Source organism: Candidatus Pacearchaeota archaeon (assembly GCA_035404185.1).
Classification (GTDB): Bacteria; Patescibacteriota; Minisyncoccia; order Minisyncoccales; family Minisyncoccaceae; genus UBA2211.
Genome location: DAONGN010000001.1, coordinates 173,015 through 228,876, shown reverse-complemented (window position 1 = coordinate 228,876; position 55,862 = coordinate 173,015). Strand labels below are relative to the sequence as shown.

Sequence of the window (55,862 nt, the reverse complement as noted above, 5' to 3'; positions counted from 1 at the left end):
GAAGAAATAGAATATTTGCTTCAAAAATCAACAGAAAAGGGCTTGACTTTAGTGCCTATTTCGGTTTATACTAAGAAACACAAAATAAAACTTGAATTTGGCTTAGCCAAAGGCAAAAAGAAGTTTGACAAAAGAGAATCTATCAAGAAAAGAGAAATTGATAGAAAGATAAGAAATGAGTTAAATGTAAGGGGGTGAATTCGCTTCGACAAGTGTTTGAAAATAATATGCAAGCCGAGTATTCTCAAATCTCGTAAAACTTAGAGAACTCAAATCAAGTGCCAACTTATTTGAACAACCCGCATTAGCATACGCTTAGTGCGTGTCCTCCTGCCGATTCTCGCTGGGCAGTAAAGGGCATTAAAATCGCGAGGCCGGTAGTACATTCCTAATCCAAGATGTATTACTTAAAAAACAAGGATTCGAGTCTAAAGCATTCTTTCCAGTCTTAAGCTTTATTCTTGTAAAATAGATTGGAATACGCTTGTAGAGTTATTATCGGATAATATTTGGACGCGAGCTCATTACTCGCCACCTCCACAATAATGAACAAACCATTATACAACAATCAAATAAAAGTTAATGAAGTGAGGCTAGTCGCAGAAGACGGCCAACAATTGGGCGTTTTTACTTTGCCTCAGGCATTGGAAATCGCTCGAGAAAAAGGCATTGATCTCATTATGGTTACTGATAAGGTTAGCCCCCCTATCTGTAAGCTAGGAGATTACGGCAAATATCTCTATTCACTCCAGAAAAAAGAGAGAAAAAATCTTGCCGGCAGCAAACAATCAGAAACAAAGAATATCAGACTGACTTTCAATATTTCTGATAATGATATCCTAACCAGAGTTAACGCTGCTGAAAAATTCTTAAACAAAGGAGATAAAATAAACATCGAATTACGTTTAAGAGGAAGAGAAAAATCATTAGCCGACTTCGGAATTCAAAGGGTGAATAAATTTATAGAAATATTAAAAACTAAATTAGAAATAAAGATTGATAGAGAGTTAAAAAAAGAACCGAAAGGATTATCAATGATTATTTCAAAAAAATAACATGAAAGCAAAAACAAGAAAATCTTTAGTCAAAAGATTTAAAATAACAAAATCAGGAAAGGTCATGAGGAGAGCAGTCGGACAAGACCACCTTTTATCAAAGAAGTCTTCTCAAAAGAAAAGATCTTTGAAGAAAATGGTAGAAATGTCTCCGTCAGAAGCTAAGATTATTAGAAAAATATTAGGAAAATAAACATATGGTAAGAGTAAAGAGGGGTGTTGCCGCCCACAAAAGAAGAAAGAAAGTTATTAAAGCGGCTAAAGGTTACAAATGGAGCAGAAAATCTAAATTCATCGCTGCTAAGCAGGCCTTAATGAAAGCATGGTCATATGCTTACAGAGACAGAAAGGTAAAAAAGAGAGACAAAAGATCATTATGGATCGTTAAAATGAATGCTGCATTAAGAGAAAACGGAATGACTTACAGTAAATTCATTCCCGCTTTAAAGAAATGCAACATTGAATTAGATAGAAAGATATTGTCTCAATTAGCCGAAGAAAATCCAGAAATCTTTATAAAGGTTTTGGAGAAGGTAAAAGTTTCAAAATAAAATCATCGGGAATATTCTTAGAATATTGATAAACATAATCAATCCCACAATCAATCATCTCTTCTTGAGGTGATTTTTTGTATTTACGAACTAATACAGTTGGACCAGAAAAATTGTGAGGTTCTAATACTACATCCCCTCTTTTTCTTATATTGGTTAATTTAATACACTCTTTAGCGTCTCGAGCAACAACCACTAATAAATCTTTATTCCAAAAAACTCGACCAAATTTAATTACTTCTGCATCATTCCCAGTAAATTTAGGAACTCTTTTAAATAATTCGAATAGCTTTTTAGAATAGTTAGGATCAGTTAGGATACAACCTCCTGCTGGACTAGGATATTCTTTAATTTTAAACTTTTTCGCTAATTCAATCTGTCTCCCTCTTCCCCTTCCCGAAATATCATAGAAATGGTCTCTTTTAATTATTCCTAATTTTTCCGGAATTGTAGGAGGTAGAACTTTAACTGATAAAGGACGAACAATTAATCCTTTTAATCCTGATTCTTTTTCAATTAAATTAAGAGAATTAATATTCTGAGACATTGGCCTTTGTCCTAAAACTTCGCCTGTGACTATAAAATCATAGCCTTCTTTTTTCATAATCTTTCCAGCAGTTTTAATCATTAATAAATGACAATCGATACAAGGATTAATTCCCGAACCTCTTCCGTGTTTAGGAGATTTAATTACTTTCAAATGTTCACGACTAAAATCTTCAACTCTTAATTTTAATCCAATCTGTTTAGCTGCTTTTTTAGCTGCAACACAAGAAAAAAAGAAGCTCTCAAAACAGAGAGGCGTAACTTCTAATCCTTCTTCTTTTAATATTTTAGCCGAGAGCATTGAATCAAGTCCTCCCGACATTAAAACCAAACATTTATATTTTTTCATATTTTTTAAACTTTTCTATCAGCTCAACATCTTTTAAGTCCTTATCTCTTCCAAAAAAGTTTTTCCACTTAATTAAATATTCTAACTTTACAAAAGACAACCCATCAATAACTTCAGCTTCTTTAATTAATTTGTTAACATCCCAATCAGTATACCAGTCCTTCCACATTTCTATTTCAAGAACATCATTATTCAGCCCTTTAAAACAACCATTGTTTTCATAGATATTCTTTATCTTCCATCCTGACTTGCCTACATATTCATTATATACTCTTTCTGAAACAATAATATCTACATCGTGCATTTCCCTTATATTCCTAATCCCCATAGGGCCACTACCAAAAATAGCGTATTCACCATCAGGCAATCCTAAATCTTTAACTCTTTGAAATAATTCTTGATTTTTATTCATTTTTTAAGGCTTAATTTATCCAATGTTAAAGCATTAAGAACATCTCCCTTTTCTAGCCATCCTCTTCTGGCCTGATAAACTCCAAATTGCATATCAACTAATTCTTTCTTATTGTGAGCATCGCTACCAATTGTTAATTTAATTCCCATCTCTTTTGCTAATCTTGCTGTTTGATATCCTATATCTGAACGATATGAATTCATCTCTAATGCAACATTATTTTTTTGAGCTGCTTTTAATACTTCATCGATATCTACTTCATACTCTCCTCTCCTTCCTAAAATCATTCCCGTTGGATGATTTAATATTTTAACTAGTGGATGCTCAATCGCTTTAATTATTCTTTTCGTCATCTCTCTTTTTCCCATTTTAAAATTAGAATGAATACTAACAGAAACATAGTCTAATATTTGTAATGTTTTATCATTAATATCTAAGCTGCCGTCTTTTAAAATATCTACTTCTGAGCCTTGTAGTATTTTAAAATCAATTCCTTTTTCAATAAAAGACTTATTCAATAAATCGATTTCTTTTCTTTGCTCAAGAAGTCTTTTTTCATTAAGACCATTTTCAATCTTTAATGATTGAGTATGATCAGCAATTCCTATATACTCATAACCCAAACTAATTGCTTTCTCTGCCATTTCTTTAATTGAATGTTCTCCTCCATCCCAAGAAGTATGGCAATGAAAATCACCCTTAATATCTTTTAATTCAATTAACTTGGGTAATTTCTTTTCAGTAGCCAACTCTATTTCTCCTTGATTCTCTCTCATTTCGGGAGGGATCCAATCCATCCCTAGTTTTTCATATATCTCCTCTTCTATTTCTCCTTTTATCTTTCTTTCGTTTCTAAATAATCCATACTCATTTAGCTTATATCCTTGCTTTATAGCAATGCGACGCAAAGCAATATTATGATCTTTTGAACCAGTAAAATATTGCATTGCCGCTCCAAAAGAACCTTCACTTACCAATCTTAAATCCATACTTAATCCATTTTTGGTTCTAATAGAAGATTTAGTTTCTCCTTTGCCTACAACTTTAATAACTTCATCCATCGAAACAAAAGTATTCATTATCTTCTCCACTAAATATTTATCAGTTGTATCTTTAATAGCTACTAAAAAATCTACATCACCAATCGTCTCTTTTCTCCTTCGTGTTGAACCAGCAACTGATAAATTAACAACACCATTAATTTTCTTAAACTTTTCCAAAATACGTTCCACTTCAGGGATAATTTCTCGTAAAAGAAATCTGCCTCTTCCCTGTTTTAAGAATTGAATTGATTCTAGAATATTTTGTTCCATCTTCTCTCCAAAACCAAATAAAGGAGCAATCTTGTGATCGTCTAGTGCTTTTTCTAAATCTTTTAGATTTCTAACTCCCAACTCTTTCCAAAGCTTTTTTATTCTTTTCACCCCCAATCCCTCAACTTTAGTTAATTCCTCTAAGTCAATCGGAGATGCTTTCTTTATTTCCTTAAGATATTTAACCTTACCTGTCTTCAAAAATTCTTCAATCTTTTCAGCAATACTTTTTCCTACCCCTGGAATCTTTTCTAACCCTTTAATCCCCTCTTTCTTATACAAATCCAAAATATCCTCTTCCATATTATCAATCGCAATTGCTGCTTGTTGATAGGCTTGAGGCTTAAAGGGAATTTCTTGCAATTCAAGGAATTCTCCTATTTCAAATAAAATTTGAGCCACCTCTTGATTTTTCATTGTTTATCTCTAAAAATATCTTTCAAGTTAGAGTGAAATCTTCTATTAAAAACTCCCTCAATTTCTTTTCTTAGACAAAGAAGCAATAATACACTTAAAATTCCTAAAAATCCAGCGATACCAAAAGTGATAGTATATCCCATCTTTGTAACCAATACCCCAGTGATAATTCCAGCTGCTGCTGTTCCAAGACTTAACGATGTATCGTCTAATGCCCACTCGCTAGCTTCTTTGCCTTTATCAATATTTCTTGTAAATATTGCTCGCCAACCAGACAAACCCATTGCTATTCCAATACCATAAAAAGCTTGGAGAACATATATGTGCCAAGGATAAATAGCAAAAATGTATCCAAATAAAACGAGAGTGGAGATAAAATTTCCAGCAACAAGAAAAAGATAATCATCTTTTTCTCCCGCATACTTATCTAATAATCTTCCTGAAGGAAGAACCAGTAAAGATCTAAAAAACCAATAAACAGCAGTAGCTGTACCAACAACCAAAGCTGTCCCTCCTTGAATTTTTTCGACAATGAAAATAGCAAAAACCGGACTCACTAATCCCCACCCTGTCCAAAAAGCTATATCTGCTAATATTAGATACTTAACTATTTTATTTACTTTTGTCATAATTAAAAATCTTACTCTCTGCTAATTTAAATCCAGTCCTCAAAAGGAACATCATTCCGATACTAGAAACAATTACTTCAGCTGCTCTTATAATCAATGTAAAAACCGTTGCCGTTGAAGCTAATAACCCTAAAGATGTAAAAGCATAATATTGAATTGCTTCGTGCGAACCAAGTGAGGTTGGAATTGGAATCATTGATGATAAATATGAAAATCCTAAAATTGATAAAGATGGAAAGAATCCTATCGTATGACCCAAGAATATTATTAATATCCAAACTCTTAATTGCATTACAAGAGCTCTTAATATTGAAAGTGCTACTCCTTTATTAAAACTTTTTCCCCATTGAAAATATTTAAAAACATCGTTTTCAACAGAGATAAAACCATTATCATCACTTACCTCTTTCTTCCAGAATCTCTTCACAATATCACGAATAATACTTTTCTTTCCTAATGCTTTGATATAAAAATAAGAAATACAGAAAACAAAGAAAGTAAGAGACGCTCCAAATATTATTACTAATTTTTGAGGAGGAAGATAAACATTATACAAAAAGAAGGCTAACCCCAAAAAGATAATCAGAATATTAGCTGTCCATTCAAGTATTCTTTCAATAATTACAGAAGCAAATGTTTTTTTCCAAGAAATATCTTTTTCTTTAGTTAATCCATAAACTCTAAAAGCCTCTCCGCCCCAGATCAAGATTGGCATAAGATACATCATAGAATATCCTCCAAGATAGATTTTAAAAAGAGTAAAAAATGAAACCTTGGTTCCTGAATCTTTTAATATCTCCTGCCATCTCCAATTGCCAATAGCCGCAATCAAAAAAGAAAGGAATATAATTACCAAACCCTGCCAACCAGTAAAAACAGAAAAAGCCTCTCCTATCTCTTCCCAGCCAATAACTTTTCCCAGCTGAATAAAAATAATCAATCCTAAAATCAAGGAAAATCCAAACAACACTTTTTGTTTAATTGAAAAACTCATACCCTTATTCTAATATAAAAAAACCGGCCTTACAAGCCGATTTTAGAACTCTTTATTAACAAAAGATGTGATATCATCTTTAACCTCTTGCCAATAATAATCATGCCCTCTAACATGCATTGCCTGAGTTAATGAAATATGATTACCTGAAATATTATTATATATCCAGATAAAAGGTGTTTTGATTAAAGAAATAATAATTTGGCCTAACTTTCCATTGGCTAAAATATCAGCTTGATTATTAAGAGAAATTATGTTCTCGCTTTTGGTATTTTTTTTCCAAAAAGGAGCACCCAATTCAATAGCCCAGACATTATCTTTTTTATCTTTCAAATCTTCCATAGCTGAATCAATAAAAGATGCTCCATTAGATAATCCTGCGATAATTACTTTATCATTAGGATTCTTTTCTAAAAATTCGTCTATTCTATCAGAAAAAACTCTAGAACTATCTGGAAAATTAAACAATGTTTCTTTTAATGAAGCAACTTTAGCAAAAAAGTTTTGTTGAGTTCTGTAATATTGGACAATAGAAACTTTATAATTTTTACTTTCAATAAGTTCCTTTGTTTCATTAATTATGGGATTAAAATCGAAAGCTTGATCAAAAGGAACTGTTCCCCACCCCCCAGAATTAAAAACAATAACCACATCGCTGGTTTCTCCCGCCTTCATTAATTCTTTTTCAAAAGTATCTCCATTGTGTTTCAAGAAAACCAAATCAAACCACAAAACAGATACTAGACTAAGTATCACAAAAACACCTATTAATATTTTTGTTCTATTTTTCATATTAAGATTCCTCGTATTGTATCTTTAATATTTTGTAGTTATTATTACCATTAAAAGAAATAGACTCACCAACTCTTTTTCCAATAAAAGACATGCCCAATGGTGATTCATCACTTATTAACCCTTTAAAAGGATCTGCTTCAAGGGTTCCAACAATCTTATATTCTTCGTGATTAGATGAATCATTTTTTAAAACAACTTTAGCTCCTAAAGAAACCCTATCTTGCTCTGATTTTCCTGGTTTTCTAATAATCTTATAATTCTTTAAAATATTATCTAATTCTTCAATTCTTTTTTCGAGCTCTTCTAAATTTTCCTTAAAAAATGAATAATCAGGATTTAAAGCATCACCCTCAAGCATTGAAGGAGCCGACTCTAAAATCTCGTTCCGTTGAAGCGATTTTAAGTCTTCATATTCTTTCTTTATTTTCTCTAGACCTTCTCTTGTTAAGTAAAATGTTTTTATCATATTTTTGTTTTATAAGCAGAAATCCTCTCCATTTTTGGGGAGAGGATTTTGTCTTATAATCTTATTAATTATGTTTAATTTCCCCTCCCTTTATTTTTATTTGAAATCATAGCCAAAAACCATACCCCATTTTTGGTGCAGACATTTACAATCGTATATAACTGTTTTGTAGTATTTCTTTCCATATTTACGATTAAATTATACTCTCTGCTCTGCACTTGTCAAGACTGCAATTGTAAAATATGATATATCTATGCAAATAAATAAACTTATCATTTACCTTTTTTCTATCTTTTGCTTATTTTTAGTTATTTTTTTGATTAATTCCTTTTTTTCTGCTTCTAATGAAGGAGTCGAAGCCAAACTATTTACTATTGAAAAAGGCCAGACAGTCAAAAAAATAGCTCTAAACTTAAAAGAAGAAAAAATAATCAAAGATCAATATACTTTTATTATTTATGCAGCCATTTCTGGTAAATATACTAAAATACAAGCTGGTGAGTATCTTCTTTCTTCACAGATGAGCATATCGAAGATAATAAATATTTTTACCAACGGAGAAATAAATAAAGAAAAAATAACTATTATCGAGGGTTGGGATTTAAGAGATATTGCTAAATATCTTGAAGAAAAAGGAGTAACTACAGAAAAAGAATTTTACACTATCACAGGAAAACCAACTGGAGAAAATGAATCTGTTAACATAGATAGTTTTAGCTTCCTTTCTGATAAACCAAAAAATTTAAGTCTTGAAGGATACCTTTTTCCTGACACTTACTATATTGATAAAACAGATAATATAAATAGCATTGTTAATAAAATGCTAAAGAATTTTGATGAAAAAATAACCCCAGACTTAAAGAATGAAATCAAAAGACAGAATAAAACATTATTTGGAATAATTACCATGGCTTCAATAATAGAAAAAGAAGTTAAAACCACGGAAGATAAAAAAGTTGTCTCGGGAATTCTTTGGAAAAGAATAGATAAAGGAATGAGATTACAAGTTGATGCTACGGTTCTTTACGCTCAGGGGAATGAAAATTCAAAGGTATATACCAAAGATACTCAAATTAATTCTCCATATAATACATATAGAAACGATGGACTTCCTTTGGGTCCAATTAGTAATCCAGGCATAGATAGTATTATTGCTGCTGTTTATCCAACTAAAACAGATTATTACTATTATCTCTCTGCTCCAGACGGAACAACGATTTGGGCCAAAACACTAGAAGAGCACAATAGAAATAAGATAAAATACTTAAAATAAAAAACCGGGGCAATCCCGGTCTTTAATTATTCTTTTTTGCCAAACCTTTCAAATGCCCTTAAAACTTCCAATGGTATCGCAAAAATAATTGTATTAGATTGATCCGAACTAACATCATTAATTGATTGTAATGTTCTTAAATGTAGGGCTCCATCAGATTGAGCAAGAATATTAGCGGCCTTGGACATATTGTCAGCAGCAACTACCTCACCTTCTGCTTTAATAATTACAGCTCTTTTTTCTCTTTCTGCTTCAGCTTGTTTTCCGATAACTCTTTTCATTTCTTCAGGCAAAGTAATATCTTTCAACTCAACATTTTCAACTTTAACTCCCCAATTATTAGCTGATTCTCCAATGATTTCCTTGATATTGTCAGAAACCGTAGCTCTTTGAGATAAAAGCTCATCCAATTCAACCTGACCAACTGCATTACGCATTGTTGTTTGGGCTAATTGAGAAACAGCATAATAAAAATCTTCGACTTCCAATATTGCTTTTTCGGCTGAATTTATTTTATAATAAATAACAGCGTTGACTTTAACTGAAATATTGTCTTTAGTTATGGCTTCTTGATCGGGAACATTTACCGCCTTAACTCTCATGTCTACTTTTTTGTAAAATTGAATAACAGGAAGAACAATATTCCAACCCGGTTTCATGATTCTAGTAAACTTTCCCAAGGTAAATAAAATCCCATTCTCATATTGATTAATTTGCCTAATTGAAATCAAAATAATCGCTATGATTATGACTATTATTATAAAAAAGTCCATATATTTGTTTAATTATTATTATAATAAAAGATTATCACCTATTAACTTCTAAAACAAGGTCTTCTGCCTTATTGCTTCTCTTTTCTCCACTTCAGAAAATATTTTAACTTTTCCATATTCTCCATCAAATCCAGGAGATATGTTCACCTTACCCTCTCTTACCCTCTTTATCCCCTCAACAATATCACTAAAAACAACTTCTTTAAGTTCCTCAAAAGGAATTTCTAACAAAATATTAAATTCTGATTTAAACGCCTTAATTAATTTTTGATATTCAGCATCAACTCCTTTAGTTCCCGAACCAAGACCTAAGGCTTCTCCGATTATTTCTTTCAAAGGAACAATGCTTCTAAAAGGAATTGCATTATCTGGAATAAATCCTTCTGGCTTGTCGGCCAACTTTTCAATCCTGTTTATCACTCCAACAGTCAAAGGCTTTCCACAAATAGGACAAATCTCATTATATCTTAATGAATCTTTGGAATCCATATAAATATTACAAGCTCGATGTCCGTCTCCATAATACTTCCCTTCTTGAGGATAAAATTCTATCGTTTCTAAAAAACCTTTCTTGGTTTTAATCGCATTAATAATTGAATAATAATCTAGGTTGGTATCAAAAACATTAGCTTCTCGACCAATCTTTTCTGGACTATGAGCATCACTATTAGAAATAAGGGCCATATTCCTTAAATCAGGTATTCTCCAAAGCATTGAAGGATCAGCTGATAACCCAGTTTCAACCGCATAGATTGAAGATGATAATTCCTCAAAGCACTCTTCCATTGAATCAAATCCTGATTTAGAACCAAATAATCCAAACCAAGGAGTCATGCAATGAGCTGGAATAACCATACAATCAGAAGAAATATTTAAAACAATTTTAACTAGTTCTTTAGCATCAAGACCTAATATTGGTCTACCATCAGATTTTAAATTACCTATTTTAGATAATTCTTCATTTATCTTTTCTGAAATCTCTATTGAGGGAGATAAAACGATAAGATGAATTTTTCTCGTCTTTTCCTTTTTAGAATAAATACAACTAATTTCTGTGGTTAATAAAAATCTAGTATTAGAATTTTTGTATTGAAATAAGCCAGGTTCAGCCGGCTTTAATTCTTCTTTAATACTTTTAATCCATTGCGGATGAGTAAAATCCCCTGTGGCAATAACCTTAACTCCTTTAATTTCCGCCCACTTAGAAATGTTTTCCAAGTCTGTTTGTCCGCTTGTTGCTCTAGAGTATTTTGAATGAATATGGAAATCAGCTATGAATTTCATATTTTAAAAACTTTGTATCCCTCTCTAGCCCTATCTTTTACTTTTATTCCTATCTCTTTTCCTTTTTTAGCTTTTTTTAATTTTTCGCCCATAAACTCCATTGAAACAATTTTTTGTTTAAAATCAGTATTCTCTCCCCCGACGATTCTAATCGTGTCTCCAATAGATAAATTATCGCTTAATTTAATTGCCACTACTTTAATTTTATCAAAATAATGAGTAATCTTTCCAATCTTTTTTTCTTTTCTAATAACCTTTTTAACAATCTTCTTTGTTGGTTTTTTAACAACTTTCTTTTTTATTGCCATATTATTTATCAAGTATTTTTGAATTATCACCTTTTTGATGCTCTATTTCTTTAATTACTTTTTTAATCAAAGATTTAGGATCCCTATCATAGATAATTTGCTTTGATACCTTACAATAACTTTCAGCAAGACCTCTAATCTTATCCGCCATTCCCCCGGTTCCTTCGAGGATACCAATAATCTTCTTGGTTTCAACTGCAGTTGTAAACTCATGCAAAGTTCCTATTCTTCCACAAACAATGATTACGGCATCGGCTGATTTAGTCATAATAATATCACGTCCAGCATAATCGGCTCCAGTATAGATCATAATATTAAAGGGCTCTAATGGAAGTTTATATGCTTTTAAATGTTCTTTTTCAGAAGCAGCTGGAGAAAAACCAATATTAAACCCTCCCTCTTCATTACAACCAACAGCTGAAAAGTATGGAACACCAGTTGTTGCCCCACTAACTAAAGTGTGCTGTTGTCTAGCAATTTCTCTTCCAATTTCTTTTGATATCTCTTCTATTTTTTCACAACAGTGCCCAACCTCAGCAGCACCAGAGACAACTATATTATATTTAACCTCGATATCTTGTTTTCTTTTTGCCATATATTATTATTTAATTTTTCTTCCGACAATATAGAAATTAGAATAAGGTTTTTCTCCAACTAATATTTCTCCCTTATCAATTATATCAAATCCAACTTCTGAAGCTAATTGTATCAATTCTTCTAAATTAAAACAATGGAAATATGTGTCATGACTTCCATACCATGGAAGAAAAACATCGCCCTTGTCTAATCTAAACCAATCAAGAAAATTTCTTTTTTTTATTTTATTTTTTAAATTCCAAACTGTTAAAACTAAATATCCATCGTCTTTTAAAACTCTTCTCATTTCCTTTAGAAAATTCGAACGTAATTCACGAGAAGGAATATGATGAAGAACAGCAATACTATAGACCTTATCAAAAGAATTGCTTAGAATAGAATTAATAGAAGAAACTTCAAATCTTCCCTCTGGATGATTATTTTTAGCAATTTCGATTAACTTAGAAGAAACGTCTATTCCTAGATAATCAACATTCTTATTTTTAAAAGCTTGATAGAAACGAGCATTACCACATCCTAAGTCTAAAACCTTATCATTTTGTAAAAGATATTTATCAAAAAGAAAATTAAACTCTTTCCAGTCCTTTTCTCTCACTCTTGAATATTTATCAGCAATACTGTTATAATCCAAAACAGTCTTATCTAATATTTTTTTAGCATATTTACTATTCATGAAAACAAACGAATTAATAATTAAAGAATTACTTAAATTAGGGACTAAAACCCAGAAAGATTTATCGTCGGCAAAAAGGAAAATATCTAAGGAATACAAGGTTTCCTGCCCTTCCAATATCTCTTTATTACAATCTTACCACAATCTAATTTTTAAAAAAAGAATTAAAAAGAGTGAAAAAATAGAAAAATTACTAAAAACTAGACCAGTTAGATCATTATCGGGAATAGTCAATGTTTCGGTTTTAACTAAGCCATATGAATGTCCAGGAAAATGCCTTTATTGTCCTTCTGAAACTGACATCCCTAAAAGCTATCTTTCTGGCGAACCAGCCGTTGAAAGAGCTAAAAAATTAAACTTTGACCCATATTTACAAACTCAAAAAAGAATAGAAGTTTTAGATATGTCTGGGCACACAACTGATAAGATTGAATTAAGAATGATTGGAGGAACTTGGTCCTTCTATGATTTGAAATATAAAATATGGTTTGTGAAAAAGTGCTTTGAAGCAGCTAATAATCAGAAAAATAAAAAAGAAAACTTTAGAACAAAAAAGATTGATGAACTATGGAAAGAACTAGAATTAGCTCAAAAGAAAAATGAAAAAGCTAAATGTAGAATTATCGGAATGTCTTTTGAAACTAGACCTGACTATATTAATTCAAAAGAAATAATTGAAATGAGAAGATTGGGATCAACTAAAATTGAATTAGGAGTTCAATCAATCTATGATGATATTTTGAAATTCAATAAAAGGGGCCATGGAATCAAAGAAACAATAAAAGCAACGGAACTATTAAAAAATGCTGGGTTTAAAGTGGCGTATCAAATGATGCTTAATTTGCCCAAATCAAATCCTCAAAAAGATATTAAAATGTTTAAAGAATTGTTTAACAATCAAAACTTTAAACCAGATTCCCTTAAAATATATCCCTGCGCTCTAGTTAAAGAGGCTCCACTATATAATCTGTATCTTAAAAAACAATACAAACCATATAAAGAAAGAGAATTAATTGAAACGATAAAATCAATTAAAAAACTAATTCCTAGATATGTAAGAATAGAAAGAATTGTCAGAGATATCCCCTCACCCTTAATCGTTGAAGGAGGAGCAAAAATATCAAACTTAAGACAAATAATTGATATTGAGGCAGAAAAAGAAAACTGGCACTGCCAGTGTATTAGATGTAGAGAAATAAAAGATTCAAAAAGCAACGATAAAATATGTTTAATGAGAGAAGACTACGATGCTTCTAATGGAAAGGAAATATTCTTGAGCTTTGAAGACAAAGAAAGAAAAAACATTTACTCTCTTTTAAGATTAAGAATAAATTCAAATAATGAAAATGTTATTCCTGTTTTAAAAGATTCAGCGATTACCAGAGAAGTCCATGTTTACGGTCAAGCTGCTTCAATATCAAAACAAAATTCTCTAGTTCAACATAAAGGACTAGGACAACAAATGATAAAAGAAGCTGAAAGGATAGCTAAAGAAGAATTTAGAATAAATAAAATAGCCATCATCTCTGGAATAGGAGCAAGGAATTACTACAAAGAAAAATTAGGATACAAACTCAAAGATGGATACATGATTAAGTCGCTTATAGATTAATTTGCTCGGGAAATGGAACAAACTTGGAACCTTTTTAATAATCATTGTTTAAATTTATCCCAAAATACAACTTCGCCAAAAAGCGCTATACTGTCGTATCTCTATTTTGATATATCTCCAAAATATCAGAATAATTACCCTCTTCTATGTCCAAGTTCAACTTATTTATGGTTTGCTCTCCATAAGGCACAGAGGCATACTTACTCTTTGCAAATTCGTAAGCTTTTTTAAATTCTTCTGTTTTTTCAAACTTTGGATTTCTTTTAGAGTTTTTATTGTGCTCTGTGATAAATTTGGGATTATTCTCCATAAGCTGGCCTAGCGTTTCAGAAATACTTATCGCTTCTTCCTGAAGCTCCTTTAAAGCTTCCTCCTTTATGTTGGTATCTTTAAAATTTTCTAATAAATGAAGTATGTCATTATCAATAGTTTCACTAATAGAAGAAGATTCTTGTATTACTTCCTCCCCATCATATTCACCTGAAATATCAGAATGCCCTAGATAATTTTCTTGTTTTGCCTGATTAAGCAAAGCTTCTCTATTTATTAATATCATTTCTCTGTCTCCACTATTAGGGATGACTTTATCTTCAGGAGAAAGAAATCGTTCACGCTTTTTTAAAAAATCAATAACCCTCTCCTTAAAAGCGGCTTCTTTTTCTTTTTGTTCAACTTCATTTTCTAGGTTTTCTTCTTTTTCAAAATTAGGCTGTTCAAAACTCATATATTTATGAAATTAATATTAATTATTCGAACATTTTTAATCTTTTGATGCTTTTTCATGTTGGTTCAAATGATAAGATTCAAATCTTAATTAAAATCTTTTAAATCTTGTTAAACCACTAGAACAAACAATTTCAATTCCTTTTTTCTCTAATTCATCTAAGAACAAATTCATACCTAAAGAATCAGAAGAAATGTGTCCAGCGATAACAACATTAATGCAAGCATTTTCTGCTTCTTTTCTGTGTTCTTCTGAAGCATGCATTGCTAAGGTAGTTCCTATTCCTGCTTGAGACATTTTCTCAAATAATTTAGGAGAACCTTCTGTTCCTCCAGTAATTTCTGTCACTGCAATCTTTCCACATCTACTATCAGGTTTTCCAGTTATAGCCTTAGGCCCAACACCAATCTTAATTGCTTCTTTGTATTCAGGAACTTCTTTTAATAAATCTATTAAGTCCTCTACTCTTTCTGGTTTTTCTTTTTCAACTAAATTATTTAAAAATCTAGCAACTAAATTATCAGCCGGAGTATGAACATTCATAAAATTAATTCCTAGAATGCGAGCGGCATCAACTGATTTCTGATGATTAGAACCACTAACTCCCCTTGCTACCTCACTTATCCTTGGAGAATTAAGACCCTCAGCAACATTAATTGGTACACCATAATGATTGTATACATCAGCCTGCATTTCCATAATATCAGCTAAGTTAGCTAGTCCTCTTCCTATTGGATGATGGCCCATAACCAAATCGATATCTCCTAATTGTTTAGCTAATAATAATTCAGAAGTATCAATATCAATTCCTACTAAAATCTTTTTAATTTCTTTATCTTCAGCAATATTATAAATCCTGGTATCTAAATAAGGATTAGTTAAAGCCTCCTGATCAAATTCTTCTTTAGCTTCGGGAGACAAAGCTTCATATTTTTTCTTTTTTCTATTTAAAACCTTAACAACTCCTTCTTTGCCTCTAAAGTCAGAATCAATCCCCATCTGTATCGCTAAATCAAATATTTCCTGTATTTTCATAGTATTTTTATTCAATCTTATTATGCATTCAATATACTTCAAATTCAATAAAATTACAAAAACGGGGCCTAGCCCCGTTCTCTATTTCTCTCTACACTTCCTCAGAAGCAAACTGGTTCGATTATCTCTAGTTTTTAAAACTCCTCTCTCATTTTCAAAAACTTTCTTACCTTCTTTCGTCTTTAAAATAATATTTCCAGTATCAACAGCGGCAACCAAAGGAGCATGATTTGATAAAACTGAAATTTGACCCGAGCGAGCATTCACGGTCAACATCTCTGCCTCTCCTTCAAATATTTTCTTTTCCGGTGTTAATATTACTACTTTCATGCAATAACTTGATTAATATTTCCTTTCATAAAGAAAGCTTCTTCTGACTTGTGATCCAATTCTCCAGAAACAATCTTTTCAAATCCTTCAATTGTTTCTTCAATTTTAACATATGTTCCAGGAATACCTGAGAAAACTTCAGCAACTGAGAATGGCTGAGATAAATATTTCTGAATCTTTCTGGCTCTGCTAACCACAATCTTGTCTTCATCAGCTAACTCTTCAATTCCTAAAATAGCAATAATATCTTGCAACTCTTTGTATCTTTGAAGAATTTTTCTAACTTCAGTTGCAACCTTGTAGTGTCTCTCTCCGACAACTCTTGGATTCAATAATGATGAGGTTGATTCCAATGGATCTACGGCTGGGAAAATACCAAGCGAAGCAATAGCACGAGACAATACAAGTGATGAATCAAGATGAGAGAAGGTGGCAACGATAGCTGGATCAGTCAAATCATCAGCTGGAACATATATAGCTTGGACTGAAGTAATTGAACCGTCTTCAGTTGAAGTAATTCTTTCTTGTAACGATCCGACCTCGGAAGATAGGGTTGGTTGATATCCAGTTTGAGAAGGAATTCTTCCTAATAAAGCTGACACCTCTGAACCAGCTAAAACGAAACGAAAAATGTTATCCATAAATAATAGAACATCTTTCTTTTCTACGTCTCTAAAGTGTTCAGCAATAGTTAAGGCGGTAAAAGGAACTCTCAATCTGACTCCAGGAGTTTCGTTCATTTGTCCAAAAACCAAACAAGTATTTTTAAGAGTACCTGCATCTTTCATTTCTCCAAAAATATCATTACCCTCTCTAGATCTTTCTCCGATACCAGCAAAAATTGAATATCCATTATGGAATTTAGCAATGTTAGTGATAAGCTCTTGAATCAAAACTGTTTTACCTACTCCAGCACCACCAAACAATCCTACCTTCCCTCCTTTAGGTAGTGGACATAATAAATCAATTGCTTTAATTCCAGTTTCCAAAATTTCAATCTCTGATTTTTGATCCTTTAATTCTGGTCCTTTTTTGTGGATAGGCTCTCTTTTGCCAGCCTTGATTTCTCCAGCATTATCAATTGGTTCTCCTAAAACATTCAATAATCTTCCCAAAGCTTCTTTGCCAACTGGAACCTCAATTGGTTTACCAGTATCCTCGACTAATTGTCCCCTTTTTAAGCCCTCTGTTGGGCCCATAGCGAGACATCTTACCTTGCCCTCGCCCAACTCTTGCTCTACTTCTAGAACAAGGTTTTTTTCTTTGATTGTAAGCGCGGTGTATAAGGCGGGAACATGCCCTTCTTCGAATTCGACGTCTATCACCGGCCCAATAACTTGTATTATTTTTGCCATATATTTTTTATTTTTTATTCCATTGCCTCTTTGGTCGATGATATTTCACAAACCTCAGAAGTTATTTGTTGTTGCCTTGCCTTATTATATGCTAACCTCAATCCTTCTAATAAATCTCTTGCATTATCTGATGCATTACGCATTGCCATCATTCTAGCTGAATGTTCAGAAGTGTTAGCTGAAAGAATAAACTGATAGATTAAATATTCAACAAAAACAGGTATAACTTCATCTAAAATTACTGCCGGAGATGGCTCCAATAAATAATTAGCACTATGACCTCCGCTCATTTCCTCTTCTTTCTTTAAGAAATTCTCAACTGTTTTGTCTTCCATGGGAAATAATTGTGCCAATGAAGGCTTCTGAATAAAAGAAGATTGAAAATGGGTATAGAAAATATATACTTTTTGATATTTATTTTCCAAAAATGACTTAATTAAAAAGTCTGATATTTCTTTGGTCTGCTTAAACTCCCAATAATCACCGACACCAGAAAAACTATACCTAATTCTTTCTTTTTTTAAATAATGCTTAACTGCTTTTTTACCAATAGGCATAATTTCTACTTCTCCCTCCTCTCTTATCTTTGCAATTTCTTTATCGGCAAACTTTAAAATACCAGCATTAAAAGATCCACAAAAACCGCGATCAGAAGCAACGACACAAACAAGAATATTTTTCACTGGTCTTTCTTCAAAAAAGACAGACTTGTGCTCTTTTAAATCCTTTCTCATATTCTTTAATACTCTAGCCATTTCTTCAGCAAAGGACTTTGATTCAGAAAACCTCTTTTGAGTTTTCTTCATTTTCAAAGCCGAGAAAGTCTCCATAGCACTAGTTATCTCGGAAATATTCTTGACTGAACCTATTTTAGCTTTTACTTCTTTAAGCTCCATAGTTCTTTTTAACTTTCTTTATTAAATCTAAGAGGCTTTCTTTGTTTTTATCGCTCATCTCTCCTGTTTCCTTAATCTCTTTTAATATTTGAGGAGCTTCTAATTGAACAATTTTCAAAACTTCTTCTTCAAATTCACTGATTTTGTCCATCGGAACTTCCTCAATATCGCTATTAACTCCGGTGAAAATAACGATAACTTCTTTTTCAATCGGAAGAGGCTTCAAATCAAATTGCCTTAAAAGAATTCTCATTCTTTTACCTTTTTCAATTGTCTTTTTAGTTTGAGGATCCAATTCTTCAGTAAATTCTGAAAATCTTTCTAGTTCTTGGAATTGAGCCAAATCAAGCTTCAATCTTCCAGCAACTTTTTTAGTTGCCTTCATTTGAGCAGTTGAACCTACTCTTGAAACAGATGTTCCAATATTAATAGCTGGCTTTTGTTCTTTTCTAAACAAAGTTGAATCCAAGAATATTTGACCATCAGTAATAGAAATTACGTTAGTTGGAATATATCCAGAGATATCTCCTGCTTGAGTTTCAATAATTGGCAAAGCAGTTAGAGAACCACCTCCCTTTTCATTACTCATCATAGCTGCTCTTTCAAGAAGTCTTGAGTGAAGATAGAAGACATCGCCGGGATAAGCTTCTCTACCTGGTGGACGCCTTAAAATTAAAGAAATTTCTCTCCATGCCCAAGCTTGTCTAGTTAAATCATCATAAACAACTAAAGCATCTTGTTTGTTGTCTCTGAAATATTCTCCAATTGTTGCTCCGGCAAAAGGAGCTAAATAAATAAAACTAGCTGGATCATCAGGAAAAGCACAAACAACTGTTGTGTATTCCATTGCTCCTTCTTTTTCTAAAGTAGCAATCAATCTTCTAACCTTTGCTTTCTTTTGTCCGCAAGCAACGTAAATACAGAATGGCCTATTCTTTTCATATTTCTGATTAATGATTGCATCCAATGCAATTGCAGTCTTTCCTAGTCCTCTATCTCCGATAATCAATTCTCTTTGTCCTCTACCAATCGGAATCAAAGCATCAACCATTTTAATTCCAGTGTGCAAAGGTTTTGTTACCGGCTGCCTTTCAATAACTGAAGGTCCTTTTCTTTCCAAAGGTAAAAAATCTTTAGCTTTGATTTCACCCTTACCATCTAATGGCCTTCCTAAAGGATCAACTACACGACCCAAAAGTCCCTCTCCCACCGGCACGGAGAAAACCTTTTTAGTCCTTTTTACTGTTGTTCCTTCTTTGATATTTTTGTCACTTCCTAAAATTACAGCACCGACTTCGTACTCTTCCAAGTTCAAAACCAATCCCATAACATTAGCTCCATCAAATTCAATCATCTCAAAATTCTCGACTCCCTTAAGTCCAGAAATCTTAACAACTCCGTCCTTAATCTCGATAACTTCACCCACCTCTTCCATCTCTGGAGAAACATCCAATCCTTCTAATTGTTTTTTAAATTGTTCAATTATATCCATATATTTTGTTTTTTAACTTCAACAAAACATCTTTCATTGAAGCCTTAACTAACACGTCTTTTGTTTTTAAACGAAAACCAGCTAAAAGGCTTTCATCTAAAACATCGTCGACTTTTTCAATTCCCTTAACGATATCTTTTATTTTTTCCTTAATTTCATCTTTTTCTTTTTCACTGAATTCTTGAGCTAAAAACAATTCTGCCCTTTTTTCTTTCAAATACATTCTTTTAAGCTTTTTAATTATTGCGGGAATAAAAACAGATTTTTTATCTAATGATTTTTTAAGATTAGCAAAAAGCTTCTTGGCATCTTCTGGGTGCTCCTCAAGCGAGAGATATAGGGCGCGAGCCCAAGATGAAATTTCTTTTTCTATCTTCATATCTTAAGTTTGCTTAAAAAATCTTCAGCAATTTGTTTTCCTTTCTTCTCGTCAATATTTTCTTTTAAAAGCTTTTCTGCTAAAGAAAAAGCATTTTCAATTGTCTTTTTCTTAGTTACTTCTTTTTCAGATTCTTTTAAAACTTCTGCATCTTTTTGCGCTTTTGCTAAAATAGCAGACCTTTCTTCTTCTGCTTTTTTATTCGCCTCTTCTAATCTTTTTTTTGCCTCTTCATCTGCCCTAATTAAAACTTTCTTTTTTTCTTCCTCGTTGATTCTTTCTAAATCTACCTTCATTTCTCCTATCTTTGAAAGTTCTTTGTCGGCTTCAACAGATTTATTAATTCCCTCCTCTATCTTTTCTCTTCTTGTTTTCAAAAGATTAAGAAAAGGCTTATAAATAAAGGCTTTAAGAATAAAAAATAGAATGGCAAAGTTAACTATTTGGCCTACTAATATTTTCCAATCTATTTCTACACTGCTCATTATTTTTTAATTAGACGAATAATATAATTAAAGACACTACTAATGCATAAATGGCGATAGCTTCAGCGAAGGCAATAGCCAAAATCATACCTGTTTGAACTTTTGAAGCTGCTTCTGGATTTCTTCCGATAGCTTCAGAACCTTTTGATCCAATCATACCAATACCTAGGCCCGGTCCAATTGCTCCTAAACCGATAGCCAATGCAGCTGCAATTGCTGTTAATGATTCCATATTTTTATTTAAATTATTTTTTATTATTTATATTAACCGACCTTTTTTCCAAAAAAGGAATTATTACTTTATATACATCAACAACTGTTAATCCTATTCCCACCAACACCATCAATAAAAGGAACCAGGGAAAAGTATTCAGTTTCTTATCTATCATTACTCCTATTAATACGCAAATTACTAAAGGAAAAGCAATTAAAAATCCTAATTGACTTCCCATTGAAAGCGCGTATCCAATATTAGTGCCCTTCTTCGGCTGTGGTTGTGACATAGAATACTGTTATTAATGATGAAAATACTAATGCTTGAATAAATCCAACGAAAATCTCCAAACCTAGGAACGGAAGCGGAACTATATAAGGAACCATGAAGGATATAATCATTAGCAATATTTCTCCCGCAAATAAGTTTCCGAATAACCTAATTCCCAATGACATTGTTCTGGTAATTTCTCCCATCGCCTCAAGAGCTCCTACAAAAAACATAATCGGACTTTCAAATTTAATATACTTTTTAAAATATTCAATCCCTCCCAATTTCTTGATTGCCGTATAATGAATAAAAACCATTGAAAAAATCGCTAAAGCCAAGGTAAAGTGAATGTCTGAACTAGGCGATCTTAAGAAATGAAAAATCCCCAATCCGGGGAGTACTTCTAATAAGTTATTTAATAAGATAAAAATAAACAATGTTCCTGCTAAAGGAAAAATTTCTTCCGTCTTTTTACTGTCTCCTGTCATTCCATCAAAAAGAGAGAAGATTGTTTCTAAAATAAATTCAAAAAAGTTCTGCATTTTACCAGGAATAATCTCTCTTTTCCTAAATGCAAAGAGAAAAAAGATGATAATAAAAACTGCTATAGATATGCTTATAACAAAAGTGTTGGTAAAGTTTATTCCCAAAAATCTAAAAACTGGCTCTCCTGTTAAAGCTATATGTATATTCATAAGACATTTCTATTCTACCTAAAAAGAGCTTTGTGTCAAGAAATCTATATTTCTTGCATTATTTTACTAAATTCTTCTCTGACTATCTTTCTATCATCCCAAGCTTCTTTTCTTCCTCCCTCCCAACAAAGCCAAGGCTCACATCCTTTTCCTGTAACAACAATTACGTCCCCTTCTTTAGCTAATGATATTGCTTTGTTTATTGCTTCTCTTCTATTAAAAATCTTAATTAATTTTTCTTTATCCTTAACTCCCACGCTAACTTGATCAATAATATCTTCTGGTTTTTCATCATATGGGTCTTCATTAGTAATAATGACAACGTCTCCATATTGATTAGCTAATCCACCCAAAACAGGCCTTTTCCATTTATCCCTTCCTCCACCACAAGAACCTAAAACGCAGATAAGCTTCCCGTTCTTTGGCTTTACAAATTGATAAACTTTTTCTAAAGCCTCGGGAACAAAAGCATAATCAACAAAAACTTCAAAAGGAGTTGCTATTACTTTTTCCATTCTTCCTGCGATCTGACTGACTACTTCAATTCCTCTCTTGCAATTTTCAACAATAATTCCTTCTGAAGAAGCAATTGCAATTGCCGCTAGGGCATTATAAATATTAAAATCGCACAAAATCTTTAAATTAAAATTAATTCCATCTACACTAAAAGTTGAACCATTGGAATTAGCAATAATATTTTCTCCTCTAATATTTGCTAATTCATTTTTAATTCCGTAAGTTATGATTTTATCAGCTTTAAATTCTAAAAAATAAGGAGCATGCTTATCGTCAATATTAACAATATGAGTCCCCTTAACATCATTGAAGAACTTTCCTTTGGCTTTTTTGTAATTATCAAATCCACCATGAGATTCAATGTGCTCAGGATTTAAATTAGTAATTACGGCTGTTTTGAAATCTATAAACCTGTGACGATTCTGTACTATTCCCTCTGATGTTGTTTCAATAAAAGCATAATCACATTTAGCCTTAACCGCATCGCTCAAAAACTTATTAATCACAAATCTTCCTGGCATCGTCATCTTTAATTTGTTTTCTTCCTCTTTCTTTCCTATCTTAAACATAATGGAAGTTAAAGCTGCTACTTTAAAACCATTAGTTTCTAAAATTTTAGAAGCAATATTTAATGTAGTTGATTTGCCATTAGTTCCCGTAATTCCTATCACTTTTATTTTTCGTGAAGGAAAACCGTAAATTAAAGCTGACAAAAAAGCTAATCCCAAATGATATAGATTGATTAAATTTTTAGGAAGTAATTTTCTAATTGTTGTCTTAATGCTCATTTTCCTAACAACCTTAAAGCTTCTCTTAGTCTTTCTTTCGCTCCTTTAACATCTTCAGGAATCTGACTAATGGCATCAGCTACATCTTGTTTGTTAAAACCTAAAGCTGTCAAAGCATCAAATACTTCATCTTTAGTAATTTTCTTAGGACTAACCTTTTTTACTTCTTTTATCTTTCCTGTTATTTCCAAAAGTATCTTCTGTAGTCTTTTCACTCCAACTCCCTTAACATCCTCAGGCAATTCTCCTTTCTCTAATGAATCTTTTAATTTCTCAAGAGAACCAGCCACCGCTAAACCCATAGCTGTTTTAGGTCCAACTCCAGAAACACCTTTTAATATCTTAAATAATTCGAGTTTTTCAGGTGTTAAAAATCCGTACAGCTCAATTATCTTTTCTCCTAAAAAAAGAAAGGTAAAAACACTCCTTTCTTCACCAATATTAAGCTCTCTTAGGTCTGAAGGGGCTAAAAATACCTCAAAACCTATCCCTGACTTATCAAGAATAATCTTTTTGTCGTCTTTATGTATAATTTTTCCGAAAATGTGACTTATCATTGAATTCAGTATATCAAACTTGCAATATTTAAACAATTAGTGTATATATATCGTATATGCCAGTTACAAAAACAACCAAAAGACGTCCTGCTCAGATCGAAAGACGCAGAGTCGTTAATTCAAAGAGAATTTTAGAAATGAGAAAGCTTATCAAAGAAGCTAATGCTTTATTAGTTGCAAATGACGCAGCTGGAGCAGAAAAACTACTTCCAAAAATTTATAAAGCTCTTGACAAGGCAGCTAAAAGAGGGGTGATAAAGAAAAACACTGCTTCGAGAAAAAAATCAAGAATGATGAAAAAGATAAGCAAATCTATCAAAAAATAAAAGAACCGGGGAAGCCCGGTTTTCTCTTATAAAATATCTTTAATCTCTATTAACGACTTAATTTTTTTCCATGAACAATTAAGTAGCTTTTCATTCTGATTCCCCATTGCAATCCCATGCTTGGTCATTTCAAAAACCCCGATATCGTTGTCCCCATCTCCGACAAAAATAACATCTTCAATTGCAATATGTTCTTTTTCTGCTAATTCTTTTAATTTTTCTTTTTTATACTCTCTTCCTTTCACACATTCACTGGTAATTTTATTTAATTCTCCTGAAGAATCAAACATCAAATGGCTACCAGCATAGAAACCATCTATTTTTAATTCTTCAACTATACATTCAAGATAAATATCAATTGAACAAGAAATGAGATATATTTGATAATCCTTTTCTTTTAAGTATTTAACAATATCTCTGGCTCCTTCCTTAAAAGTGTTAGATTGTCCCCAACAGCTATGAATAAAATCTTTATTTGATTTTCCTATTCTTTTTAATAAAACAACTAATTCTCCCCAAGCATCATCAATTAATTTTTTGCCAGAATAATATCCTTTAAATATTTCTTCGATTTCTTTTTCAATTAACTTGTCTCCTTGAGTAAAAAGCTCCCATGAATTTTCTTCCACCAATGTTCCATTAACATCAAAACAAATAACTTTTTTCATATTTCTGAAATTAAAACATCTAATGCGATGCTTTGATCAATTTTACCAACCTTTATTTCTGAATCTAATTGGGTTATTCTTGCGTACATGTTTTTCAATTCTTCTAAACTAAAATTCTTAGCTTGAAAAGTCGTCTTTCTAAAAACAAAAGGGTGCATTCCTAGCTGTCCTGTTCCACCTCCTTTAACTGAAATAATATTTCTTATTTGTGAAGCGATCATCGCTAAGATATATATAGCTGATTCACCCTTTTCAATATGGCTCTTAATTAAATTAATTGCTTTTCTTTTGTTCTTTGCCGCAATAGCATCAACCGTATCAAATATATTAGTTTCGTGACTCGGATGAACTAATAAGTCTATATTTTTTTCTAAAATGCTTTTCGAATAACTAATTAATTTTGTAATTTCATTTTCCATCCTCCATAAGTCAGAACCAACATATTCAATTAATTTTTCTAAAGCAGAATCATCTATAATCCCTCCTTTTGCTTCAATTTCTTTTTGAATCCAATTTTTTAATTTTACCCCAGTTAATAATTCGAACTCTTGAGTTTTACCATTTTTGTCTAAAAAAGCCAAAAGCTTGTCTTTCGCTAATATTTTTGATTGTTCGACTAAAAGTAAAACATTATCCGAAGAAACAAAAGCTTCTCCTTTTTCTAATAGGTCTTCTTTTAATTTAGGATTAGAAAATGGATCCAAAACTACTACCAACTTTTTTTCTTTAAACATGGAAATGCCCAACACCTCATTTCTTAAATCATCAAAAGAGATGCTCTTTCCCTCAAGATATCTTAAATTAAGCCCACTTTTGTGTTTCTGTTTGTGTTCTTCCATTATCTCTCCTAGTTTCTTTTTCTGCCTATATGTATCTTCTCCGTATAATAATATTATCATCTTTTTATTTGACATTTAGGACAAAAGAACGTTCCTCTTCCCCCCTGTGTTATTCTTTTTATCATTCCCTTACATCTTGGACAAGACTGACCATCTTTTTGATAAACCTTATTCATATTTTGAGCTTCTCCTTTTTCTCCATATAATGTTCTAAAGTCAGAAAAACTATCTCCCCTTAATTCAATTGCCCGCTCTAAAATATCTCTCATTGCTGTATATATATTTTTCAAATCTTCATCTTTCAAATTCTTAATTTCTTCTTCGGGATGAATCTTGGCCCTAAAAAGAATTTCTGAAGCATAGATATTACCAATACCAGAAATAAAGTTCTGGTCCATTAAAATCTGCTTAATCTTTCCTTTCTTTTTCTCGAACAATTTTTTAAATTCTAACAAGGTAAAATCTTTTTCTAGTGGTTCTGGCCCTAATTTGATAAATTCTTTCGATGTTTCTAATTCTTCTTTTTTCCATAGCTCAATTTTAGCAAACTTTCTAGCGTCAGATAGAGCCAATTGCTTGTGATTGTCTAATAAAAAAATAACATGAATATATTTATTAATAGGATCACTTAAGAGCGGACCTTCTCTTTCTGAAACCCAAACCCCTTTTTCTATTTTCCATTTTCCAAAAAGTAAATGTCCTGCAATTTTTTGATGAACTAAAAGAACGTAATCATCAGATAAATCTATTAAAATATTCTTGGCCCTTCTTCTAATATTGATTATTTCTTTTCCTATTATTTTTTTCTTAAAACTTTCAAGAGTATCTTTCTTGATCATTCCCTTTGCATCGGTCCAAATATCAATAAAGGTCCTATGGAGGACCTCTTTTCTTAAATCTCTGACTATTGTTTCTACTTCTGGAAGTTCAGGCATTATCCTAAAATACTTTTTAATTTATTAACTATTTCTTGGGGAGTAAAGTGAGCTTTGACTAAAAAGTCTTTTGCTCCCAAGGCTAATCCTTTTTCGATATCTTCTCCTTGTCCTAAATTAGAAAGAATAACAACTGGAATATTAGCGATTTCTGGATCTTTTTTAGCTTTCTCTAAAACTTCAAATCCATTAATTCCTGGTAAAATTAAATCCAATAAAACCACATCTGGTTTTGTTTCCTTAATCATGATAAGTCCTGACTCTCCATCTGCGGCAGAAACAACCTCATAACCCAAAATAACGAGTTTTTTATTCATTAATTCTCTCAAAAACTTATCATCTTCGATTAATAATATCTTCTTAAACATATATACACATTTTAAACTTATTATGTTTATTGGTCAAGACTTTGTTATGACTGGAATGGTAAAAGTGAAAGTAGTTCCCTCTCCTTCTTTTGAATCAAACCAAATTTTACCCTTATGAGCATCTATAATATTCTTTGTTGTGTATAGCCCTAAACCGGAACCCTCAGTTTCCATTCGAATAACATTATCTCCTCTAAAAAATTTAGTGAATATTCTTTCTTTTTGAGCTTCTGGAATGCCAACGCCTGTATCTTTAATCTTAAAAATAACTTCGTCATTCTTTTTTTCCAAAGAAATATTAATTTCACCTCCTTCGGGAGTATACTTAACAGCGTTTTCTAAAAGGTTTTGGACAACTAATTCCATTTTTTCTCTATCAACATAAACTTGAGGCAATATTTCTTTAGGTCTGTCGAAAATTATCTTCATTTTTTTCATCTTTAATAGCTCTTGAGAGCTATCAATAACGGTTGAAATAATTTCTTCAAGACTAGCCATCTCTTGCTTATATAAAAATCTTCCTTCTTCAATTCTTGATACATTTAAAAGATCGTTAATCAGACTAATCATTCTCTCGTTACTAACATAAGTCTTTTCCAATAAATCTTTTTGTTCCTGAGTAATATCCCCTGTCTCTCCGTCTAATACCATGCGGAGAGTCCACTTAATCGCTGATAAAGGAGTTCTTAATTGATGGGCGGCAATTGAAACAAATTCTGTCTTCATTTTTTCAATTAATTTATCTCTCGTCACGTCATGAAGAATAATCAAAATTCCTCCTTCTTCTTGTTTTTCTTCTAAAAAGATCGTATAAACTTCAATATTCATCCTTTGGCCAATTGAAATCTCTTTTTTTGTAACCTTATTAATCTTTCCTTTTTTAGAATCTATTAATAATTCCTTAAATTCTTTAAGCTCTTCACTGTCGAATAAATCAACAATATTTTTCCCTATAATTTCTTCTTTGTTTTTTTTAAAAAAATCGACTACTAAGGGACTGATAATTTCTACTTCATTCTTATTATTTAAAAGAAAAATACCGTCAGTAAGATTTTCAATAATTGCCATGGTTTTATTCTTCTCTCTAACCGCCTCCCTTCTAGCCTCTTCAGTGTCTTCTAAAATATTCAAAAGAGCCGCTCTCACTCTTCTGAGTTCGTCTTCTTTAGTCTCTGTAAAATTTAATATTTTTTCCGACATTAAGCTTTATTTTACCATAACTTCAAATTTTGACCAACAGTTTTTTCTTCTTCCGTGGATATATTTTTAATTAAACTATTAAATCCGAAATCTTTGAGCATAGAAACAATTTCTTCTTCATTATATCCTCCCCATTCACAATTTTTCATATTAACTTCAATTGGCACATCTTTTTTTATCTCTGACAATTCCCTGCTCAAAAAAGCCTTTTCTTTACCTGAGATAAGCTTTTCTTTAACACTCTTAGGTAGGTTCTTTTTTTCTATATTAACATATAAATTTTCGATACTTCCAAATTCTTTAATAAGTTTCAAAGCCGTCTTTTCTCCTATTCCCTTGACCCCAGGAATATTATCAGAAACATCACCCCTCAAACCTTTATAATCAATCAATTGTTCCGGAGTTAATCCTTCAAATTTCTCACTTATCATCTTCTTATCGTATATCAATCCGTTTTTAACCCCTTTATTTAAAAAATAAACAAAAGTATTTTCATTGATTAATTGAAGATTGTCTAAGTCTCCAGAAACAACAATATTTTTAACACCATCCTCTTTTCCTTTAGTTAAAGAATTAGTTAATGTTCCGATCAAATCATCTCCTTCATACCCAGCCATCTCAAAAATAGGGACATTAAAAGCTTTTAAAACTTTTTTAACCATTGGAATCTGATTGTACAATTCATCTGGAGCTTTTTTTCGATGAGCCTTGTATTCTTCAAAGGCTTTCTTCCTGAAGGTCGGTTCGGGTAGATCAAAACAAGCCACAAAATATTTAGGTTTCAATTCTTTGAGCAATTTAAATAAAACCAAAAGAAACCCGTATACAGCATTCACCACTTCCCCATTTTTGTTTTTCAGAGGAGGCAAAGCATGAAATGCTCGATGAATTACTGAGTTACTATCGATAATGACAAAGTTTTCTTTATTTTCCATAATCAATTATTATTTCTCTTTTGTCTCCATCAAGAATCTTAAATTTAATTGAAATTAAATCTTCAGGAAGTAATTTTTTTATTTTCTCTGGCCACTCAATACAAACAATATTTTTAGGATTGTTAATTATTTCTTCGAAACCAAGACTTTCCATTTCTTTAGGTTTCTCTATGCGATAACAATCAAGATGATAGAAATTATTAAATTTACCCTTAAGATCAAACCTATTCATAATAACAAAAGTTGGACTGATTATCTTTTCTTTAATTCCCAGTCCCTTAGCAAAGCCTTGTAAAAATGTTGTTTTACCAGCTCCTAAATCTCCTTTCAGTCCAAAAACTACAGCCCTTGACCCTCTCTTTATTTCCTCTGCTAAGCCTTTTCCCACCTCTTGGGTTTCTAGATAATTTTCTGTTAAATATTCCATATATTCATTGATTATACTATTAAAAATAGAAAAAGAAAACTAATTGACTTTTACCCCTAAATACAGTAAGGTTAAGGCAAGAACATGGAAGAAATATTGAAGATAAAAAACAGCATAGAAAGTGGTAAAAATATAGGAATTTTAACCAAAATCAATGCAAATGACGATGCTATAGGAGCTACTTTGGCTCTTTTTTTTGCCTTAAGAAAAACAAATAAGAAAATATTCTTCCCTTTAGACGAAGTTCCAGATAAAATATATGAAATCTTGAAAGAAAAAGAACAAAAAAAATTCCATATTTCCTTTAAAGAAGATATCTCAGAGGTATATTATGAAAAAAATAATAAAGGAATTGACTTATATCTTACTCCCAAGACTGGAGACATAAACAATGAAAGTTATTCTTGCAAAATAATCTCTGGAACCGATTCATTATTATCTAGTGCCAATTATGACATTCTAATAACTGTTGGCATTCAAGAGTTTCAAGAAGTTGAACAATTATGCTCTAATAATCTTGACCAACTGTATGGTTGTACAATTATTAATATTGATAACGATTTAAGCAATCAAAACTATGGAGAAATAAATTTAGTTGAAGACGGACAATCATTGTCCCAAGCTATCTCTTGCCTAATTAAAGACCTGGGGAAAGAATATGTGAATAACGAATCAGCAAGTTTCCTTCTTTATGGGTTGACCATCAGCCCTAAAAACGTTTACAATAAGAAAAACATACCAACTATTAAGTGGTTGTTTAAAAAAGGAGGAAATTTAAACCTTATTTCTAAAAACGATCCGAAAGTAAAAATACTTGAATTGGCTTTGAGTAATCTAACTATTTCTGAAAATGAAAATATTTATATATCAACATTGTCAGAAAAGAACATGCTTGATAATGATGCTACTTCAAAAGATTTTTCCTTCGTAATTGAAAAAATCAAAAATTTCTTTAAAATACCTTCCTTCCTTCTTTTGTGGGAAAGCCGGACTTCCCCACTATCTGTTAAAGGAATATTTTATTCAGACGATAAATCAGAAGTAATGAAGATAGTAAACAATTTCAAAGGAGTCTCTAAAAACAATGGAGCAATGTTTCTAACTGAAGAATCATCAATAAGTTTAGCAAAAGATAAGGTACTTTCTTTCTTAAAATAAAAACCATGGAAACAATAACGGAAAAAATAGAAATAGAGAATGAATTGGAAGCTGAGTTTGAAAAGGACATTTTAGGTGTCCCAACTTTAAAAAGCAAAATTGAAGCAGCTGCCTTAAAAGACGTTTCTTTCCTTCTTAAAATTTTAATGTCTGGAGCGATTATCCTTGATAGCTCAGACATGCATATTGAAGCAATTGAAAATGGATCAATTTTAAGAATAAGAATTGACGGAATATTACAAGAAGTTACCTCTTTTGATGTCCAGAGACACCAAAGAATTGTTTCTAGAATTAAACTTCTTTCGGGACTAAAATTAAACGTTGAAGACAAACCACAAGACGGAAGATTCTCTATTATTGTAAATAAAGGAGAAATTGCTGAAGAAATAGAAGTTAGAGTTTCTACCTTACCCACTGAATACGGAGAAACTATCGTTATGAGGGTTTTGAATCCTAAAAATTTAATAAGCTTGGAAGACTTGGGATTAAGAAAAGATATCTACCAAATATTTACCGAGCAAGCACAAAAACCAAATGGAATGATTATCGTCACCGGTCCTACTGGTTCTGGTAAAACAACGACTCTCTACGCTTTCTTGAAAAAATTGAGTAACCCAGAAATTAAAGTTGTAACCATTGAGGATCCAATCGAGTATCATTTAGACGGAATTTCTCAAACCCAAGTTAACCCAAAAAAGGGATATGATTTTGCCGCTGGACTAAAATCAATCGTTAGGCAAGATCCTGACGCTATACTAGTTGGAGAAATCAGAGATTTAGAAACTGCTTCAATAGCATTACAGGCTGCTTTAACTGGTCACCTAGTTTTGTCTACCCTTCACACCAATGACGCCGCTGGGACTATTGCTAGACTACAAGCTTTAGGAGAAAAAGCAGTTAATATTGCTCCTGCAATCAACGTTGCTATTGCTCAAAGGCTAGTAAGAAAAGTTTGCCCCAAATGTGGAGGACTAGAAACAATCTCGCCTGAGTTATTTGAAGAAATAAAAAAAGACCTTGAGAATATGCCTCAAGGATCTGATATGCCAGAATTAAAACCCGACATGAAAATAGCAAAAATAAAAGGTTGTGAATATTGTAATTTTACTGGATACAAAGGAAGAGTTGGAATTTTTGAAGCTCTATCAATTGATGATGAAATTCAAGACTTCATTTTAACTTCCCCATCAACTTCAGCCCTAGAAAAAATAGCCATTAAAAAAGGGATGACTACGATGAAGCAAGATGGACTAATAAAAATTCTAAAAGGAGTAACAACTATAGAAGAAGTTAAAAGGGTTGTTGGATAATAAAAAAACGATTCCTGAACTGGGGGTCCTTGTTAGCATTGGGCTAAGCTAAAGAAATTTCTTGAGGAGAAACCCAGTCGAAACCAAGTTATCCATTAACTAAAGAAATTCCCTTTCCCCCCAGTTCAATAATCGTTCATTTTTGGGAGCCTTAATAACATAACACTTATTAAAATGTCTGTCAAGAGCTTTTCCCCACAACTTAATCCTGACGAAGAAATCATTGAAAACACCCTAAGACCTAAAAAATGGGCTGATTATATTGGACAAGAAAGAATTAAAAAGAATGTTAAGGTCATGATTGATGCGGCAAAAAAAAGAAATGAATCTCCAGACCATATTTTGTTTTACGGACCCGCTGGATTAGGCAAAACCACTCTTGCTCATCTGGTCGCAAAAGAATCTAACGCCAATATTCGTGTTACCTCGGGTCCAGTTATTGAAAAAGCTGGCGATCTTGTTGCCCTCTTAACTAGTTTAAATGAAGGTGATTTTCTTTTCATCGACGAAATTCATCGCCTAAATCATTTTGTCGAAGAATATCTTTATTCGGCTATGGAAGATTTTAAGCTTAACTTAATTTTAGGGAAAGGACCAATGGCAAAAAATATTGATATCGACCTTCCTCGCTTTACCCTAATCGGAGCAACGACTAGACTCGATTTAATCTCTTCTCCATTAAGAAGCAGGTTCGGAGCGACATTTCAATTAAACTTTTACGAATTAAATGAAATTGAAGAAATTATTAAAAGGTCTTCCAATATATTAAATGTAGAAATAGAAATAGACGCAATTAAAGAAATATCTAAAAGATCTCGATGTACTCCGAGAATCGCTAATAAATTTTTAAAGAGAGTGAGAGACTTTGCAGAAATAGAAGGGCAAGGAAAAATAACTAAAGACATCTCCGATAAAGCTTTAGACTTTTTAGAAATTGACAAAATGGGTCTTGAACCAGGAGATAGAAAAATACTTGAAGCTATTATTAAAAAATTCAACGGCGGACCAGCTGGATTACAAGCTCTTTCTGCTGCAACATCAGAAGAAAAAAATTCCATTTTAGATATTTACGAACCATACTTAATTCAATCGGGTTTAATAAAAAGAACTTCTCAAGGAAGACTAGCTACAAAACTAGCATATGAGCATTTAAATCTTCCTATTCCTAAAGCTCAAGAAAAATTGATTTAATAAAGAATAGGAATATAATTAAAGTATAAATATAATGAATAATTATATGGAAAAAGGAGACAAAATCACGGTTACTGCCATTAAAGCCGACATCGGCAGCATTGGCGGACATATCAAACCTAGCGAAAGAGTTCTTAACGCTGTAAAGCAATATATTGAACAGAATCACAAAGGAATGCTTATTGATTTCAGAATAACTTATACTGGAGACGATATTGCTATTCTTTGTACTCATAATAGAGGGGAAAATAATGATGAAATTCATCATTTAGCTTGGGATGCATTTAAGGCTGGAACTGAAGTCGCTAAAGACCAAGGATTATACGGTGCTGGCCAAGATTTATTAAAAGATGCTTTCTCGGGAAACGTAAAAGGACTCGGACCAGCTGTTTGTGAAATGGAATTTGAGGAAAGACCCAATGAACCAATTCTTTTCTTCGCCGCTGATAAAACTGACCCAGGAGCCTATAATCTTCCTCTTTATTTAGCCTTCACTGACCCAATGTATTGTTCAGGATTAATTCTTTCTCCTAATATGGCTAAAGGATTCCGTTTTGATATTATGGATGTTTCATATACTGAAGCCGATAGGATAATATCTCTAAACGCTCCTGAAGAAGTTTACGACATCGCTGCTTTACTAAGAGATCCAGAAAGATTTGTTATTGAAAAAATAGTTTCTAGAGAAAACGGCGAAAAAGCAGTTGCAGTTTCTACAACTAGACTAAGAAATATTGCTGGAAAATATACTGGCAAAGATGATCCGATTCATTTAGTTAGAACTCAAGGAGTTTTTCCTGCAACAGGAGAAATCCTTTCTCCTTATCCCATCGGACCATACGTTGCTGGCTTTATGCGTGGTAGTCACACTGGACCATTAATGCCAGTTAAACAAAACTGTCCAACTTCTTTCTTCGATGGTCCTCCCTTAGTTTCTTGTGCTGCCTACTGTGTTCACCATGGAAAATTTACTGAAGCAGTTGATGCTTTCGATCACCCATTCTGGGACCATGTCAGAGATAATATTTCTAAAAAAGCTTTAGAAATAAGAAAACAAGGATTCTTTGGGAATGCTATGCTCCCCTATAGCGAACTAGAATATGGCGGAATAGTAAGCAAAATGGAAAAGCTAGAAAAGAGATTTGAAATCAGAAATAAATAGAAAAATTCCCCCGCAAAAGCGGGATTTTTCTTTGGTTGAATTTTTTAACCTTTTAGGTTAAGATGCAGTTATATAGTTAAAGAAACAAAAATATGAGCGGTCATTCCCATTTTCATAATATTAAAATCAAAAAAGGCGCTGAAGATGCCAAGAGAAGCAAAATATTTTCTAAACTTTCTAAAGAAATCTCTGTTGCAGCTAAAGATGGTGGTTCGGACACAACTTTTAATGCAAAGTTAAGGTCGGTTGTAGAAAAAGCTAAAGCAATGAATATGCCGGCTGACAGTATCGATAAAGCAGTTAAAAAAGGCTCAGGAGAATTAGAAGGTTTTACATATGAGGAATTCTTATTAGAAGCCTACGGACCAGGAGGTTCAGCTGTAATAATTGAAGGAATTACTGATAATAAAAACAGGTCGTTTGGAGAATTGAAACTTATTATCAATCAAAAAGGAGGAAAGACAGTAAACGAGGGAGGAATTAAATGGATGTTTGAAAAGAAAGGAGTTATTTCTATTGACTCAACCAATAAAAATAAAGAAGATTTAGAGTTAACGGCTATTGAAGCTGGAGCTGAAGATATTGAATGGCAAGAAAATACTCTCTACCTCTACGTCAAATCTGAAGAATTAGAAAAAACAAAAAAATCCCTAGAAGAAAAAGGACTAAAATTAGAATCAGCTGCTTTAGAATGGGTTCCTAATGAAAATATGACTGTTGATGATGCTACTAGAGAAAAATTCGAAAAATTCTTTGAATCTCTAGACGAACATGACGACGTACAAAACATATATACTAATATATGATAATTTTAGGTATTGATCCGGGCACTGCTACTACCGGCTTCGGTGTGATCGATTACAAAAAGAAAAACAAGAAACAAATTGTTTGTCTTGATTATGGAATAATCCAAACTTCCCCTAAACAAAACATGGGAGAAAGATTAATTCAACTCAATTTTGATTTAAACGAAATCATTAAGAAGTATAAGCCAGAAATGGCAGCCGTAGAAAGTCTTTTCTTTTTTAAAAACCTTAAAACTGCGATGCCAGTAAGCCAAGCCAGGGGAGTTATTATTTATACGCTTTCAAAAAAGAATATCCCCTTTATTGAAGTTACTCCTATGCAAGCAAAAACTTCTGTTACTGGATATGGTAAAGCAACAAAAAATCAAGTTCAAAAAATGGTTCAAAATTTATTGTGTCTAGAAAAACTACCTAAACCAGACGATGCCGCTGACGCATTAGCTTTAGCCATCTATTGCGCTGATAAGTGTAAATTTGATTAACTAATCTTTCTAAAATTTCTTTTCCCTACCTGAATAATTATTCCTTTTTCTATCTGCATTTCCAATTGCCAATCTTTAATTTCTTCGATGTTTTCTCCTTTTATTGCTCTTACTCCTCCTTGCTCTATTAATCTTTTCGCCTCCCCTTTTGAAGAAGCTAGGCTTAACTTGACTAATAAATCTTGAACATTTATCTTTTTTTCGTTTATTTTAATTTCCTCTATTTCTGAAGGAAGTTTTTTATCTTCAAAAACCTGTTCAAATTCTTTTTCTGCTTCTTTAGCTTTTTCCCCGTCGTAAAAGAAAGTAATAATTTCTTTGGCCAGTATTTTTTTAATAGCTTTGGGGTTCATCTCCTTCCTTTCTAGGCTATTTTTAAATTCATTGATTTGTAACATCGGCACTCTCGTGCAAGATTCAAAGTATCCAATAATTAAATCATCATTTAATGTCATTAATTTCCCAAACATGTCTTTAGGATTATCTAAGATATTAATAACATTGCCCCATGAAGTAGACATCTTCCTTCCGTCTAATCCATAAATCATTCTTAAGGTCATCACGTCTTGTGGTTCTTGATTGAATATCTTTTGTAGTTCTCTCCCTGCTTTTAAATTAAATAATTGATCAAATCCTCCAATTTCTAAATCAGATTTAATTACCACCGAATCGTATCCTTGTAATAATGGATATAATAATTCATGGACTCCAATTGGCTTTTCGTTATCCCATCTTTCCTTGAAGTTTCTTCTTTGAATCATTTGTTGCGCTGTAAAATTCATCGCCAACCTAATTAATTCTTCGGCTTTCATTTTACCAAACCAGTCTTTATTGTGTTTAACTTCAACTTTCTTTAAATCTAAGATCTTTCCTATTTGAGAAAGATAATCTTTCAAATTTTCTTTAATCTCTTTTTCTGTTAAAGGTTTTCTAATTGAATCTTTATCGGAAGCATCTCCAATTAAAGCCGTGAAGTCTCCAATGATTAAAGTAATCTTATGTCCCAAATCTTGGAAGTCTTTTAGCTTCATTAATATAGTTGCCCTCCCTAAATGAATCTTGGGTCCGGTTGGATCAATACCAAACTTAATATTAAGCTGCTTGCCTGACATTAATTTTTTCTTAAGATGCTCTTTATCAATAATGTCTTCGGTTCCCCTGCTTAATATTTCGTTTATTTTTTCTTCATCTACTATTATTTTCATATATTTAAACTATAGCATAAATATGTTCAAAAATAAAAAGAAATGATAGTATTAAAACATGATTAAATTTAAAATTAAAAACAATAAAAGACTCTTTGTCTTTACACTTATAGCCTTTTTGGCTGCTTGTATTTTTATGTTTTTTGCCTTTTTAAGAGATCTTCCTCGTCCCGAAGTCTTCACGGAAGCAGAAATAAACCAGTCAACTAAAATATATGACCGCACTGGCAAAATATTGTTATCGAATGTTTACGGAGAAGAAAAAAGAACCTACGTTCCTCTCTCTCAAATTCCCGACAATTTACAAAAAGCCGTGATCGCCACTGAAGACCATCGTTTTTACAGTCATTTTGGCATTGATTTAACTGGCCTATTGGGAGCGTTAATATCAAATGTAGAAAAAGGAGAATTGCGCGGAGCTTCCACAATCACTCAACAATTAATTCGTTCTACTTTTTTAACTCCAGAAAAATCATTGGGCAGAAAAATTAAAGAAGCTGTTCTCTCTATAGAACTAGACAGAAAGTACCCTAAGAATCAAATTTTAGAATGGTATCTTAATCAGGTTCCTTTCGGAGTAAATATTTATGGCGCTGAAGAAGCTTCCTTAACTTATTTTCAAAAACCAATCCAAGATATAAGCCTTCCTGAAGCAGCCATGCTTGCAGCTATAATTCAATTGCCTAGCTATTATTCCCCTTACGGACCTAATTTTGACAAATTGATGGTAAGGAAAAATCTTGTACTACAAAGAATGAGAGAAGAGGGATATATAACTGCAGAGCAAGAAAAGGCAGCAGCAGCTGAAGAAATAAAAATTTCAAAACTGCCAAATACCACCCTAGCCTATCATTTTGTTACTTATGTTAAACAACAAATCGAAGACACTTACGGTGCTGACTTCTTACAAACTAAAGGTTTAAAAATTTATACTACTTTAGATTGGGATCTGCAAAAATCAGCCGAAGAAATTGTTAAAACAAATGTAGCTAAAAATATGGTAAACTTTGGAGCTTACAATGCGGCTGCGATTGTCATGGCTCCCAAGACTGGCGAAGTTTTAGCCATGGTTGGTTCAGCTGATCCTTATGGTGAACCACTGCCTAAGGGTTGTGATCCAGCAACAACCTGTAAATTTGTACCAAGCTATAATGTAGCCGTACAATCAATAAGACAGCCAGGATCTTCTTTTAAACCAATAATATATGCTACCGCTTTTCGTAATGGAGCGACCGATAGTACGATAGTAGTTGATGAGCCAGTTAATTATAATGGATATGCCCCTAATAACTATGATGGCCGTTTCCGCGGAGCTCTAACTATAAGAAGTGCATTGGCTCAATCATTAAATATCCCTGCTGTTAAGGTTTTAAACGAATACGCGGGACTACAAAATGCTATTAATATGGCTAAGGCAATGGGGATAACTACATTAGGAAATGACAATTCAAAATATGGTTTGTCTTTTGCCCTAGGAGCAGCCGATGTAAAACTTCTTGATATGGCTACCGCTTTTAGCGTCTTTTCTAGTAATGGTTACAAAATAGACCCATCGGTTATTTTAAAGATAGAAGACAGTCAAGGAAATGTTATTTATGAAAACCACAAAACTCCAAGAAAAGTTTTAGAAAGTAGCGTTTGTGAAACAATTACTAGTATTTTATCAGACAATGATGCTAGAGCTCCAATGTTCGGCGCTCACTCACTTTTAAGATTTGATAATTATAAAGTAGCTGTAAAGACAGGAACATCTCAAGAAAGTAAAGATGGTTGGACTGTCGGATATACTAGTGACGCCGTAGTCGTTGTGTGGGCTGGTAATAATAATCATACTAAAATGTCTGCAATCGGTGAACAGGCAGCTGGTCCAATATGGAGAGCCTTAGTATTAAAATCTATTGAATTAAATACAAAAGCAAAAGACCAAGAAACATCTCAACCAGTAGAACCAGGGTCAGAGGTGCCGTTAGTAATGGATTAGACTTAATCAGCTTGAAAACAATATCTTTCTTAAAACAAAAGGTGGGCATAATTTAGCCCACCTTTTAGCATGAAATCTTACATCTTTATCGGCATAATTACATAAATATAACTAGCGTCTCCGATGGGTCTAATTACTGCCGGTCCATCTCCTCCTTGAAGCTCAAATAGTACTTCTGAGCTTTTCATATTTGAAAGACCGTCTAGGACGAACTTCCAGTTAAAAGAAGCTTTTACGCTTTCTCCTTCTATTTTTGAAGACACAGATAATTCACTTTCCCCTATTTCTGAATCCTGGCTTTTTATTTCTATTTCTTTCCCTCCTGCTTCTGCTTTTATAACCACCTCGTTAGTCCTTCCTCCAAACAATCCTGCTGTTTTAATTTGCTTAATTAATTCTTCTTTATTCAATGTTAATTTCGTTTTACTTTCCTTAGGAATAATTTCTTGGTATGAAGGATATTCTCCGTCTATCTGTCTTGAAATTAAATTAATTTCTGGATGATCTGAATTAGACAAAAACGTTTCGAATAATACTTGTGAATCAGAAAGATATATTCTAACGATTTTTTCTTCATCTGGCAAAACGTTAATTAATTCTCTAATTGTTTTCTGAGGAAGGATAAAGCTTACTTCTTTGTTAAATAAATTTTTAAATCCAGATTTCAAATGAATTGTTTTTTCTCCTAATCTAAAACTATCTGTAGCGACCAGCTTAACTGAATCTTTGGTAAAGGTAAAATATATCCCTGAAATTTCTGGTCTAATTTGTGATGGACTAGCAATATCAACAACGCTCATTAATCCATCTTTTAATTTCTTTCCGTCTACCTCAATATATATTTCTCTTAAAAAAGATGGAATAATCGGAAAATCATCAGCAGAGAATCCTTTAATCTGAGTTTTTAAGTTTTTTGATTCTACTGTCAAAGAATTTCCTTTTTCTTTGATATTAACTTTATCGTCTGGCAATGATCCTATTAATTGATTTAAAAATCTTGCAGGAACGGCAATTTTGCCCTCTTTTTCTGTTTTACAAAGCCCCCACCACTGAATACCAACCTCAAGATCTGTCGAGGATAGTTTTAAAAAATTAGGTAACGCCTCTATCAACACATTATCTAGAATAGGTAGGGTTAAATTTTTCCCTGTAATTTTTTCTGCCATGCCTATTCCTTTTTTAAATTCTTTAACTAAAATTGTGAAATTCATATGTTTGTTTTTTTATCTTATAAATATAAGTTTTATTTTTTATTATTACTATTAGTGTTCTTAATTTCGTGGATAAACTTAATTAAAGTTAATTTTTCTTTTATTTAAAATGATTTTATTAAAATAATATTGTGGATAAGTTGGGTTGTTTTTATGGTTATCTTTGTGTTGTAAATTGTATAACTTTTTTAAATCAATTTTTATCTATACTTTTTCCCTTCATACCTCTCAAGTTTTCCACACTATTTACTATATATTCTTTGTAAGATTAATTCTACTTCTTGGTGTATTTTTTCATTTTCTTCGTATTCTTTTTCAATCAATTGACACGCATGAATTACGGTTGTATGGTCTTTTCCTCCGAACTTTCTACCTATTTCTGAATAAGACATTTTTAACTCTTTTTTTAATAAATACATGGCAATTTGTCTTGGTCTAGCGAACTCTTTTTTTCTTGAAGAGAAGAACATGTTGCCAGAAGGAATATCATAGAATTCAGTAATTGATTCAACTATCTTCTTATAATTTGTTATTTTGCTTGGAGAAACAATAATGTTTTTAAGTAATTTTTTTGCGTCTTCTAATTCTATCGTCTTGTTGTTCGTTTTTTTATAAATAATTATTCTATTAATAGCGCTTTCAAGCTCTCTTACGTTTTTTTGAATATTATTAGCGATATATTCCAAAACATCAGTTGGAATGTTTGTATTTTTTTCTTCAATTTTTTGTTTTAAAATAGCCATTCTAGTTTCGTAATCGGGAGTATTAATATCAGCAATCATTCCCCCATTGAATCTAGATTTTAGTCTTTCGGTTAGGGCGGGAATATTATTAGGATGCCTATCAGAAGAAAGAATTATCTGTTTGTTTTTTTGATATAAAGAATTAAAAGTGTGAAAGAACTCCTCTTGGGTTTTATCTTTCCCGGCAATAAACTGGATATCATCAACTATTAATACATCAATGTCACGTAAATTCTTCTTCAGTTCTTCTACGCTCTGGTTTCTAATTGCGTTAACTATTGTAGAAATTAATTTTTCAGCCGGAATGTATTTGACTTTTTTGTTGGAATCGCCGTCTTTTATTTTATTTCCTATCGCTTGAATTAAATGAGTTTTTCCTAGTCCCACATCTCCGTATACAAATAATGGATTGTAGTTTTTCCCTGGTTCCTCAACGACAGCCATAGAAGCAGCGTAAGCAATTTCATTGAATGGTCCGATGATAAAGTTGTCAAAGGTATATTTTGGATTAAGATTGGTTTCCTTACTTACCTCTAATTCAGAAAATCCTAATTGTTCAATAGTTTCTTCTTTTTTAACTCCCCTTCTTTGAGAACTAGACATTTTAACATTAATTGGAGTAACAACGTATTTTATTTCTCTAATACTATCATCTAGTGATTTTAATATTTTTAAAATATCTTTGTGGTATTTTTGCTCTAGCCATTCTTTAGAAAATGAATTTGGGACAGAAATAGTCGCCTCATTGTTTTCAACAGAAGAGACCTTGGTATTGGCAAACCAGGTAGCAAAGTTGGCCGGAGAAATATTCAATTGGATCTGAGACAACACTGATTGCCAAATTTCTTCATTAGTCATGGTTTTCTGTTTATTAATATTAAGCATATTATACCTTAAATAATGTCAAACAGGCAAAAAGCCTTGTAAAATAAAGGGGTAAGAAAAGCGATGTGGAAAGACTGGGGACAAAAGGTTAATAAATTTGAGCGTTTTTGAGAGTATTTTTTGATTGACCGAACCTTCATTTTTTGATATGATTTAAAACATAATTAAGATAAAATAATGATATGAGTTTAACTTATCAACCAGCAAAAAAGAAAAGAAAGAGATCTCACGGATTTCTAGAAAGATCAAGTACTAGTAGTGGAAGGAAAGTTTTAGCAAAGAGAAGAAGTAAGGGCAGAGCCAAATTATCTGTCTGATAAAATTATGTTGCCTAAAGAAAACAGGCTTAAAAAAGAAAAAGAATTCGAAGCGGTTTTTAAAGGCGGAAGAACCCTAAAAGGCAAATATGTTTTTTTAAGGTATCTTATAAATGGAACCGATAAAACAAGAATTGGTTTCGTGGTTAGTAAAAAAATTTCTAAGTTAGCTGTTGTTAGAAATAAGGTAAAGAGAAGAATGAGAGATATTGTCAGATTAAAAAGAAATAAACTAAAAGAAGGGTTAAGTATCGTAGTTGTTTCGCTTCCCTCAATTACCAAGATGACGTATAAGGAAATAAAAGAAGACCTGGAAAATCTTTTAAGTAAGGGAGAAATAATTAAATAAACTATTGTGAATATTTTTTCATTAATCTTTAATACTATTCTATACCAACCGATGTTGAATTTTTTGATATTGATATATATTTATACCAATAATTTTGGTATCGCCGTAATCGGACTTACTCTTTTAGTTAAATTAGTAACTAATCCTTTAAATAAAAAAGCATTAGAATCTCAAAAAGCTATGGCCGAGATTCAGCCGAGGCTTAAAGAAATTCAGAATAAGCATAAAGATAGCCAAGAGAAGCAAGCTCAAGAAATGATGGCTTTGTATAAAGAAAAGAAGTTTAATCCTTTTTCAGGGATATTCCTTCTTTTTATTCAGATCCCTATTATTTGGGCATTATTCTATGTTTTTAAGGGAGGGATAAGCATTGACCCAGCGCAGATATATTCTTTTATTTCTCTGCCTCAAACAATTAATCCGTACTTTTTAGGGATTGATTTGTCTAAGCCTAATATCTACTTAGCTGTTCTTACCGCAATAGCGCAATTTTTCCAAGCAAAAACATCAACTCCAACAGCACCAAAAGTAGCGGCAGAGGACAAAACTTCACAAATGACCAATATGATGCAAAAACAAATGGTTATTTTTATTCCTATAATTACCTTATTTGTTTTATATAACCTTCCTTCTGCTTTAGGTCTTTATTGGCTGATAACGACAGTGTTTACTATTTTCCAACAAAGGAGTATTTTCAATAAAAAAGAAATATGATTGATCAAGAAGAGGTAGAAAATATTAAAGAGATTATTAAAGAATTCTTTTTAAGGGCTGGCTTTATTGTAGAAGTAGAGGGCAATTGTATAAATCGAGAAGGTGAAGATGTTTTAGAAATAGATATTAAAACGGGTGAAGCGCAAAATTTAATAGGAAAACAAGGATTGGTTTTAGCTGATATCCAATTACTTTTGAGGAAAGTTATTAAAAAGAAAACAGACAAAGAATTCTATTTAAGTCTTGATATTGATGGATATAAAAAAAACAAAGAAAGTTATTTAAGAAATATAGCTCAAAGTGTCGCTGATGAAGTTTCAAGAACAAAAAGAGAAAAGGAGTTACCATATACATCTTCTTTTGACAGAAGAGTAGTCCATATGGAATTAGCTGATAGAAAAGATATCACAACCGAAAGTATTGGAGAAGGAGAAGAGAGGAGAATAATTATCAAGCCAGTATTATAAAAAAAGACCAGACGATGAAGTCTGGTTTTGTTTTACAATAATTCTTTAGCTTTTTTTATTTTCATCACTTCTTCTGGGCTAGTAGTGATTATTTGGTCTTCGGTATATGAGGCTACAACTCTGATGGCGACGTGTTTTTGTCCAGCGAAGAATATCCCCTCTCCTACTGGAGTTTCTAGTAATAGGAATTTTTCTTGGTCAGTTAAACTAAATGTTTGTTGAATTAAATCAATTGTTGCTGGGCTTTGTTTTAATAATAATTGGATCGAAGAGTTAGTAATAATTGGTTTACCATAATCAGATTGTAAGAAATCAGAAACGTCTTGAGTAATTGTTGTTACTCCTAACCAATATTTTCTTGCTCTTTTACAAATTCCAAACAAGAAAGAAGCTCCATCTTCGGTTTTCATCATCCACCAAGCCTCATCAATAACAAGTATCCTTTTCTTTAAAGATAATCTAGCTGTATTCCAGATATAACGCATAACAATAAACATTGCCATGGGCCTTAATTCGTCTTCCATATCTCTAATACCAAAAACAACTAATGATTTAGTTACGGAAATATTTGATTTTTGGTTAAAGAAAGAAGCATAAGTTCCTTTAGTGAATTTTCTTAATCTTTCAACTAAAGATTCAGCTCCATCCATAGTTTCTAAAACCGATTCTAAATCAGACATAATTGGGACTTTATCAGCCCAAGTTTTAGGATCTGAATTTGGAGTAATATCTTTAGCAGCGTAAGTTTCGGATAATCCTCTATCCATAATAGCATCTTCTTCTGGGGTTAATCCTCCAAGCATAATTCTCATTAAACCAACAAGGTTAATGATACTCGATCTTAAAACATCTTCAGATGTTTCATCCTCTCTTGGTTCTGGCAAGTCAAAAGGATTAATATGACTATCAGAACTTAGTGATATTTTGAAGAAAGAACCATCTACTGCTTCAGCTAATGGTTTATATTCATTTTCAGGATCAAGGATGATACATTCTGCTCCCATCATTAAAGATCTTAAAATTTCAAGCTTAACTGCATATGATTTACCAGAACCAGATTTAGCAAAGATTACCATGTTGGCATTTTCCATGCTAAATCTGTCAAACAATACTAAAGAATTATTATGTTTATTGATGCCATACAATATTCCTTCATTAGAACTTAAATCAAAGGATATAAATGGGAAAATACTAGATAGCGGAGTTGTATTTAATGTATTATGTATCTGTAATAGATCGGTCCCATAGGGGAAAGAAGAAATCAATCCTTCTTTTTGCTGATATAGAGCTGGCTTGATATAGATTAGCCTTGCTTCAAGAACCGATCTTAATGTCGTTTCTATTGTTTCTAATTCTTTAATATTGTCAGCATAGACAGTAATGTATAGTCCAAACTTAAACATTTTTTCTTGAGCGGTTTGTAGTCTACTTCTTAGGTCTTCTAGATCTTGGTAAGCAGTTTCCAATGCTGGATCTCTAATTAATCCCTTGGTTTCTCTTTCAATAATCTCTGCTTGAACTTCAGTAACACTTTTTCTCAACTGTTTTAAAATGGTTCCTGTCTCAATTGGGTGAAAAAAGAAAGAAATATCTAAAGGAATGTCCATGTTAATAATTGGAGAAAGCCATCCCGTAGTTAAATATCGGGGATAAGAGAAAACAAAGTAAGTTTTAGCTAGCTTTTCTTCTATCTGGACATAATTTTGGTTTACCTCAATAGAAGCAGGAGCGATTATATCCATTGCCGTAGTTGTTTCTTTTTCCAGGAATTTTTCCTGTTTTGATTTGTTTCCGAATAATCCCATATTTTTATATTATAACTTCCGGAGGTAGATCAGGATAATATCCTAGCTCTGCTTGTTTTGGGTGATGCAATCCCCACAATAATTCAATTAATTCTTCAGACCCTAATGTGGCAGATTTTAATCCGCACCTTCTAATTCCTAATGAAACATATTCCATTCTCTGCCATAATTGATATTTTCCATTTTGAAATTTCTTTTCAGTTAAATTGGTTTTACTTTCTTTTCCACCACCACTAATGTTTGGTAATTCGGTCATTGGATAATAAGGGACAACGACATAGAAACTTTTACTCATAATAGAGCCATTAGCAATAATTTCTTCAATAAATGCTCTATATTCGGCAGTTTGAATTTTTAATAGTTCGTTTTTTTGTTTATTTTCTAAATCTTTAATTTTATCAATATATCCAGTGATATTTACTTTTCTCGAATTAACAATAATTTGGCAGCTAAAATCGAGAGAATTTAAAAAGTTTTGGAATTGATAAATAATGGCCATTTGCTCATCTTCCGATTTCAAAGCAAAGTTTAATGAAGAAACCAAAAGAATTCCTTTTAAGGATTTATCTTTCATTATCATCACTCCTTCCCTGATTTGTTCAACAGGCATAAATTGTTGAGACGGAACCATCGTCATAGGTTATTTTTCAAAATCTATTTTCTTAATCATATCCCCTATTCGTCCTTCTTGTTTTACCCTTAGAGGAGATCTTTCTGCTTGTTTTGTTGTTATATCTCTTCTAGTTCTTTCAGTTGATAGAAAAACAGGAGATTGTTTTCTTTTCCAAAGGAAAATTTTAGGATTGGTATTAAAATTTGCCCAGTTTTTTACTACTATTGGTAATTCTTGGCCTTCAATTTTAGTAAAGGATATAGCTAGAGCAAGTCCAACTAAACCAGCTGCTATTAAAAGAAAAAGAAAGAAATTGGTTTTTCCGATAGAAAAGTACATGAAGAAACAAGCAGCAAGTACTCCTCCCACAAGAAGACTTTGTTTTATATTCAGTGGCCCCAATATTTTGGCCTCGTGTTCTATAAATTGAGGAACTCTGTATTGCATATTAGATTAAAGGTTCTTTGTATTTATCGTTAGGATTAGCAGTTTCAGTTTGCATCTCTTTTTTATCTTCTATTTGTATCTCTCCTTCTGTCACTTCTTCCTTCTTAGTATTATCTACTAATTCCTTCTTCTCTGCAATGTCTGGAGAGTATAGTTTATTTAAAGATATTCTTAAGTGGCTGAAAATCCTACTGTCAATATCCCAGCTGATGTTTCTTGCCACTTCTGAATCAAGATTTAATTCTAATTCAAGAATAATTGAAAATTCTTTTATCGGCAACAATCCCATTAAAGTTTTGCCAACGTATTTTACCAATTGAGATTTGATTTCTTCATCGGTTATTCCGTTCTTTTCGCAGATTTCTGAGACAACATTAAAATTCTCTTCAGAGAAAAGAGCTTCTTTAATATTGTCGGGAAGTGTTTCGTATGTCTTCCAAAAGAATTCTTCCGAATTTTCTTGTTCGTTCATATTCTTATTTTAGCACATATTTAATTTTGGGCAATATTTTTTATTGAAGTTTTAAGCTATTTTAAGTATTTAGCCATCATTACGCTGTCTTCATATCTTCCATAATATTTCGCCCCACCTTTAATCGTTCCTATTTTTTGGAATCCCATCTTTTTATATAGATTTTGGGCTATTTTGTTGCCCTTTAAAACATCAAGAATAACTATTTTTAGTTTAAATTTCTTAATTCCTTCTTCCATTACTTTTTTGAATAGTTTCTCTCCTAGTCCTAATCCCCTAGCCTCTTTTTTAATTATAATGCCCATTTCTCCTATATGGCTTTTTATATTTTCGTATTTAGTTATTCCTGCGCTTCCCATTACTTTTCCGTTAATGACTAAAAACAAGAAAACAGCATTCTTGCTTTTTATTATTCCTTTGAGATAATTTCTTTCTTGTTTAAGAGTTACCTTATCTTGAACGATAATCATTGCTTTTTCTTCGACTAAAGAGTTTATCGTCTCAAGTAAAGAATTAACATCAGACATTTTAGGAGGCCTTATTTCTATTTTTTCTTTTTGGATTGTTTTTCCCATATTTTTGTTATGTGCCAATTGTATTCCATAGCAACAATGGCAACCTTAAATCCTAATTTTTTGTAAAATTTAATCTTATCTTTGTCTGTAAATAAAGCTATTGAACAATACTTTTTATTTTTTGTTTGCTCAATTATTTTATTTACGATTATTTTCCCTATTCCCTTTCCTTGATAATTTTTATGAACCACGATGTCATAAAGCATGCACATAATTCCATCTTCTATTAATCTCCCCATTCCTATCAACTTTTTTCCATCCCAAACACTATAAACAAAAGATGATTTAGATAATATTTCTTTCCATTTATTTTCGCTTCTCGGTTGCCACCCAATAGACTTTCTTAAAAGTCTAATTTGATTAATATTAATTTTTTTGTTGGTCGAATTTTTGTATGTCATATTTTTATTATATATCTAAAAACAAAAAGTACCAATTTGGTTTTGATATTTTAATCTTATAGATTGATACTAGCGGGTAGGCAAGGAAGGCCTAGAACCCCTACCCTCCAAGCAGTGTAAGGGTTCTTTGGAGGTCTTGGGGATAGTCAATTTGAGGTATCAGGGTCTAGGAAAATGAGACAAATGAGACAGTATAAAAGGGTGTGTTACATGTCTTATTTATTGTTTTAATTTCGCAGTAAGCAAGATAAGCGTATTTTTTATAGAATCAAAAACTAAACCTAAGGTTTCATCATTGCGCTGGACAAAGCCTTTATGTGCGTAATCGCATCGTAATTTATATAAGTTGTCAAACCATGGAATTAGATTTGGTTTAAGAGCATTTATACCTCCAATAATGTATTTTACATTATCTTTTCTTACTGTTTTGGGAACAAAAAGATGCTCAAGACAACAGTAAATTTGTAGTATTTTAGCACCCAAGTCAGGCATTTGAGTTGCAGAACTTAGAATATCTAATGATGGTGCAATATCATAAATACTAGTCTTACTCCAAGGTTTTTTTAACTTTTCGAATATTATGCTATTTTCAATAAAAATATTTTCGATTCCCTTAAATGTTCTATCATCAAGAAATATTTTAGTAAGGCCTCTGTATCCAAAAGATCTATAAAGACATCCGTCGGGTATTTTTTCCCAAGGTTCTTTTTTATCTTCATCCCAGAATAATACTCCCATCGAATTTGTTCCCAATAAAACTGAGCCTGTGGGTGCCATCAGTTCGGCTCCCCATCCTCCAAAATCAACTTGTCCATGATGCAAGAATCCAGCGATTCGAAGTAAATTGAGGAAGGCTCTTAATTGAGTAGAAGCATAATAATAAACATAACTATCTGATCCTATCATTGTATACCCAAAAGAAGGACTATTAAAAAATTTTCTTGCCTCAATCAAGGTAGGTTCTCTTGAGTCGAAATTAAATTTTTTATATTCTTCAATAAGAGTTGATTCGTCAAAAAATGAGTGGAAAGGAAGGGAAAGTTTTTTGAATAAATTTATAAAAAATAATGTAGAATTGCCAAGATTATTATCAGCGATAAAATCTCTAATTTCGGTAATTAGAGTTTTTTCGTAAATTGAGATTGCAATGTTTTGCAGATGAAATTCAATTACTTTTTCTATAGTTTGATCTCTTTCTTCCCACATAAATAGAAATGGAGATTCTACCATAAATCTACCTCCTCCTCTTCTTTGATCAAATTCCTTTTCAGTCTTAACGGCAAAAAGTAGTTTCGCTTCAAATAGTATATTTACTATATCTGTTGGAGTATATTGCAGTCCTTTTTCTTGAAAATATTCAAACTCTGCAAGTAGTGTCGATATTAATTGATGTCTTGAATAATAACGATCTTGCTTGTATTGATCAACTATTGGAAACTGCATTGCTAATGCAACTTCTTTATTTGCCACCTTCTCTAGATAGTCATAAATTTTAACACCTATTTCTTCTTTGATTGAGGCCATATTTTACTTATTATTTTCGAAAACAAATTATTTCTTACTAGCTCAAAATTCACTGGAAATCCAGTTACTGCAAATATACCTGTTTCTGCACGTAATGTGTGATTTATGCTGAAGAATACAAGACCTTGATAAATATTTTCTCCTAATATAGAAATCGACACTTTAAATGTTCTATTGACTATATCAATCAATTCAGGGTGATGACCTCTACAATTTTTTTTATTATTTTTAAAATATTTTTTGGTATTATTATTCGTGTTGTAAATATCAATGTCCATTACTTTTTCTTTGGGATCCCAACGACCCCAGAAAAACGGCTTTAATGAATTGGGCGATGTTAACTCAAAAATTTTTAATAACCCTGTGGTTCCTATGAATTCCTGTTTCTCTGAATTTATTAGATATTCAGGATGCAAATATTGCGTTTCAATTTTTATATTAAAGGCTTTATCAACTGCCATATCATTTAATTAATTTTAATATATCTTCATCTTTTTCATATGCTCTCAACCTTCCCGAAAGGATTCCGACACGATAAGAGATGCCATCACTCATTAGTCTCCAGTTTACACCCTCTAATACCTTATGGACAAGCCTTTTTAGGTCATATGAGCTTTCTCTTTCTCCTCTTGGATGAGTATCGGTAACGGTAAAAGGTAAAAAGACCTCCTTCCCTATTTCTGGCGTTCCAAACTTAAAACCCATATATCCTTGCCTTCCTAGTTTAGGTGAAAGGAATTTTTCTAATTCAAAAGCTGTTAGCTTTTCTATTTTAGATAGAGCTTCTTGATTTTTCTCTTTTTCATCAAGCATTCTCATGTGCTCGGTAGATTTTTCTATACTTTCCTTTGCTGTTATATACTCTCTTCCCTTTTCTTCTGTAAGACAAAACCTTTCCCTATCTTTTAGGAAATCAGGATCGGGTTTCTTTTCAGGAATTGATAAGTCTATATCTCCATCAAGATGTTTTGGGATATATTCTTCTCCGCCCACATAGAAAGCTCTGCGATGACATCCTTTCGGGCAGTCATACATAAATATGACCCGCTCTTCACTTCCGAACAGGTCTCTGAAATTAGGATCCATTTCACTACCACAAACCAAGCATTTTATTCCCAATGGAGGTTCGGCGTTTTCGAGCTTTTCATCTTTCTTCCTATCTCTTTCCATTCATTCCTTAATAGTTTTCTCTTTTTGTTCATATTTGTCGCCAATAATACAATACATTCCTAACGCAAGGAATTTATTTAAAACGTCTAGATATTCTGCAATGTCTTTTTCCGGAACCTTTTTATTTTTCGCCTTCCTTATATCCTCAAATTCTTTTTCCTTTTCCCGACAATAATCAACCGTTAAGCGGTCATAGAAATCAGCATATTCTTGTTTTGGTTTTAGGTATGCCATGTTCGTCGTGTAATATACCTTAAACGACTATATAGGCTTGGAATAAATTTTGGATTAGCCTATATTGATAAAAATTATGAGAAAGAATATACTTATAGCAAATCTTATTTGTTTTTGAATATGAAGAAAATTGTTTTAGCATCAACTTCTCCTCGTAGAAAAGAGATTCTTTTAAAAACTGGTCTTTCTTTTGACATTCAGGAAAGTAATTATGAAGAGGACATGAATTTACAGATGTCTCCTGGAGAACTTTCAGAATATCTTTCTTTAGGTAAGGCGAAGTCGGTTACCGACAAAAACAATGATGCAATAGTTATTGCCGCTGATACTTTTGTTGTTTATAATAATAAATGTTTAGGTAAGCCTAAAACAGAAGTATTAGCTAGGGAAATGTTAAATATGTTAAACGGAAGAGAAAACAATATTATTACAGGTGTTACAATTATTGATACTAGTAATAATCACATGGTTTCCTTTCATGAAACAACCAAAGTTTTTATGAAGAAAATGTCTCCAGAAACGATAGAGGCCTATATCAAAACTGGCGAACCACTAGAACGAGCTGGCGGATATTCTATTCAAGATATGGGAGCTATTCTGATAGAAAAAATTGATGGTGACTTTTTTAATGCAATGGGTTTACCAATAAATAGACTTGCAGAAGAATTAAAAAATTTTGGAATTAAAATTTTATAAAAATTGTAGGAATTTTCGCTTATTTGAGCCATAAGAAAAGCTTTCACTAAAGGAGCTTTAATTAATTTATATTGTTTAGCCCGAATGTTTTAAGGTGAGTATCTTTAGCTTCTTTGTCAGATAATTCTTCGTAAGTCACCCTCAAGGTATATCTCTTTTTCCCTTTCATTTGATAAATGTCAGCAATATTAATACTCCAAATATTCTTTTTGTTTATCTTCTTCTCTAAATTATCCAAATATTCAAAGATTGATTCTTTTTCATCTAGTTCAATATTTACATCTAAAGGAATTAATTTTTGAGTTAATTCCACCACCGGATTATTGTCTACATTGGTTAACATTTTGGTAATCCTTTCAATATCAATTTCAGCAAAGTAGATGTTAAGCTTTGTTTCTGATGGAGTCAATTTATAAAGAATGCCGATATTTTGATTATTAACAAAGACATCCCAGCAAGATTCAGGATTGGATGTCTTTGGTTTTGATTTAGATTTAAAGTATTTAACATCGTCAAATCCGAGCAATCTCAATAATGATTCAGCCTTATCTTTGAATTGAGGGAAGGTATTGTTTTTTGTTGCTGACAATATTCCTAAAGAATCATGTTCTAAGTAATTTTTGTTCTTTTCTCCGAAGACTTTTCCTATTTCAAAAATATCAATGTATTCAACTCCTTTCTTGAAATATTCATTCATTTGATTTAATAATCCTGGAGCCATTGATTGTCTTAGGTTGGGAAACAGATCATTAACCGAATTTTGAGTGGTTATTTCTTTTAAATCGAAATAATTGAATTTGTCATTAATCCCCTCTTGGGTTAACGGCCAAGATAGTGTTTCATCAAATCTTAAGGCCGTTAAAATATCTCTAATCTTTTCTGATAAGATAATATTTTTAGGAGTGATATTTTTAACAATTTCCAAACAAGGAGTTTCGTTGGTTGGAATATGATTATATCCGTATATCCTTATCACCTCTTCAGCCAAGTCTTCAGGTAAAGATACGTCCATTCTTGAAGTCGGAGGAATAACTGTTAATTTATTGTTTTTAGAAATAATTTGGAAATTTAATCCTTTCAATATTTTTAATGTATCTTTCGGACTTATTTCAATTCCGGCTAATTTACTCGGTAGTTCTTTATCAAATTGAATCTTAGGAGAAACGTATTTTTTAGGATAGTAGCTGAACAAAGAACTGACAACTTGTCCTCCAGCATATTTTATAATTAAAGAAACTAGCATTTTCATTGCGTAATCAGCTCCATTAGGATCAAGGTCTTTTTCCAATCTTCTACTAGCCTCGGTTGTAATATTTAAACTTCTTGAATTCTTCCTGATAATTGAACGGTCATAAATGGCGATTTCGGCAATAATGGATTTTGTCTTAATATCAATGCTGTCAGTTTTGCCTCCAATGATTCCTGCTAAAGCTAAAATATTATTATTGTCTCTAATAATGATTTCATTATTATTTAGTTTGGTAACTGAACCTAATAAAGTAGTTATTTCTTTGAAGCTGTTATTCATAGACCAACAAATAGGCCCTTCTGTTTTATCAAAATCAATCAAATGAGACGGATATCCAGTTACCATCATCACATAGTTAGAAAGGTCAACCAATAGTCCGGCGCTGTTTAAACCGTAAAAAGACATATATTCTTTAAGCCATATTGGAGATTCAATATTCTTAACATTATCAATCTTAATCGCTAAAACCCTTTTAGTTTCTTTTATTGCTTCAATTTTGATATCAAGCTTTTTAGTATTTTTATTAATTGGCTTTACGGTCGGAATATTTAATTTCAAATTGTAATAAGCGGCTACTTCTTGAGCAAGACCGATAACCGAAAGACAATCAGCGCGATTCTGTCTGATTTCTAAACTTAATAAATAGTCTTTCTTTCCTTTATATAAAATTTCAGTAAAGCCATCCATCATGAATCCGGTCAAAGTCAAAGTTTCCCCTACTTCTTTAGGATTTGCTTTTAATCCTGGAACTAATTCTTTTATCTCACTATATAATACTTTCATTTTCGTAATATTTATATCCTAAGTTTCCTCCTAGTAACGTTCTAATATCTGTAATCTTGTATTTGGCCATGACCCAACGATCAAGTCCTAATCCAAAAGCAAAACCAACCCATTTTTTAGTATCGAGTCCAGCCATTTTCATAACATTAGGATGGATGATTCCCGCTCCTCCCATTTCAATCCAACCGACACCCTTGCATAACGGGCAGCCTTTACCGTGGCAATTGAAGCATTGCATGTCTGGACCTACTCCTGGTTCAACTTCAGGATAGTATTTATTTCTATACCTAGTAACCACATCATCTCCGTACATTTTTTTAAATAAAATCTGAAAAGTGCCAAAGAGGTCTTTCATATTAGCTTTTTCTGCAACAACTACCCCTTGATATTGATGAAAGACGAAATGATTGCTTTTATTTACACTTTCATTTCTATATGATCTTCCTGGACAAACAATTTTAAAGGGAGGTTTGTATTTAGCTAAAACTTGAGCCTCAATTGAAGAAGTTTGAGTTCTTAATAGAAAATCAGGTTCTTTAATATATATAGTATCTTGCATGTCTCTGGCTGGGTGATCAGCAGGAACATTCAATCTTTGAAAACAAAATTCATCAGTTTCTATTTCTGGTCCGTCCATAATACTAAAGCCCATACTGACGAAAAGTTCATTCATTTCTCTAATGGTTTTTGATATAGGATGTAAATGTCCTATTTTAGGGGCAGTTGGATTAATGTCTTCTGATTGAGATTTAATATTTCCTGATAACTCCCCTCCTTTTACTGACTTCTCTTTTTCAGTAAATAATTCTTGAGCTTCTTTATATGCTTGCTGAATTATCAAAGCAGTTGTTTTCTTTTCTTCTATTGGTAAATCTTTTATTTTTTTTATTAATAATTTAAAAGATCCGGTGTCGCTAAAATATTTATGCCATATTTTTGTTATAGCAACAGAAGACTCGGCTGATTGTAAGTCGTTTTCTAATTCTTCTAATAGTATTTTTATTTGTTCTTCGTTCATGATATTAATATCTTAACAAAATATGTCCAATGTTTAAATATTGACAAAAAGATGTGAATATTCTTTATCTTTAATAGAAATTAACTTTTAGTAGTTGTTTTAAGATAATTTATCCATTCTTCTTCAAGTTGTTTTATGTCTTTACGATATATTTTTTTAATTTTTAATAAATTAAAGGTTACGGTATTTTTTCTTGAAGTATTTTGATAAAGATGTTTAAAATTATTCTTACCGTATTTTTTTATTAAAAATTTGGTAAATGATCCGGCTTGGGGATATATAATAATCTGTTTTACATTCTCCCAATTTTTATTATCATAAAGATATCTAATGGGATAAAGATTGCCATTTTTTAATAATTTTATAGCGGCAATATTTAATTTTTCTCCCATAAAGTTATTTTCCATATATTGCGATAATCCTTCACAAAATAAATAGATTGATAATCCCCAAGGCAAAGATAGTAAATGGGTGTCCTCGTGTTCTCCTATAAATTTACAGCTTTTATTGTAAACACAATGTATTTCAAATTTTTGAGGAACATTAGAAGTATTTAATTTTTTCCAGATAGCATTGCCTGGACTATTATCCCCCATTAAAGAAGATTTTTCTTTTAATGACGAATATATATAATAATCAATTTTTCTAGTATTATTTAAATTTAACCAAGACAGTATTTTTTTATAATGTTTTTCCTTCAGTTTTACAATTTTTTTAATATCTTTTTCAGCTAAAGAATTTTTTAAAAAATAAAAATTATAATGAAGAGACTCTTTTTTAGCCAAAGATTTATAAAGATAGTCATTTTTATACCAAGATATGTTTTGTTTGTATTCCATGTTTTTAATATACCACAAAGATAAATATTAAAAAATAACCTATTTATTGGTTATTTGTAATTAAGGATGATCAATCCTTTATTAATGTTTTCTATTAATTGTTTCTGGCAGTGTGGTTTTGAGAAACTTCCTGTTGACAAGTATGCTTCAAATCTACATCCGCCACCACAAATAGGGACAAATGGACAGTTACTATTTAAGCAATAATCAATATATTTAAAGTTTGTAAACCTTTTATCTATAAGGTTTACATGGTTATATATGTCGTTAAAAATAAATTTGTCTCTTCCAACAAGACTAATGCATTTTAGTATGCCGCCTTTAGGTAAAACAACGGCTGAATGTATTTTTCTTGCCATACACCAAGGTCCTGCTAAGAATTCTTTAGGAATCCTAAGGTTTCTTTTTTTGGCCTCAGAACAAAGCCATATATATTTTTCTGCATTATCCACTTGTTTAAGGCCATTTTCTTTAAAATAACTTCTTTGGCCAGTAGGAATAGTTGGGGTTATTATTCCAAAAGATAAATTTACCTTGTCTCCTACCCCTTTTGATTTTAAAACATCAAATAGTT

68 protein-coding genes and 1 other RNA gene (2 of these 69 running past the window's edge) are annotated in these 55,862 nt (G+C 32.0%); 20 read left to right on the top strand and 49 right to left on the bottom strand.

Translation table 11 applies throughout. The features are described 5' to 3' along the window. From smpB to rplT, 5 genes are all read left to right on the top strand, one after another. A protein-coding gene (gene smpB, locus PLD14_01295; protein ID HPR79835.1) for an SsrA-binding protein SmpB crosses the window boundary here: on the top strand, positions 1–198 show its 3' portion. The gene continues 264 nt to the left of window position 1, outside the view; the window shows 198 of its 462 coding nt (coding positions 265–462); the start codon falls outside the window, past its left edge; its stop codon occupies positions 196–198. Next, positions 191–543: a transfer-messenger RNA gene (gene ssrA, locus PLD14_01290) on the top strand. Before smpB ends, ssrA begins: the two co-directional genes overlap by 8 nt. Positions 544–545: 2 nt before the next feature. Then, positions 546–1,055, top strand: a complete 510-nt coding sequence (gene infC, locus PLD14_01285; protein ID HPR79834.1) for a translation initiation factor IF-3 — start codon at positions 546–548, stop codon at positions 1,053–1,055. A gap of 1 nt (position 1,056) precedes the next feature. Continuing rightward, entirely contained in the window at positions 1,057–1,248 is a 192-nt protein-coding gene (rpmI, locus tag PLD14_01280) for a 50S ribosomal protein L35 (protein HPR79833.1), read from the top strand. Between the two features lie 4 nt (positions 1,249–1,252). Further along, positions 1,253–1,606, top strand: coding sequence for a 50S ribosomal protein L20 (rplT, locus tag PLD14_01275; protein HPR79832.1), 354 nt, complete (start codon positions 1,253–1,255; stop codon positions 1,604–1,606). Here the strand turns inward: rplT and PLD14_01270 are convergent. From PLD14_01270 to PLD14_01240, 7 genes are read right to left on the bottom strand one after another with little or no spacing between them, the layout of a single operon-like run. Continuing rightward, complete coding sequence (locus PLD14_01270; GenBank protein ID HPR79831.1) at positions 1,569–2,501, bottom strand: tRNA 4-thiouridine(8) synthase ThiI; 933 nt, start codon at positions 2,499–2,501, stop codon at positions 1,569–1,571. The genes rplT and PLD14_01270 overlap by 38 nt on opposite strands. Continuing rightward, positions 2,488–2,913, bottom strand: coding sequence for a hypothetical protein (locus tag PLD14_01265; GenBank protein HPR79830.1), 426 nt, complete (start codon positions 2,911–2,913; stop codon positions 2,488–2,490). Before PLD14_01265 ends, PLD14_01270 begins: the two co-directional genes overlap by 14 nt. Continuing rightward, positions 2,910–4,643 carry a DNA polymerase/3'-5' exonuclease PolX gene (gene polX, locus PLD14_01260; protein HPR79829.1) on the bottom strand — a complete coding sequence of 578 codons (1,734 nt, stop codon included), beginning with the start codon at positions 4,641–4,643 and terminating at the stop codon, positions 2,910–2,912. Before polX ends, PLD14_01265 begins: the two co-directional genes overlap by 4 nt. After that, entirely contained in the window at positions 4,640–5,272 is a 633-nt protein-coding gene (locus tag PLD14_01255) for an MFS transporter (GenBank protein ID HPR79828.1), read from the bottom strand. Before PLD14_01255 ends, polX begins: the two co-directional genes overlap by 4 nt. Then, the gene (locus PLD14_01250; protein HPR79827.1) at positions 5,256–6,266 is read right to left on the bottom strand and encodes a lysylphosphatidylglycerol synthase transmembrane domain-containing protein; all 1,011 of its coding nucleotides are present in this window, start codon (positions 6,264–6,266) and stop codon (positions 5,256–5,258) included. The genes PLD14_01255 and PLD14_01250 overlap by 17 nt, the downstream gene beginning before the upstream one ends. Positions 6,267–6,308: 42 nt before the next feature. Then, the gene (locus PLD14_01245) at positions 6,309–7,058 is read right to left on the bottom strand and encodes a hypothetical protein (GenBank protein ID HPR79826.1); all 750 of its coding nucleotides are present in this window, start codon (positions 7,056–7,058) and stop codon (positions 6,309–6,311) included. A 1-nt stretch (position 7,059) separates the two neighbouring features. Then, a complete protein-coding gene (locus tag PLD14_01240; protein ID HPR79825.1) occupies positions 7,060–7,527 on the bottom strand; it encodes a GreA/GreB family elongation factor in 468 nt (155 codons plus the stop codon). 253 nt (positions 7,528–7,780) lie between these two features. On the opposite strand from PLD14_01240, the gene mltG reads away from it, so the two are divergent. After that, entirely contained in the window at positions 7,781–8,800 is a 1,020-nt protein-coding gene (gene mltG / locus PLD14_01235) for an endolytic transglycosylase MltG (GenBank protein ID HPR79824.1), read from the top strand. 26 nt (positions 8,801–8,826) lie between these two features. Here mltG and PLD14_01230 read toward each other — a convergent pair whose 3' ends face one another. The 5 genes from PLD14_01230 to PLD14_01210 are packed head-to-tail and all read right to left on the bottom strand — an operon-like array spanning position 8,827 to position 12,435. Beyond that, the gene (locus PLD14_01230) at positions 8,827–9,573 is read right to left on the bottom strand and encodes a slipin family protein (GenBank protein ID HPR79823.1); all 747 of its coding nucleotides are present in this window, start codon (positions 9,571–9,573) and stop codon (positions 8,827–8,829) included. 48 nt (positions 9,574–9,621) lie between these two features. Beyond that, positions 9,622–10,857: an endonuclease Q family protein gene (locus PLD14_01225; GenBank protein HPR79822.1), complete on the bottom strand. Its 1,236-nt coding sequence runs from the start codon at positions 10,855–10,857 to the stop codon at positions 9,622–9,624. Next, positions 10,854–11,165: a hypothetical protein gene (locus PLD14_01220; GenBank protein HPR79821.1), complete on the bottom strand. Its 312-nt coding sequence runs from the start codon at positions 11,163–11,165 to the stop codon at positions 10,854–10,856. The genes PLD14_01225 and PLD14_01220 overlap by 4 nt, the downstream gene beginning before the upstream one ends. A 1-nt stretch (position 11,166) precedes the next feature. After that, complete coding sequence (locus PLD14_01215) at positions 11,167–11,760, bottom strand: hypothetical protein (GenBank protein ID HPR79820.1); 594 nt, start codon at positions 11,758–11,760, stop codon at positions 11,167–11,169. Positions 11,761–11,766: 6 nt separating this feature from the next. Then, on the bottom strand, positions 11,767–12,435 hold the full coding sequence (locus tag PLD14_01210) for a methyltransferase domain-containing protein (GenBank protein ID HPR79819.1): 669 nt from the start codon (positions 12,433–12,435) through the stop codon (positions 11,767–11,769). Here PLD14_01210 and PLD14_01205 point away from each other — a divergent pair. Next, positions 12,434–14,047, top strand: a complete 1,614-nt coding sequence (locus PLD14_01205; GenBank protein HPR79818.1) for a tRNA uridine(34) 5-carboxymethylaminomethyl modification radical SAM/GNAT enzyme Elp3 — start codon at positions 12,434–12,436, stop codon at positions 14,045–14,047. The two genes, PLD14_01210 and PLD14_01205, sit on opposite strands and share 2 nt — an antisense overlap. An 85-nt stretch (positions 14,048–14,132) precedes the next feature. Here PLD14_01205 and PLD14_01200 read toward each other — a convergent pair whose 3' ends face one another. The 13 genes from PLD14_01200 to ruvA form a co-directional block, all read right to left on the bottom strand. Further along, positions 14,133–14,771: a hypothetical protein gene (locus PLD14_01200; GenBank protein HPR79817.1), complete on the bottom strand. Its 639-nt coding sequence runs from the start codon at positions 14,769–14,771 to the stop codon at positions 14,133–14,135. Positions 14,772–14,861: 90 nt separating this feature from the next. Beyond that, positions 14,862–15,806 carry an NGG1p interacting factor NIF3 gene (locus tag PLD14_01195; GenBank protein HPR79816.1) on the bottom strand — a complete coding sequence of 315 codons (945 nt, stop codon included), beginning with the start codon at positions 15,804–15,806 and terminating at the stop codon, positions 14,862–14,864. 81 nt (positions 15,807–15,887) lie between these two features. Next, complete coding sequence (locus PLD14_01190) at positions 15,888–16,136, bottom strand: hypothetical protein (protein ID HPR79815.1); 249 nt, start codon at positions 16,134–16,136, stop codon at positions 15,888–15,890. Further along, entirely contained in the window at positions 16,133–17,491 is a 1,359-nt protein-coding gene (gene atpD / locus PLD14_01185) for a F0F1 ATP synthase subunit beta (protein ID HPR79814.1), read from the bottom strand. Before atpD ends, PLD14_01190 begins: the two co-directional genes overlap by 4 nt. A gap of 14 nt (positions 17,492–17,505) precedes the next feature. Then, positions 17,506–18,387 carry an ATP synthase F1 subunit gamma gene (atpG, locus tag PLD14_01180; protein ID HPR79813.1) on the bottom strand — a complete coding sequence of 294 codons (882 nt, stop codon included), beginning with the start codon at positions 18,385–18,387 and terminating at the stop codon, positions 17,506–17,508. Next, the gene (gene atpA / locus PLD14_01175) at positions 18,377–19,879 is read right to left on the bottom strand and encodes a F0F1 ATP synthase subunit alpha (protein ID HPR79812.1); all 1,503 of its coding nucleotides are present in this window, start codon (positions 19,877–19,879) and stop codon (positions 18,377–18,379) included. The genes atpG and atpA overlap by 11 nt, the downstream gene beginning before the upstream one ends. After that, on the bottom strand, positions 19,866–20,258 hold the full coding sequence (locus PLD14_01170; protein ID HPR79811.1) for a F0F1 ATP synthase subunit delta: 393 nt from the start codon (positions 20,256–20,258) through the stop codon (positions 19,866–19,868). Before PLD14_01170 ends, atpA begins: the two co-directional genes overlap by 14 nt. Next, positions 20,255–20,743, bottom strand: a complete 489-nt coding sequence (gene atpF / locus PLD14_01165; GenBank protein HPR79810.1) for a F0F1 ATP synthase subunit B — start codon at positions 20,741–20,743, stop codon at positions 20,255–20,257. Before atpF ends, PLD14_01170 begins: the two co-directional genes overlap by 4 nt. 10 nt (positions 20,744–20,753) lie before the next feature. Then, the gene (gene atpE / locus PLD14_01160) at positions 20,754–20,975 is read right to left on the bottom strand and encodes an ATP synthase F0 subunit C (GenBank protein HPR79809.1); all 222 of its coding nucleotides are present in this window, start codon (positions 20,973–20,975) and stop codon (positions 20,754–20,756) included. 13 nt (positions 20,976–20,988) lie between these two features. Next, positions 20,989–21,246 (bottom strand): AtpZ/AtpI family protein, encoded by a 258-nt coding sequence (locus PLD14_01155; GenBank protein ID HPR79808.1) that lies wholly within the window; start codon positions 21,244–21,246, stop codon positions 20,989–20,991. Further along, the gene (atpB, locus tag PLD14_01150; protein ID HPR79807.1) at positions 21,215–21,922 is read right to left on the bottom strand and encodes a F0F1 ATP synthase subunit A; all 708 of its coding nucleotides are present in this window, start codon (positions 21,920–21,922) and stop codon (positions 21,215–21,217) included. Before atpB ends, PLD14_01155 begins: the two co-directional genes overlap by 32 nt. A gap of 44 nt (positions 21,923–21,966) precedes the next feature. Beyond that, positions 21,967–23,226, bottom strand: coding sequence for a UDP-N-acetylmuramyl-tripeptide synthetase (murE, locus tag PLD14_01145; GenBank protein HPR79806.1), 1,260 nt, complete (start codon positions 23,224–23,226; stop codon positions 21,967–21,969). Then, complete coding sequence (gene ruvA / locus PLD14_01140) at positions 23,223–23,783, bottom strand: Holliday junction branch migration protein RuvA (protein HPR79805.1); 561 nt, start codon at positions 23,781–23,783, stop codon at positions 23,223–23,225. Before ruvA ends, murE begins: the two co-directional genes overlap by 4 nt. 56 nt (positions 23,784–23,839) lie before the next feature. On the opposite strand from ruvA, the gene rpsT reads away from it, so the two are divergent. After that, a complete protein-coding gene (rpsT, locus tag PLD14_01135; protein HPR79804.1) occupies positions 23,840–24,109 on the top strand; it encodes a 30S ribosomal protein S20 in 270 nt (89 codons plus the stop codon). Between the two features lie 26 nt (positions 24,110–24,135). On the opposite strand, the gene PLD14_01130 is transcribed toward rpsT, so the two are convergent. Genes PLD14_01130 through tsaE form a run of 7 tightly spaced genes read right to left on the bottom strand, consistent with a single transcriptional unit; the run spans position 24,136 to position 29,481 of the window. Further along, entirely contained in the window at positions 24,136–24,777 is a 642-nt protein-coding gene (locus tag PLD14_01130) for an HAD-IB family phosphatase (protein ID HPR79803.1), read from the bottom strand. Beyond that, complete coding sequence (holA, locus tag PLD14_01125; protein ID HPR79802.1) at positions 24,774–25,676, bottom strand: DNA polymerase III subunit delta; 903 nt, start codon at positions 25,674–25,676, stop codon at positions 24,774–24,776. Before holA ends, PLD14_01130 begins: the two co-directional genes overlap by 4 nt. Then, positions 25,673–26,551 (bottom strand): DNA-formamidopyrimidine glycosylase, encoded by an 879-nt coding sequence (gene mutM, locus PLD14_01120; protein ID HPR79801.1) that lies wholly within the window; start codon positions 26,549–26,551, stop codon positions 25,673–25,675. The genes holA and mutM overlap by 4 nt, the downstream gene beginning before the upstream one ends. Further along, positions 26,551–26,919 (bottom strand): response regulator, encoded by a 369-nt coding sequence (locus PLD14_01115; GenBank protein HPR79800.1) that lies wholly within the window; start codon positions 26,917–26,919, stop codon positions 26,551–26,553. Before PLD14_01115 ends, mutM begins: the two co-directional genes overlap by 1 nt. Positions 26,920–26,952: 33 nt before the next feature. Then, positions 26,953–28,119: an ATP-binding protein gene (locus PLD14_01110; protein HPR79799.1), complete on the bottom strand. Its 1,167-nt coding sequence runs from the start codon at positions 28,117–28,119 to the stop codon at positions 26,953–26,955. A gap of 11 nt (positions 28,120–28,130) precedes the next feature. Continuing rightward, on the bottom strand, positions 28,131–29,054 hold the full coding sequence (locus PLD14_01105; protein HPR79798.1) for a 5'-3' exonuclease H3TH domain-containing protein: 924 nt from the start codon (positions 29,052–29,054) through the stop codon (positions 28,131–28,133). Then, positions 29,044–29,481, bottom strand: a complete 438-nt coding sequence (gene tsaE, locus PLD14_01100) for a tRNA (adenosine(37)-N6)-threonylcarbamoyltransferase complex ATPase subunit type 1 TsaE (GenBank protein HPR79797.1) — start codon at positions 29,479–29,481, stop codon at positions 29,044–29,046. The genes PLD14_01105 and tsaE overlap by 11 nt, the downstream gene beginning before the upstream one ends. An 84-nt stretch (positions 29,482–29,565) precedes the next feature. On the opposite strand from tsaE, the gene PLD14_01095 reads away from it, so the two are divergent. From PLD14_01095 to ruvC, 6 genes are all read left to right on the top strand, one after another. Continuing rightward, on the top strand, positions 29,566–30,639 hold the full coding sequence (locus PLD14_01095) for a hypothetical protein (GenBank protein ID HPR79796.1): 1,074 nt from the start codon (positions 29,566–29,568) through the stop codon (positions 30,637–30,639). A gap of 5 nt (positions 30,640–30,644) precedes the next feature. Continuing rightward, positions 30,645–31,949: a GspE/PulE family protein gene (locus tag PLD14_01090; GenBank protein HPR79795.1), complete on the top strand. Its 1,305-nt coding sequence runs from the start codon at positions 30,645–30,647 to the stop codon at positions 31,947–31,949. Between the two features lie 174 nt (positions 31,950–32,123). Next, positions 32,124–33,140, top strand: coding sequence for a Holliday junction branch migration DNA helicase RuvB (ruvB, locus tag PLD14_01085; protein ID HPR79794.1), 1,017 nt, complete (start codon positions 32,124–32,126; stop codon positions 33,138–33,140). 46 nt (positions 33,141–33,186) lie between these two features. Beyond that, a complete protein-coding gene (gene fbp, locus PLD14_01080) occupies positions 33,187–34,302 on the top strand; it encodes a fructose-1,6-bisphosphate aldolase/phosphatase (protein HPR79793.1) in 1,116 nt (371 codons plus the stop codon). Between the two features lie 92 nt (positions 34,303–34,394). Then, on the top strand, positions 34,395–35,108 hold the full coding sequence (locus PLD14_01075; protein HPR79792.1) for a YebC/PmpR family DNA-binding transcriptional regulator: 714 nt from the start codon (positions 34,395–34,397) through the stop codon (positions 35,106–35,108). After that, positions 35,105–35,590, top strand: a complete 486-nt coding sequence (ruvC, locus tag PLD14_01070; protein ID HPR79791.1) for a crossover junction endodeoxyribonuclease RuvC — start codon at positions 35,105–35,107, stop codon at positions 35,588–35,590. The genes PLD14_01075 and ruvC overlap by 4 nt, the downstream gene beginning before the upstream one ends. Here ruvC and tyrS read toward each other — a convergent pair. Beyond that, positions 35,587–36,795: a tyrosine--tRNA ligase gene (tyrS, locus tag PLD14_01065; protein ID HPR79790.1), complete on the bottom strand. Its 1,209-nt coding sequence runs from the start codon at positions 36,793–36,795 to the stop codon at positions 35,587–35,589. The two genes, ruvC and tyrS, sit on opposite strands and share 4 nt — an antisense overlap. Before the next feature lie 58 nt (positions 36,796–36,853). Between tyrS and PLD14_01060 the strand changes: the two genes are divergently transcribed. Continuing rightward, positions 36,854–38,776 (top strand): transglycosylase domain-containing protein, encoded by a 1,923-nt coding sequence (locus PLD14_01060; protein ID HPR79789.1) that lies wholly within the window; start codon positions 36,854–36,856, stop codon positions 38,774–38,776. Positions 38,777–38,853: 77 nt separating this feature from the next. On the opposite strand, the gene dnaN is transcribed toward PLD14_01060, so the two are convergent. Together dnaN and dnaA are read right to left on the bottom strand one after the other, a co-directional pair. Then, positions 38,854–39,987: a DNA polymerase III subunit beta gene (dnaN, locus tag PLD14_01055; GenBank protein HPR79788.1), complete on the bottom strand. Its 1,134-nt coding sequence runs from the start codon at positions 39,985–39,987 to the stop codon at positions 38,854–38,856. A 242-nt stretch (positions 39,988–40,229) separates the two neighbouring features. After that, positions 40,230–41,615 carry a chromosomal replication initiator protein DnaA gene (gene dnaA / locus PLD14_01050; GenBank protein ID HPR79787.1) on the bottom strand — a complete coding sequence of 462 codons (1,386 nt, stop codon included), beginning with the start codon at positions 41,613–41,615 and terminating at the stop codon, positions 40,230–40,232. A gap of 182 nt (positions 41,616–41,797) precedes the next feature. On the opposite strand from dnaA, the gene rpmH reads away from it, so the two are divergent. From rpmH to PLD14_01030, 4 genes are read left to right on the top strand one after another with little or no spacing between them, the layout of a single operon-like run. Then, positions 41,798–41,932 (top strand): 50S ribosomal protein L34, encoded by a 135-nt coding sequence (gene rpmH / locus PLD14_01045; GenBank protein HPR79786.1) that lies wholly within the window; start codon positions 41,798–41,800, stop codon positions 41,930–41,932. Between the two features lie 7 nt (positions 41,933–41,939). Then, positions 41,940–42,281 carry a ribonuclease P protein component gene (gene rnpA / locus PLD14_01040; protein ID HPR79785.1) on the top strand — a complete coding sequence of 114 codons (342 nt, stop codon included), beginning with the start codon at positions 41,940–41,942 and terminating at the stop codon, positions 42,279–42,281. Positions 42,282–42,332: 51 nt separating this feature from the next. Continuing rightward, the gene (locus PLD14_01035; GenBank protein ID HPR79784.1) at positions 42,333–42,995 is read left to right on the top strand and encodes a YidC/Oxa1 family membrane protein insertase; all 663 of its coding nucleotides are present in this window, start codon (positions 42,333–42,335) and stop codon (positions 42,993–42,995) included. After that, positions 42,992–43,462: a R3H domain-containing nucleic acid-binding protein gene (locus tag PLD14_01030; GenBank protein HPR79783.1), complete on the top strand. Its 471-nt coding sequence runs from the start codon at positions 42,992–42,994 to the stop codon at positions 43,460–43,462. Before PLD14_01035 ends, PLD14_01030 begins: the two co-directional genes overlap by 4 nt. A gap of 32 nt (positions 43,463–43,494) precedes the next feature. Here PLD14_01030 and PLD14_01025 read toward each other — a convergent pair whose 3' ends face one another. From PLD14_01025 to PLD14_00980, 10 genes are all read right to left on the bottom strand, one after another. Beyond that, complete coding sequence (locus PLD14_01025) at positions 43,495–45,267, bottom strand: DUF87 domain-containing protein (GenBank protein ID HPR79782.1); 1,773 nt, start codon at positions 45,265–45,267, stop codon at positions 43,495–43,497. A 4-nt stretch (positions 45,268–45,271) separates the two neighbouring features. Further along, positions 45,272–45,898, bottom strand: a complete 627-nt coding sequence (locus PLD14_01020) for a hypothetical protein (GenBank protein ID HPR79781.1) — start codon at positions 45,896–45,898, stop codon at positions 45,272–45,274. 9 nt (positions 45,899–45,907) lie between these two features. Further along, on the bottom strand, positions 45,908–46,327 hold the full coding sequence (locus PLD14_01015) for a hypothetical protein (GenBank protein HPR79780.1): 420 nt from the start codon (positions 46,325–46,327) through the stop codon (positions 45,908–45,910). Position 46,328: 1 nt separating this feature from the next. Further along, on the bottom strand, positions 46,329–46,799 hold the full coding sequence (locus PLD14_01010; GenBank protein ID HPR79779.1) for a hypothetical protein: 471 nt from the start codon (positions 46,797–46,799) through the stop codon (positions 46,329–46,331). A 56-nt stretch (positions 46,800–46,855) separates the two neighbouring features. After that, positions 46,856–47,374 (bottom strand): GNAT family protein, encoded by a 519-nt coding sequence (locus PLD14_01005; GenBank protein HPR79778.1) that lies wholly within the window; start codon positions 47,372–47,374, stop codon positions 46,856–46,858. Further along, a complete protein-coding gene (locus PLD14_01000) occupies positions 47,344–47,775 on the bottom strand; it encodes a GNAT family N-acetyltransferase (GenBank protein HPR79777.1) in 432 nt (143 codons plus the stop codon). Before PLD14_01000 ends, PLD14_01005 begins: the two co-directional genes overlap by 31 nt. Before the next feature lie 219 nt (positions 47,776–47,994). After that, a complete protein-coding gene (locus PLD14_00995; GenBank protein ID HPR79776.1) occupies positions 47,995–49,299 on the bottom strand; it encodes a hypothetical protein in 1,305 nt (434 codons plus the stop codon). Then, entirely contained in the window at positions 49,275–49,760 is a 486-nt protein-coding gene (locus PLD14_00990; GenBank protein HPR79775.1) for a hypothetical protein, read from the bottom strand. Before PLD14_00990 ends, PLD14_00995 begins: the two co-directional genes overlap by 25 nt. Before the next feature lies 1 nt (position 49,761). Further along, positions 49,762–50,469: a hypothetical protein gene (locus PLD14_00985; GenBank protein ID HPR79774.1), complete on the bottom strand. Its 708-nt coding sequence runs from the start codon at positions 50,467–50,469 to the stop codon at positions 49,762–49,764. Then, entirely contained in the window at positions 50,470–50,703 is a 234-nt protein-coding gene (locus PLD14_00980; protein HPR79773.1) for a hypothetical protein, read from the bottom strand. Between the two features lie 120 nt (positions 50,704–50,823). On the opposite strand from PLD14_00980, the gene PLD14_00975 reads away from it, so the two are divergent. Then, a complete protein-coding gene (locus PLD14_00975) occupies positions 50,824–51,399 on the top strand; it encodes a Maf family protein (GenBank protein ID HPR79772.1) in 576 nt (191 codons plus the stop codon). 61 nt (positions 51,400–51,460) lie between these two features. On the opposite strand, the gene PLD14_00970 is transcribed toward PLD14_00975, so the two are convergent. The 4 genes from PLD14_00970 to PLD14_00955 all read right to left on the bottom strand — a co-directional run. Beyond that, positions 51,461–53,431 (bottom strand): phenylalanine--tRNA ligase subunit beta, encoded by a 1,971-nt coding sequence (locus PLD14_00970; protein ID HPR79771.1) that lies wholly within the window; start codon positions 53,429–53,431, stop codon positions 51,461–51,463. Further along, on the bottom strand, positions 53,415–54,449 hold the full coding sequence (locus PLD14_00965) for a phenylalanine--tRNA ligase subunit alpha (protein ID HPR79770.1): 1,035 nt from the start codon (positions 54,447–54,449) through the stop codon (positions 53,415–53,417). Before PLD14_00965 ends, PLD14_00970 begins: the two co-directional genes overlap by 17 nt. A gap of 80 nt (positions 54,450–54,529) precedes the next feature. Further along, positions 54,530–55,288: a hypothetical protein gene (locus tag PLD14_00960; GenBank protein HPR79769.1), complete on the bottom strand. Its 759-nt coding sequence runs from the start codon at positions 55,286–55,288 to the stop codon at positions 54,530–54,532. Between the two features lie 50 nt (positions 55,289–55,338). Then, positions 55,339–55,862, bottom strand: the 3' end of a protein-coding gene (locus PLD14_00955) for an SPASM domain-containing protein (protein ID HPR79768.1). The gene runs 868 nt beyond the window's last position; the window shows 524 of its 1,392 coding nt (coding positions 869–1,392); its start codon lies off the right edge, out of view; the stop codon is at positions 55,339–55,341.

Coding starts and splice junctions, on each gene's coding strand:
- infC (HPR79834.1), top strand. CDS start 546: ATGAACAAACCATTATACAACAATCAAATAAAAGTTAATGAAGTGAGG.
- rpmI (HPR79833.1), top strand. CDS start 1,057: ATGAAAGCAAAAACAAGAAAATCTTTAGTCAAAAGATTTAAAATAACA.
- rplT (HPR79832.1), top strand. CDS start 1,253: ATGGTAAGAGTAAAGAGGGGTGTTGCCGCCCACAAAAGAAGAAAGAAA.
- PLD14_01270 (HPR79831.1), bottom strand. CDS start 2,501: ATGAAAAAATATAAATGTTTGGTTTTAATGTCGGGAGGACTTGATTCA.
- PLD14_01265 (HPR79830.1), bottom strand. CDS start 2,913: ATGAATAAAAATCAAGAATTATTTCAAAGAGTTAAAGATTTAGGATTG.
- polX (HPR79829.1), bottom strand. CDS start 4,643: ATGAAAAATCAAGAGGTGGCTCAAATTTTATTTGAAATAGGAGAATTC.
- PLD14_01255 (HPR79828.1), bottom strand. CDS start 5,272: ATGACAAAAGTAAATAAAATAGTTAAGTATCTAATATTAGCAGATATA.
- PLD14_01250 (HPR79827.1), bottom strand. CDS start 6,266: ATGAGTTTTTCAATTAAACAAAAAGTGTTGTTTGGATTTTCCTTGATT.
- PLD14_01245 (HPR79826.1), bottom strand. CDS start 7,058: ATGAAAAATAGAACAAAAATATTAATAGGTGTTTTTGTGATACTTAGT.
- PLD14_01240 (HPR79825.1), bottom strand. CDS start 7,527: ATGATAAAAACATTTTACTTAACAAGAGAAGGTCTAGAGAAAATAAAG.
- mltG (HPR79824.1), top strand. CDS start 7,781: ATGCAAATAAATAAACTTATCATTTACCTTTTTTCTATCTTTTGCTTA.
- PLD14_01230 (HPR79823.1), bottom strand. CDS start 9,573: ATGGACTTTTTTATAATAATAGTCATAATCATAGCGATTATTTTGATT.
- PLD14_01225 (HPR79822.1), bottom strand. CDS start 10,857: ATGAAATTCATAGCTGATTTCCATATTCATTCAAAATACTCTAGAGCA.
- PLD14_01220 (HPR79821.1), bottom strand. CDS start 11,165: ATGGCAATAAAAAAGAAAGTTGTTAAAAAACCAACAAAGAAGATTGTT.
- PLD14_01215 (HPR79820.1), bottom strand. CDS start 11,760: ATGGCAAAAAGAAAACAAGATATCGAGGTTAAATATAATATAGTTGTC.
- PLD14_01205 (HPR79818.1), top strand. CDS start 12,434: ATGAAAACAAACGAATTAATAATTAAAGAATTACTTAAATTAGGGACT.
- PLD14_01210 (HPR79819.1), bottom strand. CDS start 12,435: ATGAATAGTAAATATGCTAAAAAAATATTAGATAAGACTGTTTTGGAT.
- PLD14_01200 (HPR79817.1), bottom strand. CDS start 14,771: ATGAGTTTTGAACAGCCTAATTTTGAAAAAGAAGAAAACCTAGAAAAT.
- PLD14_01195 (HPR79816.1), bottom strand. CDS start 15,806: ATGAAAATACAGGAAATATTTGATTTAGCGATACAGATGGGGATTGAT.
- PLD14_01190 (HPR79815.1), bottom strand. CDS start 16,136: ATGAAAGTAGTAATATTAACACCGGAAAAGAAAATATTTGAAGGAGAG.
- atpD (HPR79814.1), bottom strand. CDS start 17,491: ATGGCAAAAATAATACAAGTTATTGGGCCGGTGATAGACGTCGAATTC.
- atpG (HPR79813.1), bottom strand. CDS start 18,387: ATGGAGCTTAAAGAAGTAAAAGCTAAAATAGGTTCAGTCAAGAATATT.
- atpA (HPR79812.1), bottom strand. CDS start 19,879: ATGGATATAATTGAACAATTTAAAAAACAATTAGAAGGATTGGATGTT.
- PLD14_01170 (HPR79811.1), bottom strand. CDS start 20,258: ATGAAGATAGAAAAAGAAATTTCATCTTGGGCTCGCGCCCTATATCTC.
- atpF (HPR79810.1), bottom strand. CDS start 20,743: ATGAGCAGTGTAGAAATAGATTGGAAAATATTAGTAGGCCAAATAGTT.
- atpE (HPR79809.1), bottom strand. CDS start 20,975: ATGGAATCATTAACAGCAATTGCAGCTGCATTGGCTATCGGTTTAGGA.
- PLD14_01155 (HPR79808.1), bottom strand. CDS start 21,246: ATGTCACAACCACAGCCGAAGAAGGGCACTAATATTGGATACGCGCTT.
- atpB (HPR79807.1), bottom strand. CDS start 21,922: ATGAATATACATATAGCTTTAACAGGAGAGCCAGTTTTTAGATTTTTG.
- murE (HPR79806.1), bottom strand. CDS start 23,226: ATGAGCATTAAGACAACAATTAGAAAATTACTTCCTAAAAATTTAATC.
- ruvA (HPR79805.1), bottom strand. CDS start 23,783: ATGATAAGTCACATTTTCGGAAAAATTATACATAAAGACGACAAAAAG.
- rpsT (HPR79804.1), top strand. CDS start 23,840: ATGCCAGTTACAAAAACAACCAAAAGACGTCCTGCTCAGATCGAAAGA.
- PLD14_01130 (HPR79803.1), bottom strand. CDS start 24,777: ATGAAAAAAGTTATTTGTTTTGATGTTAATGGAACATTGGTGGAAGAA.
- holA (HPR79802.1), bottom strand. CDS start 25,676: ATGATAATATTATTATACGGAGAAGATACATATAGGCAGAAAAAGAAA.
- mutM (HPR79801.1), bottom strand. CDS start 26,551: ATGCCTGAACTTCCAGAAGTAGAAACAATAGTCAGAGATTTAAGAAAA.
- PLD14_01115 (HPR79800.1), bottom strand. CDS start 26,919: ATGTTTAAGAAGATATTATTAATCGAAGATGATAAGTTTTTGAGAGAA.
- PLD14_01110 (HPR79799.1), bottom strand. CDS start 28,119: ATGTCGGAAAAAATATTAAATTTTACAGAGACTAAAGAAGACGAACTC.
- PLD14_01105 (HPR79798.1), bottom strand. CDS start 29,054: ATGGAAAATAAAGAAAACTTTGTCATTATCGATAGTAACTCAGTAATT.
- tsaE (HPR79797.1), bottom strand. CDS start 29,481: ATGGAATATTTAACAGAAAATTATCTAGAAACCCAAGAGGTGGGAAAA.
- PLD14_01095 (HPR79796.1), top strand. CDS start 29,566: ATGGAAGAAATATTGAAGATAAAAAACAGCATAGAAAGTGGTAAAAAT.
- PLD14_01090 (HPR79795.1), top strand. CDS start 30,645: ATGGAAACAATAACGGAAAAAATAGAAATAGAGAATGAATTGGAAGCT.
- ruvB (HPR79794.1), top strand. CDS start 32,124: ATGTCTGTCAAGAGCTTTTCCCCACAACTTAATCCTGACGAAGAAATC.
- fbp (HPR79793.1), top strand. CDS start 33,187: ATGGAAAAAGGAGACAAAATCACGGTTACTGCCATTAAAGCCGACATC.
- PLD14_01075 (HPR79792.1), top strand. CDS start 34,395: ATGAGCGGTCATTCCCATTTTCATAATATTAAAATCAAAAAAGGCGCT.
- ruvC (HPR79791.1), top strand. CDS start 35,105: ATGATAATTTTAGGTATTGATCCGGGCACTGCTACTACCGGCTTCGGT.
- tyrS (HPR79790.1), bottom strand. CDS start 36,795: ATGAAAATAATAGTAGATGAAGAAAAAATAAACGAAATATTAAGCAGG.
- PLD14_01060 (HPR79789.1), top strand. CDS start 36,854: ATGATTAAATTTAAAATTAAAAACAATAAAAGACTCTTTGTCTTTACA.
- dnaN (HPR79788.1), bottom strand. CDS start 39,987: ATGAATTTCACAATTTTAGTTAAAGAATTTAAAAAAGGAATAGGCATG.
- dnaA (HPR79787.1), bottom strand. CDS start 41,615: ATGCTTAATATTAATAAACAGAAAACCATGACTAATGAAGAAATTTGG.
- rpmH (HPR79786.1), top strand. CDS start 41,798: ATGAGTTTAACTTATCAACCAGCAAAAAAGAAAAGAAAGAGATCTCAC.
- rnpA (HPR79785.1), top strand. CDS start 41,940: ATGTTGCCTAAAGAAAACAGGCTTAAAAAAGAAAAAGAATTCGAAGCG.
- PLD14_01035 (HPR79784.1), top strand. CDS start 42,333: ATGTTGAATTTTTTGATATTGATATATATTTATACCAATAATTTTGGT.
- PLD14_01030 (HPR79783.1), top strand. CDS start 42,992: ATGATTGATCAAGAAGAGGTAGAAAATATTAAAGAGATTATTAAAGAA.
- PLD14_01025 (HPR79782.1), bottom strand. CDS start 45,267: ATGGGATTATTCGGAAACAAATCAAAACAGGAAAAATTCCTGGAAAAA.
- PLD14_01020 (HPR79781.1), bottom strand. CDS start 45,898: ATGGTTCCGTCTCAACAATTTATGCCTGTTGAACAAATCAGGGAAGGA.
- PLD14_01015 (HPR79780.1), bottom strand. CDS start 46,327: ATGCAATACAGAGTTCCTCAATTTATAGAACACGAGGCCAAAATATTG.
- PLD14_01010 (HPR79779.1), bottom strand. CDS start 46,799: ATGAACGAACAAGAAAATTCGGAAGAATTCTTTTGGAAGACATACGAA.
- PLD14_01005 (HPR79778.1), bottom strand. CDS start 47,374: ATGGGAAAAACAATCCAAAAAGAAAAAATAGAAATAAGGCCTCCTAAA.
- PLD14_01000 (HPR79777.1), bottom strand. CDS start 47,775: ATGACATACAAAAATTCGACCAACAAAAAAATTAATATTAATCAAATT.
- PLD14_00995 (HPR79776.1), bottom strand. CDS start 49,299: ATGGCCTCAATCAAAGAAGAAATAGGTGTTAAAATTTATGACTATCTA.
- PLD14_00990 (HPR79775.1), bottom strand. CDS start 49,760: ATGGCAGTTGATAAAGCCTTTAATATAAAAATTGAAACGCAATATTTG.
- PLD14_00985 (HPR79774.1), bottom strand. CDS start 50,469: ATGGAAAGAGATAGGAAGAAAGATGAAAAGCTCGAAAACGCCGAACCT.
- PLD14_00980 (HPR79773.1), bottom strand. CDS start 50,703: ATGGCATACCTAAAACCAAAACAAGAATATGCTGATTTCTATGACCGC.
- PLD14_00975 (HPR79772.1), top strand. CDS start 50,824: ATGAAGAAAATTGTTTTAGCATCAACTTCTCCTCGTAGAAAAGAGATT.
- PLD14_00970 (HPR79771.1), bottom strand. CDS start 53,431: ATGAAAGTATTATATAGTGAGATAAAAGAATTAGTTCCAGGATTAAAA.
- PLD14_00965 (HPR79770.1), bottom strand. CDS start 54,449: ATGAACGAAGAACAAATAAAAATACTATTAGAAGAATTAGAAAACGAC.
- PLD14_00960 (HPR79769.1), bottom strand. CDS start 55,288: ATGGAATACAAACAAAACATATCTTGGTATAAAAATGACTATCTTTAT.